63 protein-coding genes and 1 pseudogene (2 of these 64 cut by a window edge) are annotated in these 56,138 nt (G+C 36.8%); 33 read left to right on the top strand and 31 right to left on the bottom strand.

Features of this window, described 5'->3' with window-relative positions:
- From EGI26_RS18800 to EGI26_RS18790, 3 genes are all read left to right on the top strand, one after another.
- A protein-coding gene (locus tag EGI26_RS18800) for a bestrophin family protein (RefSeq protein WP_255080609.1) crosses the window boundary here: on the top strand, window positions 1-752 show its 3' portion. Its footprint begins 256 nt before the window's first position; 752 of the gene's 1,008 nt are visible here — the last part of the coding sequence; the start codon falls outside the window, past its left edge; it ends in the stop codon at window positions 750-752.
- Window positions 753-823: 71 nt separating this feature from the next.
- Window positions 824-2,017: an MFS transporter gene (locus tag EGI26_RS18795; RefSeq protein WP_255080608.1), complete on the top strand. Its 1,194-nt coding sequence runs from the start codon at window positions 824-826 to the stop codon at window positions 2,015-2,017.
- 152 nt (window positions 2,018-2,169) lie between these two features.
- The gene (locus tag EGI26_RS18790) at window positions 2,170-3,138 is read left to right on the top strand and encodes a hypothetical protein (protein ID WP_255080607.1); all 969 of its coding nucleotides are present in this window, start codon (window positions 2,170-2,172) and stop codon (window positions 3,136-3,138) included.
- Between the two features lie 43 nt (window positions 3,139-3,181).
- Here the strand turns inward: EGI26_RS18790 and EGI26_RS18785 are convergent, their stop codons facing one another.
- Entirely contained in the window at window positions 3,182-3,466 is a 285-nt protein-coding gene (locus EGI26_RS18785; protein ID WP_255080629.1) for a putative toxin-antitoxin system toxin component, PIN family, read from the bottom strand.
- Between the two features lie 116 nt (window positions 3,467-3,582).
- The gene (locus EGI26_RS18780) at window positions 3,583-3,813 is read right to left on the bottom strand and encodes a hypothetical protein (RefSeq protein WP_255080606.1); all 231 of its coding nucleotides are present in this window, start codon (window positions 3,811-3,813) and stop codon (window positions 3,583-3,585) included.
- 383 nt (window positions 3,814-4,196) lie between these two features.
- On the opposite strand from EGI26_RS18780, the gene EGI26_RS18775 reads away from it, so the two are divergent.
- On the top strand, window positions 4,197-5,240 hold the full coding sequence (locus EGI26_RS18775; RefSeq protein WP_255080605.1) for a zinc-binding alcohol dehydrogenase family protein: 1,044 nt from the start codon (window positions 4,197-4,199) through the stop codon (window positions 5,238-5,240).
- A gap of 131 nt (window positions 5,241-5,371) precedes the next feature.
- On the opposite strand, the gene EGI26_RS18770 is transcribed toward EGI26_RS18775, so the two are convergent.
- The 8 genes and pseudogenes from EGI26_RS18770 to EGI26_RS18735 all read right to left on the bottom strand — a co-directional run bounded on the left by EGI26_RS18770 (window position 5,372) and on the right by EGI26_RS18735 (window position 11,055).
- A complete protein-coding gene (locus EGI26_RS18770) occupies window positions 5,372-5,689 on the bottom strand; it encodes a cupin domain-containing protein (protein ID WP_255080604.1) in 318 nt (105 codons plus the stop codon).
- 8 nt (window positions 5,690-5,697) lie between these two features.
- A complete protein-coding gene (locus EGI26_RS18765; protein WP_255080603.1) occupies window positions 5,698-6,366 on the bottom strand; it encodes a DUF1080 domain-containing protein in 669 nt (222 codons plus the stop codon).
- 3 nt (window positions 6,367-6,369) lie between these two features.
- Window positions 6,370-7,230, bottom strand: a complete 861-nt coding sequence (locus tag EGI26_RS18760; protein ID WP_255080602.1) for an alpha/beta fold hydrolase — start codon at window positions 7,228-7,230, stop codon at window positions 6,370-6,372.
- A gap of 94 nt (window positions 7,231-7,324) precedes the next feature.
- A complete protein-coding gene (locus tag EGI26_RS18755) occupies window positions 7,325-8,179 on the bottom strand; it encodes a 3-hydroxyacyl-CoA dehydrogenase family protein (protein WP_255080601.1) in 855 nt (284 codons plus the stop codon).
- A gap of 48 nt (window positions 8,180-8,227) precedes the next feature.
- A pseudogene (locus tag EGI26_RS18750) lies at window positions 8,228-8,565 on the bottom strand (four helix bundle protein).
- Between the two features lie 86 nt (window positions 8,566-8,651).
- The gene (locus EGI26_RS18745) at window positions 8,652-9,722 is read right to left on the bottom strand and encodes a bile acid:sodium symporter family protein (RefSeq protein ID WP_255080600.1); all 1,071 of its coding nucleotides are present in this window, start codon (window positions 9,720-9,722) and stop codon (window positions 8,652-8,654) included.
- A gap of 39 nt (window positions 9,723-9,761) precedes the next feature.
- Entirely contained in the window at window positions 9,762-10,526 is a 765-nt protein-coding gene (locus tag EGI26_RS18740) for an IclR family transcriptional regulator (protein WP_255080599.1), read from the bottom strand.
- 112 nt (window positions 10,527-10,638) lie between these two features.
- Window positions 10,639-11,055, bottom strand: a complete 417-nt coding sequence (locus tag EGI26_RS18735) for a VOC family protein (protein WP_255080598.1) — start codon at window positions 11,053-11,055, stop codon at window positions 10,639-10,641.
- Between the two features lie 105 nt (window positions 11,056-11,160).
- Between EGI26_RS18735 and EGI26_RS18730 the strand changes: the two genes are divergently transcribed.
- The 4 genes from EGI26_RS18730 to EGI26_RS18715 all read left to right on the top strand — a co-directional run bounded on the left by EGI26_RS18730 (window position 11,161) and on the right by EGI26_RS18715 (window position 14,793).
- Entirely contained in the window at window positions 11,161-12,003 is an 843-nt protein-coding gene (locus EGI26_RS18730) for a hypothetical protein (protein ID WP_255080597.1), read from the top strand.
- A 162-nt stretch (window positions 12,004-12,165) separates the two neighbouring features.
- Window positions 12,166-13,371 carry a CaiB/BaiF CoA-transferase family protein gene (locus tag EGI26_RS18725; RefSeq protein WP_255080596.1) on the top strand — a complete coding sequence of 402 codons (1,206 nt, stop codon included), beginning with the start codon at window positions 12,166-12,168 and terminating at the stop codon, window positions 13,369-13,371.
- Complete coding sequence (locus EGI26_RS18720) at window positions 13,358-14,152, top strand: SDR family NAD(P)-dependent oxidoreductase (RefSeq protein WP_255080595.1); 795 nt, start codon at window positions 13,358-13,360, stop codon at window positions 14,150-14,152. The genes EGI26_RS18725 and EGI26_RS18720 overlap by 14 nt, the downstream gene beginning before the upstream one ends.
- Before the next feature lie 65 nt (window positions 14,153-14,217).
- Window positions 14,218-14,793 (top strand): nuclear transport factor 2 family protein, encoded by a 576-nt coding sequence (locus EGI26_RS18715; RefSeq protein ID WP_255080594.1) that lies wholly within the window; start codon window positions 14,218-14,220, stop codon window positions 14,791-14,793.
- A 42-nt stretch (window positions 14,794-14,835) separates the two neighbouring features.
- Here EGI26_RS18715 and EGI26_RS18710 read toward each other — a convergent pair whose 3' ends face one another.
- The 5 genes from EGI26_RS18710 to EGI26_RS18690 all read right to left on the bottom strand — a co-directional run bounded on the left by EGI26_RS18710 (window position 14,836) and on the right by EGI26_RS18690 (window position 17,641).
- Window positions 14,836-15,579: a DUF1080 domain-containing protein gene (locus EGI26_RS18710; RefSeq protein WP_255080593.1), complete on the bottom strand. Its 744-nt coding sequence runs from the start codon at window positions 15,577-15,579 to the stop codon at window positions 14,836-14,838.
- Between the two features lie 80 nt (window positions 15,580-15,659).
- A complete protein-coding gene (locus tag EGI26_RS18705; protein WP_255080592.1) occupies window positions 15,660-16,184 on the bottom strand; it encodes a DinB family protein in 525 nt (174 codons plus the stop codon).
- 100 nt (window positions 16,185-16,284) lie between these two features.
- On the bottom strand, window positions 16,285-16,830 hold the full coding sequence (locus EGI26_RS18700) for a hypothetical protein (RefSeq protein WP_255080591.1): 546 nt from the start codon (window positions 16,828-16,830) through the stop codon (window positions 16,285-16,287).
- Window positions 16,827-17,030, bottom strand: coding sequence for a hypothetical protein (locus EGI26_RS18695; RefSeq protein WP_255080590.1), 204 nt, complete (start codon window positions 17,028-17,030; stop codon window positions 16,827-16,829). Before EGI26_RS18695 ends, EGI26_RS18700 begins: the two co-directional genes overlap by 4 nt.
- Before the next feature lie 38 nt (window positions 17,031-17,068).
- The gene (locus EGI26_RS18690; protein ID WP_255080589.1) at window positions 17,069-17,641 is read right to left on the bottom strand and encodes a Crp/Fnr family transcriptional regulator; all 573 of its coding nucleotides are present in this window, start codon (window positions 17,639-17,641) and stop codon (window positions 17,069-17,071) included.
- A 366-nt stretch (window positions 17,642-18,007) separates the two neighbouring features.
- On the opposite strand from EGI26_RS18690, the gene EGI26_RS18685 reads away from it, so the two are divergent.
- Window positions 18,008-18,949, top strand: a complete 942-nt coding sequence (locus tag EGI26_RS18685; RefSeq protein ID WP_255080588.1) for a hypothetical protein — start codon at window positions 18,008-18,010, stop codon at window positions 18,947-18,949.
- A 106-nt stretch (window positions 18,950-19,055) separates the two neighbouring features.
- Window positions 19,056-19,583: a GNAT family N-acetyltransferase gene (locus tag EGI26_RS18680; RefSeq protein ID WP_255080587.1), complete on the top strand. Its 528-nt coding sequence runs from the start codon at window positions 19,056-19,058 to the stop codon at window positions 19,581-19,583.
- A 20-nt stretch (window positions 19,584-19,603) separates the two neighbouring features.
- Here the strand turns inward: EGI26_RS18680 and EGI26_RS21280 are convergent, their stop codons facing one another.
- From EGI26_RS21280 to EGI26_RS18655, 5 genes are all read right to left on the bottom strand, one after another.
- Window positions 19,604-20,302: a LytTR family DNA-binding domain-containing protein gene (locus tag EGI26_RS21280; RefSeq protein WP_255080586.1), complete on the bottom strand. Its 699-nt coding sequence runs from the start codon at window positions 20,300-20,302 to the stop codon at window positions 19,604-19,606.
- Complete coding sequence (locus tag EGI26_RS18670) at window positions 20,299-21,342, bottom strand: sensor histidine kinase (protein ID WP_255080585.1); 1,044 nt, start codon at window positions 21,340-21,342, stop codon at window positions 20,299-20,301. Before EGI26_RS18670 ends, EGI26_RS21280 begins: the two co-directional genes overlap by 4 nt.
- Before the next feature lie 9 nt (window positions 21,343-21,351).
- Window positions 21,352-21,864: a hypothetical protein gene (locus tag EGI26_RS18665; RefSeq protein ID WP_255080584.1), complete on the bottom strand. Its 513-nt coding sequence runs from the start codon at window positions 21,862-21,864 to the stop codon at window positions 21,352-21,354.
- 21 nt (window positions 21,865-21,885) lie between these two features.
- Window positions 21,886-22,539, bottom strand: coding sequence for a hypothetical protein (locus EGI26_RS18660; protein WP_255080583.1), 654 nt, complete (start codon window positions 22,537-22,539; stop codon window positions 21,886-21,888).
- Between the two features lie 190 nt (window positions 22,540-22,729).
- Window positions 22,730-23,446 (bottom strand): NrtR DNA-binding winged helix domain-containing protein, encoded by a 717-nt coding sequence (locus EGI26_RS18655; RefSeq protein ID WP_255080582.1) that lies wholly within the window; start codon window positions 23,444-23,446, stop codon window positions 22,730-22,732.
- Between the two features lie 179 nt (window positions 23,447-23,625).
- Between EGI26_RS18655 and EGI26_RS18650 the strand changes: the two genes are divergently transcribed.
- From EGI26_RS18650 to EGI26_RS18640, 3 genes are all read left to right on the top strand, one after another.
- A complete protein-coding gene (locus tag EGI26_RS18650) occupies window positions 23,626-24,930 on the top strand; it encodes a hypothetical protein (protein WP_255080581.1) in 1,305 nt (434 codons plus the stop codon).
- A 35-nt stretch (window positions 24,931-24,965) separates the two neighbouring features.
- The gene (locus tag EGI26_RS18645) at window positions 24,966-26,369 is read left to right on the top strand and encodes a Gfo/Idh/MocA family protein (RefSeq protein ID WP_255080580.1); all 1,404 of its coding nucleotides are present in this window, start codon (window positions 24,966-24,968) and stop codon (window positions 26,367-26,369) included.
- A gap of 289 nt (window positions 26,370-26,658) precedes the next feature.
- Window positions 26,659-27,795, top strand: coding sequence for a cytochrome-c peroxidase (locus EGI26_RS18640; RefSeq protein ID WP_255080579.1), 1,137 nt, complete (start codon window positions 26,659-26,661; stop codon window positions 27,793-27,795).
- A gap of 11 nt (window positions 27,796-27,806) precedes the next feature.
- Here the strand turns inward: EGI26_RS18640 and EGI26_RS18635 are convergent, their stop codons facing one another.
- Window positions 27,807-28,694 carry an AraC family transcriptional regulator gene (locus tag EGI26_RS18635; protein ID WP_255080578.1) on the bottom strand — a complete coding sequence of 296 codons (888 nt, stop codon included), beginning with the start codon at window positions 28,692-28,694 and terminating at the stop codon, window positions 27,807-27,809.
- Window positions 28,695-28,840: 146 nt separating this feature from the next.
- Between EGI26_RS18635 and EGI26_RS18630 the strand changes: the two genes are divergently transcribed.
- From EGI26_RS18630 to EGI26_RS18595, 8 genes are all read left to right on the top strand, one after another.
- Window positions 28,841-29,602, top strand: a complete 762-nt coding sequence (locus tag EGI26_RS18630) for a hypothetical protein (protein WP_255080577.1) — start codon at window positions 28,841-28,843, stop codon at window positions 29,600-29,602.
- Window positions 29,603-30,094: a cyclophilin-like fold protein gene (locus tag EGI26_RS18625; RefSeq protein ID WP_255080576.1), complete on the top strand. Its 492-nt coding sequence runs from the start codon at window positions 29,603-29,605 to the stop codon at window positions 30,092-30,094.
- A 262-nt stretch (window positions 30,095-30,356) separates the two neighbouring features.
- Window positions 30,357-30,917 carry an RNA polymerase sigma factor gene (locus EGI26_RS18620; RefSeq protein WP_255080575.1) on the top strand — a complete coding sequence of 187 codons (561 nt, stop codon included), beginning with the start codon at window positions 30,357-30,359 and terminating at the stop codon, window positions 30,915-30,917.
- A gap of 91 nt (window positions 30,918-31,008) precedes the next feature.
- Window positions 31,009-32,064, top strand: a complete 1,056-nt coding sequence (locus tag EGI26_RS18615) for a FecR family protein (protein WP_255080574.1) — start codon at window positions 31,009-31,011, stop codon at window positions 32,062-32,064.
- A 206-nt stretch (window positions 32,065-32,270) separates the two neighbouring features.
- Window positions 32,271-35,450, top strand: a complete 3,180-nt coding sequence (locus EGI26_RS18610) for a TonB-dependent receptor domain-containing protein (RefSeq protein ID WP_255080573.1) — start codon at window positions 32,271-32,273, stop codon at window positions 35,448-35,450.
- Window positions 35,451-35,538: 88 nt separating this feature from the next.
- Entirely contained in the window at window positions 35,539-36,453 is a 915-nt protein-coding gene (locus EGI26_RS18605) for an alpha/beta hydrolase (protein WP_255080572.1), read from the top strand.
- Window positions 36,454-36,683: 230 nt separating this feature from the next.
- Window positions 36,684-39,077 (top strand): alpha-L-rhamnosidase C-terminal domain-containing protein, encoded by a 2,394-nt coding sequence (locus EGI26_RS18600; RefSeq protein ID WP_255080571.1) that lies wholly within the window; start codon window positions 36,684-36,686, stop codon window positions 39,075-39,077.
- Between the two features lie 89 nt (window positions 39,078-39,166).
- On the top strand, window positions 39,167-40,798 hold the full coding sequence (locus EGI26_RS18595; RefSeq protein ID WP_255080570.1) for a carboxylesterase/lipase family protein: 1,632 nt from the start codon (window positions 39,167-39,169) through the stop codon (window positions 40,796-40,798).
- Between the two features lie 108 nt (window positions 40,799-40,906).
- On the opposite strand, the gene EGI26_RS18590 is transcribed toward EGI26_RS18595, so the two are convergent.
- Together EGI26_RS18590 and EGI26_RS18585 are read right to left on the bottom strand one after the other, a co-directional pair.
- Complete coding sequence (locus EGI26_RS18590) at window positions 40,907-41,320, bottom strand: Dabb family protein (RefSeq protein WP_255080569.1); 414 nt, start codon at window positions 41,318-41,320, stop codon at window positions 40,907-40,909.
- Between the two features lie 32 nt (window positions 41,321-41,352).
- Window positions 41,353-42,222 carry a DUF1080 domain-containing protein gene (locus EGI26_RS18585; protein ID WP_255080568.1) on the bottom strand — a complete coding sequence of 290 codons (870 nt, stop codon included), beginning with the start codon at window positions 42,220-42,222 and terminating at the stop codon, window positions 41,353-41,355.
- 116 nt (window positions 42,223-42,338) lie between these two features.
- On the opposite strand from EGI26_RS18585, the gene EGI26_RS18580 reads away from it, so the two are divergent.
- Complete coding sequence (locus EGI26_RS18580) at window positions 42,339-43,175, top strand: AraC family transcriptional regulator (protein WP_255080567.1); 837 nt, start codon at window positions 42,339-42,341, stop codon at window positions 43,173-43,175.
- 5 nt (window positions 43,176-43,180) lie between these two features.
- On the opposite strand, the gene EGI26_RS18575 is transcribed toward EGI26_RS18580, so the two are convergent.
- Window positions 43,181-43,267: an AraC family transcriptional regulator gene (locus tag EGI26_RS18575; protein WP_255080628.1), complete on the bottom strand. Its 87-nt coding sequence runs from the start codon at window positions 43,265-43,267 to the stop codon at window positions 43,181-43,183.
- Here EGI26_RS18575 and EGI26_RS18570 point away from each other — a divergent pair.
- Complete coding sequence (locus tag EGI26_RS18570) at window positions 43,247-43,483, top strand: hypothetical protein (RefSeq protein ID WP_255080566.1); 237 nt, start codon at window positions 43,247-43,249, stop codon at window positions 43,481-43,483. The genes EGI26_RS18575 and EGI26_RS18570 overlap by 21 nt on opposite strands.
- Before the next feature lie 44 nt (window positions 43,484-43,527).
- Here EGI26_RS18570 and EGI26_RS18565 read toward each other — a convergent pair whose 3' ends face one another.
- From EGI26_RS18565 to EGI26_RS18555, 3 genes are read right to left on the bottom strand one after another with little or no spacing between them, the layout of a single operon-like run.
- On the bottom strand, window positions 43,528-44,610 hold the full coding sequence (locus EGI26_RS18565; RefSeq protein ID WP_255080565.1) for an alkene reductase: 1,083 nt from the start codon (window positions 44,608-44,610) through the stop codon (window positions 43,528-43,530).
- A 20-nt stretch (window positions 44,611-44,630) separates the two neighbouring features.
- On the bottom strand, window positions 44,631-45,341 hold the full coding sequence (locus EGI26_RS18560; protein ID WP_255080564.1) for a hypothetical protein: 711 nt from the start codon (window positions 45,339-45,341) through the stop codon (window positions 44,631-44,633).
- Window positions 45,331-45,696, bottom strand: a complete 366-nt coding sequence (locus EGI26_RS18555) for a DoxX family protein (protein ID WP_255080563.1) — start codon at window positions 45,694-45,696, stop codon at window positions 45,331-45,333. The genes EGI26_RS18560 and EGI26_RS18555 overlap by 11 nt, the downstream gene beginning before the upstream one ends.
- A gap of 95 nt (window positions 45,697-45,791) precedes the next feature.
- Here EGI26_RS18555 and EGI26_RS18550 point away from each other — a divergent pair, with 95 nt between their 5' ends.
- The gene (locus EGI26_RS18550; RefSeq protein WP_255080562.1) at window positions 45,792-46,127 is read left to right on the top strand and encodes a helix-turn-helix domain-containing protein; all 336 of its coding nucleotides are present in this window, start codon (window positions 45,792-45,794) and stop codon (window positions 46,125-46,127) included.
- 5 nt (window positions 46,128-46,132) lie between these two features.
- Here EGI26_RS18550 and EGI26_RS18545 read toward each other — a convergent pair whose 3' ends face one another.
- Window positions 46,133-47,044 (bottom strand): AraC family transcriptional regulator, encoded by a 912-nt coding sequence (locus EGI26_RS18545; RefSeq protein WP_255080561.1) that lies wholly within the window; start codon window positions 47,042-47,044, stop codon window positions 46,133-46,135.
- A 171-nt stretch (window positions 47,045-47,215) separates the two neighbouring features.
- On the opposite strand from EGI26_RS18545, the gene EGI26_RS18540 reads away from it, so the two are divergent.
- The 5 genes from EGI26_RS18540 to EGI26_RS18520 all read left to right on the top strand — a co-directional run bounded on the left by EGI26_RS18540 (window position 47,216) and on the right by EGI26_RS18520 (window position 51,589).
- Window positions 47,216-48,856: a carboxylesterase/lipase family protein gene (locus EGI26_RS18540; RefSeq protein ID WP_255080560.1), complete on the top strand. Its 1,641-nt coding sequence runs from the start codon at window positions 47,216-47,218 to the stop codon at window positions 48,854-48,856.
- Between the two features lie 125 nt (window positions 48,857-48,981).
- A complete protein-coding gene (locus EGI26_RS18535; protein WP_255080559.1) occupies window positions 48,982-49,827 on the top strand; it encodes an aldo/keto reductase in 846 nt (281 codons plus the stop codon).
- A 24-nt stretch (window positions 49,828-49,851) separates the two neighbouring features.
- A complete protein-coding gene (locus EGI26_RS18530; protein ID WP_255080558.1) occupies window positions 49,852-50,289 on the top strand; it encodes a nuclear transport factor 2 family protein in 438 nt (145 codons plus the stop codon).
- 17 nt (window positions 50,290-50,306) lie between these two features.
- Window positions 50,307-50,918, top strand: coding sequence for a flavodoxin (locus EGI26_RS18525; protein ID WP_255080557.1), 612 nt, complete (start codon window positions 50,307-50,309; stop codon window positions 50,916-50,918).
- A gap of 221 nt (window positions 50,919-51,139) precedes the next feature.
- Window positions 51,140-51,589 carry a nuclear transport factor 2 family protein gene (locus tag EGI26_RS18520; RefSeq protein WP_255080556.1) on the top strand — a complete coding sequence of 150 codons (450 nt, stop codon included), beginning with the start codon at window positions 51,140-51,142 and terminating at the stop codon, window positions 51,587-51,589.
- Between the two features lies 1 nt (window position 51,590).
- Here the strand turns inward: EGI26_RS18520 and EGI26_RS18515 are convergent, their stop codons facing one another.
- Window positions 51,591-51,866, bottom strand: a complete 276-nt coding sequence (locus EGI26_RS18515) for a type II toxin-antitoxin system mRNA interferase toxin, RelE/StbE family (RefSeq protein WP_255080555.1) — start codon at window positions 51,864-51,866, stop codon at window positions 51,591-51,593.
- Complete coding sequence (locus tag EGI26_RS18510; RefSeq protein WP_255080554.1) at window positions 51,859-52,107, bottom strand: hypothetical protein; 249 nt, start codon at window positions 52,105-52,107, stop codon at window positions 51,859-51,861. The genes EGI26_RS18515 and EGI26_RS18510 overlap by 8 nt, the downstream gene beginning before the upstream one ends.
- 97 nt (window positions 52,108-52,204) lie before the next feature.
- On the opposite strand from EGI26_RS18510, the gene EGI26_RS21275 reads away from it, so the two are divergent.
- The 3 genes from EGI26_RS21275 to EGI26_RS21265 are packed head-to-tail and all read left to right on the top strand — an operon-like array spanning window position 52,205 to window position 52,646.
- On the top strand, window positions 52,205-52,330 hold the full coding sequence (locus tag EGI26_RS21275) for a hypothetical protein (protein WP_310587974.1): 126 nt from the start codon (window positions 52,205-52,207) through the stop codon (window positions 52,328-52,330).
- Between the two features lie 4 nt (window positions 52,331-52,334).
- Complete coding sequence (locus EGI26_RS21270; RefSeq protein WP_310587973.1) at window positions 52,335-52,496, top strand: hypothetical protein; 162 nt, start codon at window positions 52,335-52,337, stop codon at window positions 52,494-52,496.
- A 12-nt stretch (window positions 52,497-52,508) separates the two neighbouring features.
- On the top strand, window positions 52,509-52,646 hold the full coding sequence (locus EGI26_RS21265; RefSeq protein ID WP_310587972.1) for a hypothetical protein: 138 nt from the start codon (window positions 52,509-52,511) through the stop codon (window positions 52,644-52,646).
- A gap of 148 nt (window positions 52,647-52,794) precedes the next feature.
- Here EGI26_RS21265 and EGI26_RS18500 read toward each other — a convergent pair whose 3' ends face one another.
- Window positions 52,795-54,744, bottom strand: a complete 1,950-nt coding sequence (locus tag EGI26_RS18500; RefSeq protein WP_255080553.1) for a PQQ-dependent sugar dehydrogenase — start codon at window positions 54,742-54,744, stop codon at window positions 52,795-52,797.
- Window positions 54,745-55,315: 571 nt separating this feature from the next.
- Here EGI26_RS18500 and EGI26_RS18495 point away from each other — a divergent pair.
- A protein-coding gene (locus tag EGI26_RS18495; RefSeq protein ID WP_255080552.1) for a sensor histidine kinase crosses the window boundary here: on the top strand, window positions 55,316-56,138 show its 5' portion. It continues 212 nt past the right edge of the window; only the first 823 of its 1,035 coding nucleotides appear in the window; it begins with the start codon at window positions 55,316-55,318; its stop codon lies off the right edge, out of view.

Here is a 56,138-nt window from a genome sequence, read left to right as displayed (position 1 = left end):
GTTTTGGCTATACGCTGAGAGATGCACTGGGCGGCAAAGAGTCTGACTTGGTCAAAACCATATTTAATAGGCATTTTGCTTGGCTTACGGCCCTTCGGTTTCAGCTCAGAGAGCCTCGAAGCTGGGAAAATATGAAAAGAGTAACGAATGTGGAGTTTCAGAACAATAACTATCAGGTGCCAGAATGGCAAAGCCATGTAGAGGAGGAGTTGAAAAACTACCTAAGCACTGAAGAACTAAAATATATTTTGTTGAAAAAAAATAGAGCTACACAACTAACGGCTTTGCAGTCAGAAACACTGGCAAAGCTTAAAAAAGAAGGTACCATAAATGATTACGAATGGACACAACTGCAAAACTGTCTAGCCAAATTTACGGACAATCAAGGCCGAGCGGAAAGAATCAAGAACTTTCCTTATCCGAGAAATTTTGCCTCGGTGGCTACTTATCTGATGTTTGTGTTTGTAGTTTTGTTGCCGTTTGGTTTGCTCAAAGAATTTGACAAAATAGGAGAGGGTACAGTATTGGAAAACTTCACGATATGGTTTAATATACCTGTTTGCGGCATAGTGGCTTGGGTGTTTTATGTTTTGGAGGAAATAGGCGAGAGTGCCGTCAATCCATTTGAAGGCAGTGCCAACGATGTGCCCATTACGCAGATAAGTCGGACGATAGAAATAGACATGAGAGATATGCTAGATGAGGATAATTTACCGGGAGCTATAGTTGCTCAGAATAATTTAGTATTGTGAAATGAAATATAAGTGGCAAATCTGAATACTCGCTTTGCCCAATTATAAACTGAAAGAACCACGAAAAATAAATGAATATAAAGATGAAGTCGGGGGAGTTTATTACCCTATCCGCATGCACCATGATGTTGACGGCCTTGGGTATAGATATTATGCTGCCCGCATTTGCAAGTTTAAGGCAACACTTCGGTTTTAAGCCTGAATCCACAGCCACAGCCCAAGTTATAGTCTTCTTTTTTATGGGTCAAATAGCCCAACTATTTTTTGGAATATTGTCGGATCGGTTTGGCCGCTTGGCCATCTATCGTATAGGTTTTCCGCTTTATATAGTTGGTGGGTTAGTGGCTGCTTTTGCACCGACTTTTGAAATTATGCTTGCAGCACGTTTTTTTGCTGGAGTAGGAGCCTCTGCCGTATTTATGACTACCATTGCAGGGGTAAGAGACCGCTTTGTAGGCGACCAGATGGCCCGCACGATGTCGCTCATTTTTACGATTTTCTTGTTTACGCCAGTCATAGCACCTTTCTTAGGTTTGGCCATACTTTCGGTTTCGTCTTGGCAAATGGTATTTCTTACGCCAGTAATCTTCGGCTTAGCCATATTTATTTGGTCGTTTAGAATGGAAGAGACCCATCCTGTAGAAAAACGAACGGCTCTTAATTGGTCTAGCGTAGCCTTTTCTTTAAAATCGGTTTTAAGCAACCGCCCATTTCTGAGATATACCACCATTACGACTTTATTATTTTCAGCATTGAGTACTTGGGTGGCTACATCGGAGCATATAGTAGGGGGGATCTACGGCAAACCTGAACTCTTTGCTTGGGTTTTTGCGGGCATAGGACTCTTGATGTCGCTGTGTACATTTTTCAATTCCTACTTCACTACTAGAATAGGAGCGAGGAGAAGTATAAAATGGCTGTTGGTGGCCTATGCCACCGTGGCCAGCGTTTTGTTTATTATCACAATTGTCTTTGGGGAGCCACCACATCTTTTGGTGTTTTTTGTGGGCATTGCTCTCCTGATGGCCATCAATATCGCCATAGAGCCCAACAGCAGTGCATTGGCTCTGGAACCGATGGGTGACATAGCTGGAGTTGCTTCTTCGGTTTATGGTACATTTTTCTTTTTCATTGGTTCTACATTGGGATCTGTGGTTAGTTTCTTTATGACCGATAGTGTTTTTCCATTGATTTTGAGTTTTTTTGTTATCGGCATCATCAATTTGGTTTTGATTTTTGGAGGAAATAAAGGGAAAAGTAGTTAAATGCTAGAGCTTATCCCTGTTGGTCTGTATTATTAATTAATAGCAAAATGCCAAAGATACTGAGAGGGGCGAAGTTGGGTTTTAATTCTAAAAACCAAAAGGTAGTTCGATAATGATTATTTATTATTGTATAATCAAAAAACTAAATAACAATGTTTAAAAGTGTTCTGGTGTTGTTATTAAGCATTGCATTTGGTTCTTGTGGACAAATCAAAAGCTTTTCAGTAAAGACCGAGTCTGTAAATCCTAGATTGATTTATTTCTCTAAAAACAACGGTTTAGATTGGGAAAATGCAAGTGCAGGCTTACCCGATAGTGTAAGTATTGGGCTAGGTGGCATTGCAGTTTCGGAGAGTTTGCTAGGAATAGCGACTAAGGAATATGGCGTTTATGTATTTGATGAAAAAATAAATGAATGGTACAAACTACCAGCCAGCCACCAGATGATTAAAGACAATGTAGGTGCTTTGTTTTTTTATAAAAACGGTATTTTTGTCGGAACCCAATTCGGCGGCGTATATTATTCTGATGACATGGGCAAAACTTGGGATTTGAAAAACTTGGGAATAACCGATAATACCATCAGACGGTTTGAGGAAATAAACGAAGTGCTTTATGTGACAACCAACGATGGATTGTATAGCTATGATAATACCCAGCAAAAGTGGGATTTGGTCTATGGGAAGGTTGGTTTACAGGTAAATGGGGTGACGGAGTATAAGGGAGATTTATACTTGGCAACCAACCAAGGAGTATATAAATCTGATAAAAACACCAAGGAATGGTCTTTGATTTTGCCCAAGCATTCTGTTCATAATATTGCTTCTGACGAGACCACCCTTTATGCCATGACTTACAATGCCTTGTTGATTTCGTCATTGGATGGCATAACTTGGCAAAGCTGCCAAGCGGGACTCCCTCATAATTTATACACTTTTAATGTTGTAAGAAAAGATGATAAATTGTTTGCAGGTCAATGGGATGGCGTCTATACAAAAGTTAATTCCAGGGATTCTTGGAGTTCCTCTAGCAAAGGTTTACCCGTCAAGTTTGCTGCTACCAATTTGAAAATGTTTAAGGATATGGTGGTGGTTTCTACTGCGAAAAGCGACCGAAAATAAACCGCTCTTGCAAATTCTTCTAGTTGAAGTTTTCATTATTAATTTAAACCAATAAATCTTTGAATTCTTGTAGGCTTAAAGTCTGAACTTTGGGGAAAGGAATATTTCTTAAAACTTTGAAATGCTTATCATTCGTAATAATATAGTCGGCATTTGAAGCCACTGCGGCATCCACAAATTTGTTATCGTCTTTATCTTCTTCGATTAATTGCCATTTATAGAAGGCTTCTACTTGTTCGGTTTGGTGAAGATTCAGTAACTCGTCTAAAACAATTTCAGCAAAATAAGTGGAATAAAACCACGCCAATTTCTCTTCATATTCCTTGATGATTTAGTTTGATAAAATCAAAGTTAATTCACTTGTTCGTAACATTTCATACAGCCATCTTTCTGAAGAGCGTTTAGGTACAATGGCCAATAAAATATTGGTATCTATCAAAACTCTCATTTGTAAGGAGTGTGTAAATGAGAGCTTAAAAGATCTTCAATGGTTTGCTGGTTCATGTTCTTTTCTTCCCAGATTTTATCAGACTCTTCATCTACTTTTTTAGCGTAGTAGTCAGACAATAAAACCTTTATTTCAGTCAAATCTTGGTCGCTCATAGGACGAGAAAACATTTTGAGCAAGTGCATTTGAACCGCATTGAGTTTGGTTGAAGGTTGTAATGATGCCATTTCTGTTTTTTTTATATACAAATTTACACTTTTTTCAATTCCTCGAAACAATTTTCTTCTCTTCTAAGATTTGTAACTACGATACATCAACAATCGACCTTCGCAACTTTGAAAGGAAGTTCGCTTATCCATTTCTCTTTTACTGGACGCTAAAAATCTGTTTATAGTATTATTGATATGAAAACCGAATTACTTGTCTATTAAGTCTTAGTACTTAGCACTGCTAAATAGAAAGAAATAATTTAGTGGTGAATCTATGGAAAAAGCCGCTTTTAAAACAAATTACCTTTAGAAAATTCCACTTTAAATATCTCTCTGCTGTTTTATTTCGTCCTTTAACATTAGCTTTGTTTTTGAAAGGAAAAAGAAATCGATTTATAAATATGAAAACCCTCAGATTAGAAGAACCGCAAGTTTTTAAGTTTCAGCAACAAGACCAGCCAACAAGTTTAGAGCCTCATGAGGCTTTGATAAAAATAAAGAACATAGGCATTTGTGGTACAGATTACCATGCTTTTAGAGGGAAACAGCCTTTTTTTAGTTATCCACGTGTGCTTGGGCATGAGTTGGGTGCGGAGGTTGTAGCTGTGGGACAAGAAAATGACCGAATAAAAGTGGGAGATAAAGTTACTGTGGAACCATACATGAACTGCGGAAATTGCCAATCTTGCAAAAATGGCAAAGGCAATTGCTGTGAGAATCTACAGGTTTTGGGTGTACATACCGATGGCGGCATGTGCGAGTATTTAAAGGTGCCTTATCAGAAATTACATGCTTCTAAAAGTTTGAGTTTTGAACAATTGGCTGTAGTGGAGCCATTGAGTATTGGGGCCCATGCTGTTCAGCGTGCTGGAGTAAGTTCCGAAGATATTGTACTAGTTATTGGTGCTGGCCCTATCGGTTTGTCAGTTATTCAGTTTGCTAAACTTACTGGAGCTACGGTGGCAGTCTTGGACATCAATGCCGAGCGATTGGAATTTGCCAAAGTGCAATTAAAAGCCGATATCCTTCTCGACGGTTCACAAGGTTTCTCGGTAGAAAGCCTGCGGAAACAATTAGAAAGGTCTCCCACCGGGGAATTTAGGGGGCTTCTTCCTACCGTTGTTTTCGACGCAACAGGAAGTCCAAACTCCATGAAAAATGCATTTAACTTTGTTGCATTTGGAGGAAAGCTGGTATTTGTAGGCTTGTTTATTGGAGATGTTATTTTTGACGATCCGCTTTTTCATCGTAGAGAAATTACGCTTTTTGCGTCTAGAAATAGCTTGCCACAAGATTTTACCAACATCATTGAACTGATGGAAAACGGAAAGATAGATATCAAGCCCTGGATAAGCCATAGGGCTGACTTTGAGGACTTACCAGTGGTATTCAATCACTGGCTCGACCCTGAAAGCAAAGTAATCAAAGCCATGGTTTCGGTATGAAGGATATAAAGTTTGATGGGTGGTGATGGGCTAGTCCATTGGAAAAGGTTCTCAAATTTTTTTCATCTTTATTGTTTAGTACTCTTTAAAGTATTCAACTGGGGGCAACAAGACTTCAATACTTTTTAAGACTAAATTTTATAGTCTTCTCTTACAGGACTGAAAATATCAAAAATCTTACAATCGGTTAAGGCCCGTCCACCATGAATTACATTTGGAGGTATGACTGCTAATTCTCCAATTTTGCAAATTTTTGTTTCCTCCCCAATAGTCAATTCAAACTTACCTTCTAAAACCTGGGTAATTTGTTCATGAAAATGGCTATGCATGGGCAAAACTGCTCCTTCTTTAATTTCCCAAAAGCCAAGAGTCGTGTGTTCGGTATGCACAAATTGAGCATCAAAGCCTCTTATTACTTCTTTTTTTGGTATATCTGCTATTTTTATCATTTATCAATCTATTTTCTAATAATCTTCAAATCCTTAAAATAACCCTCAGTCCAATTGCCTACCCAAAGTCCAATACTTCCTGAACTATTTCCACCCAGTTTTAAATCATTCACAATCAAAGAAGGTTGTTTAGCATTGTTTACAAAGAGCTTGGCTTTTTGTCCTTCTACTTCTATTCTCATGGTTATCCATTCATTTAGCCCCATATCAGCATAAGATTCGTATTTTTCGGGGTCAGTTTTGCGTAATTTATCAAAACGGAAATCGGGGAATGCAAAATATTGAATACTGTGGTTTCTACGAATTTGGTCGTCGGTGCGGCCATTGGTGGGGCGAATATAAATACTTTCAAATTTTTCGTTTTTCTCCCCAATTCTGAAAGCAAGCCCAATAAAACCACGTGCAAATGCAGGAGCATTCTTCATTAATCGACTCAAAACTTTGACTTCAATTGTGCCATTTTTAAAGTCAAAATCTTTTATCTTCACAATAGTTGCTTCGTCAGTTCCTTTGATTGCCGTATCGGCTTCTACTTTTACAACCTCTTCCCCTTCCATTTTTACGAAAGACAAATACACTTGATTGGTTTCAAGATTCTCTTTACTCATTTTTATATTTTGAGCAAAAAGACTTGCTGATAAACAGATACTTACGGATAAAAGAATAAGATTTCTCATAGATTAATTTTTAAGAAAAGGAGCAATACTGGCCCAGGTTGCTTCAAAATTATCATTATGACAGCCATGTCCTGTATTTGGAATGATACAAATTTGATGATTGGGAATAAATCTGGCTGCACTTACTACTCTTTCAACAGGGTTACCACCATCTTTATCACCGGCCATTACCAGCACTGGACATTTGATGGTACTCAACAATTCTTTGCTAATTGAGAGCGTATTGTAATAGGCACATAACTCTGAAAACATTTCGCTCAGTCTGGCGGGTTCTGGCATTAATTTTTGTTGTTGTTCTATAAATGCTTTATCCATTTTTAAAGCCATTTCCGCAGTAAAATTAAACTCACGGTTACCAGGGGTCAATTCTCCGGCACCAATAACTACCATTTTATTTACTCGCTCCGGGAACAATTTGGCAAAATGGTAAGCAGCATATCCACCATCACTGAATCCAATGATCGTTACTTTTTCTTTGGTTATAGCATCAATAACCGCCAAAGCATCGCTGGCACGTTGATCCAAGGTCATTGATTCAGTTCCTAACTCAGACTTTCCGTGCCCACGAGTTGAAATGGCAATTACTTGAAAATTGGTTTTCAATTTGTCTATAAAATCGGCGAACTCAACAGTTGAACCAAACAAGCCTCCATGTAAAAGCACCACGGGTTGGCCTTTTCCATAAACCTCGTAATAGATTTTGGCATCTTTTGTTTGTGCATATTTCCCGACTTTAGGATTGTTGCCATAAGGTATTTTATTGACCACAGTGGGTGGTTGAAATGCTCTGATTAAAGGTTTTTGTGCCTGAATAGTTAACATAAAAAGCACAAAAACGGATGTAATTAATATTCTTGATATCATAATATTCTGTTTTTAAAGGTGTTTATTGTTTAATGCTTGTTTTTAAAATTCATAACTCATCATTCATAACTCATAATTCATAACTCATCTCTCATCACTCATTAAAGTATTCATAAAATCCCTTTCCAACTTTCTTTCCAAACTCACCTTTCTCAAATTTTTCTACAATAGTCGGTGAAGGCAAATCAGTTAGGTCGGCAGTTTCTTTGTATTTTTCAGTACCTACATGATAGGCTAAGTCTATTCCTGTAAGGTCTAACAATTCAAACGGCCCCATTGGATAGCCCAGCCCATTTTTGGCGGCAGTATCAATATCTTCAAAAGAAGCCACGCCCATATCGAGTAAATTGAGGGCTTCTTTTCTAGTAGCTTGCAAAAGGCGATTCACTAAAAAACCGTAGATTTCTTTGTGTAATAAAACTGGTGTTTTGCTCATTTTTTTTGCAACTGCCATCACCGCCTCTACAGTTTCGTCTGATACGTGCGGGCCTTTTACAACCTCCACACATTTCATTACCAAGGCAGGGTTGAAAAAGTGCATATTGCAAACTTTATCTGGTCTGTTAGTGGCATCGGCAATTTTGGAACTTACGATGTAAGAACTATTGGTCGTCAAAATAGTATGAGCTAGACAAATTTTATCTAAATCGGCAAAAAGTTTGCGTTTTATGTCAAGTTTCTCAATAATTGCCTCAATTACAAGGTCGGCATCTTTTGCCGCTTCTTCTAAATCAGAAACAAAAGCAAGATTTGTACGAGCTTGATTAGCAGCCTTTTCGCTTAATTTCCCTTTAATTACCCTTTCTTTTAAATAATTATTAGCAAAAGCAATGGCTTTATTCAGAATGTCAGGATTGGTATCCATACAACTTACTTGAAAGCCAGATAGAGCGGCACAAATCGCAATTTGATGCCCCATGTTACCTGCTCCGATGACGGCTATTTTCATGTTATTTAAATATGAAATATGAAATATGAATTATGAAATAGAAAACAATCATTTTGCCCTTTTTTGCTTCATGGTTAGTATTATACTTTTTATTATTTTAAGCAATTCTATTGCATTTTCATGAAGAGATTTAAACTCACTTTCATTTAAATAATTTGTTTCTAAAAGTAGTTCTAGCCAATATAAAGATTCATCGCATCTTTTTGGGCAATAGCCATCTTGTGTATAAAATCAGCTTCTGATTCTCCATTATGTGCTTCACGAACATTTGCTCCTACTGAAGTTCCACTTCTCAAAAGTTGTTTTGAAATTACATATTCTTTCTTTTTCTCTGACAGATACTTATATAAATTGATAATTCTGATAGCAAAATCAAACGATTTCATTTTAACTATACTTTTATTCTCCTTCATATTATCTAATTCAAAATTTATATTATCTAATCTCATAATTAATATCTCATATTTCATAATTATTCCTTCTCCCTCCACCAATTAGATAACATCGACCCGGAAATAGTCATCCAAGGCACTGCAATGACGGATGCCAAACCAACGGTTGCTATTTTACCCATTTGTAAGGCAATTCCAGAAGCAAGTCCGCCATTTTGCATACCTACTTCCAACGAAATTGTACGGCAAGAAGCTTCATCCAAACCCATAAATCTTCCGCTCCAATAGCCTAATAAATAGCCAATTGTATGGTGAATGATTCCCGATAAAAATAGCAATGGACCGATTTGTAATAAAGAATCTCTACCCGATGAAACAATAACAATCATCATCATCAGGACACCCAACATTGAAATTTTTGGTAATAAGTTTTGTAACCATTTTACCCCTTTTCTAAGGAATTTATTGACAATTAAACCCAATATTATAGGTAAAATGATGATTTCGGCTACATGAAGCATCATTGCCTGCAAATCAATTGCCACGTATTGACCAGCCAATAATTTCATCAATAATGGAGTCATAAACGGTGCTACAAGCGTAGAAATCGCAGCAATTGTAACCGACAAAGGCATATTTGCTTTGGCGATAAATGCTAAAACATTTGAAGTTACTCCGCTTGGTACAGAACCCATCAATATTACACCAGCAGCTATTTCGGGCGGAAATCCGAAGGTTTTTGCCAAAGTAACGCCCACCAAGGGCATTATTGTAAAGTGACTTACCAAACCAATCAACACAGCCTTTGGGGTTTTAATAACTCCTTCAAAATCTTTCAGGCTCATCTCAGTACCCATCGTAAACATGATTATCTGAATCAATGGAACGATAAAGCCAGTAAATTTAAAATCACCTATTTTTTGAAAATATTGAGGATAAAAGAGACCAACTGAAACCGCTGCCAATACCCAAATAGTAAATGACATTTGATTAAGGATTGGAACACTTTTCCCTCCAATTGCCAAACATACAAGAGAGCCGAGAACAAAAGGCCCCATTGCCAATAAACCACCACCAAAAATCAACATTCCTATTGCTAAAAGCCCTAAAATAGCAGAACTTACAAGTAATAATTTGTATAAATTGTTCATAGTAGGTACAATGTTGATTTTTAAATAGGGTATTTTTATTTAAACTTTTGCAATTTTACTACTCAGATTTGAAACACTTTCTCTTAACACTTCTTCAACTTGTTGTTCTGTAAATTGATTTGTTCCATCAATTCGAGCTAACATTGGAACTGTTATGGCAGCTACGGCATTTCCATTCATGTCCAGAATGGGAAACGAAATGGCGTGAAGCCCAGCAAATTGTTTACTTTTGATTGAAGCAAAACCTTTTTCAACAACTTCTTTTAAGCTATTACGGAAAGCCACAATTTCAGCTTCTGATTTATTTGGAAGGCTCTCTTTGATTCTAATTTCTTTAATAATTGAATCTTGAAAAGCCAATAAAACCAAACCAGATGCCGAAGGAGCAACTTCAATTTCAGAACCCACTCTTGTCATAAATCCAAGACCATTGGGTGGCTGAATGGACGCAATTACTGTTAGCGAACCATTGTTATAAACCCTCAAATCGCAAGGAAAAGAAATTTGTCTTGATAAGCCTTCCATAATAGGTAAAGCCTCCGTCAATAAGCGATAGGTAGGCGGGTGAAAATGCGATAATTGAAATAACTTTGAGGTAATTGTATAGGTATTGCCAACATTAGCCACATAATTACGCTCCACCAAGCAATTAAGCATTCTATAAATTTCACCTAATTTCCTGTCCAATTGAGCAGCTATTTCTTGCTGGGTCAAACCATTCTCTGACCTACTAAGTAATTCTAAAATATCAAGTCCCTTTTCGAGGGCAGGTGCTGAATACGCAATTTCTTCCTTATCTTTCATATTTACAATAAATGAAAAAGCAATAAAGTGAATCTTTAAAGCTAATTTGTTTGAACTTATTTATTTGTTAAACAAAAATACTCATCATTCATAACTCATCGTTCATCGCTTCTTACATTCCTATCTGGTGCACCTCAATAATATTTCCGTCTGGATCATGAAAAAATATCTGATACCAACCTTTCAGAGCCCATTTACCATAGTCTGCGTAAGGAATATCTAAAGTATCTAATTTCTTTTTAAAACCTTCAATGTCATCCGTTCTAAAACAGTAATGTCCTCTTTGCATGGGATTAATTGGCATGTTTTGGCGAAATCCCGTATTGTGGTCTTTAATGGCAATATGAAATTCAACTTCTCCGTCTGTTAAGAATTCGACTTGTCCTTCGTAGCGATTTACAGTATCTGTACTTGTAAATCCATGTTCCTCATCTTGGATTTGTTTCAAGTCAAATACTGTTTTATAAAAATTTGATAATCTTGGCACATCCTCTGTGCAAAAATTGGTATGATGGTATTTAAGTTTCATATATTGAAATAGTAAAAATGATATTGCAAATATGAAAGTATATTTTCATATATAAAAATATAATTATACTTTTGTTAGAAATTATATCAGTAATCACATTCATATATGCCTGAATACGAAATAGAAACACCCATAAAATCAAACGAAATATGCAGTCTGACCATGGCACGTCGTGTGGCTGCTATGTTGGATTTAGATACTCAAACATTTTCAGAAGGTGATATTCTTCCGAAAGGGTGGCACTTTTTTATGTTGGGTGGACAGACTCGAAAATCTGAATTACGAGCGGACGGATTTCCCGGTTTGGGTGTGTCAATTCCTGACCTTGGCTTACCAAGACTACTTTTGGGCGGCAGAACGGTTGCATATAACGGTGATATTCTGATTGGTTCAGTTGTAGAAAAAAACAGTTTTATAAAAGAGATTAGAGAAAAAACTACCGCAAATGGGCGAATGGCGATCGTTACAATTCAACACGAGTTACGACCCCTTTCAGAAGAAAAGCCAGCTATTGTGGAAACACAAACGTATATTTTGAAGCCAATTACGAATGAGGAATTAGGAATTGGGAGTTTTACTCCACCTGAGCCAAGTATTCCTATCTTGTCATTCCTAATTCCTAATTATTCAATTATTCCTGACGAAACACTCTTATTCCAATATTCTGCTTTGGGATTTAATTCTCATAAAATTCATTTAGATAGAAATTACGCTCAGAATATTGAAGGATTGCCCGATTTGGTTGTAAATGGCGGTTTAGCAACTTTATTAATGACGGAATTTGTTCGAAATGAATTGAAATTGAACTTATCTGAAATTAAAGTAAAACATCTGGTTCCATTGTATAGCAATCGACCTTTAACAATCAGTTTTGAAGAAAGAGAGTTGAAAGTTTTTGATAATAAAAATGAATTAGCAGTAGTAATGGAATTAGGACTGAATAATTAGGAATTAGGAATCAAAAAGAATTATTGCAGTCATTAGTTTCCTGAAATTGACTATTTCCCTAATGAAAATTTCTAGGTAATATGACTCATAATCGAACTTCCCTAATTCTAAGATTACTAATTATTCATTCCTAATTCCTAATTAAATAATTCCTAATTGAATATGTTTGAGCCTTTAAAAAATATAAAAATACTCGACCTCACCTCCGTTGTGGTCGGCCCAGTGGCCACATGGCGATTGGGACAATACGGTGCTGATATTATTAAAGTTGAAAATCCTGCGGGCGATTTGATGCGTGGTTTGGGTGGAATGTCTCCAACGGGGCAACATTCGGGAGCGTATTTGCATCTCAATCGAGGCAAAAAGAACATTTGTCTCGACCTTAAAAAAGAAGGCGGAAAAGAAATTATTCAAAAATTAATAGCTTGGGCCGATGTGATTGTTGCCAATATGCGACCCGATGCTTTGGAGCGTTTGGGCTTAGATTCAGTGACCATAAGAACTAAATATCCCGAAAAAATATATTGCCTCATAACTGGCTATGGCACAGATGGCCCCTATTCGGGACTACCCACTTACGATAGCGTTTTGCAAGGTGCTTCGGGTATGGCTGGGCTTGCCTTGGCTCGTGATGGGAAACCTTCTTATGTGCCAATGTTGATATGCGATCACGTGGTTGGCGAAATCACGGCAGGGGCAGTTATGGCAGCTTTGATGCAAAAACAAAATACGGGAATCGGTGCCAGTTTGGAGATTCCGATGTTTGAAACCATGGCATCTTTTGTATTGCAAGAACATTTGGCACAACAAAGTTTTGAGCCTTCCGTTGGTCCAGCGGGTGACCTTCGCCTGCTTAGTCCTCATAATCAGCCTGTTAAAGCAAAGGATGGTTTTATTTCATTTACAATCAATACCGACACACAAGTAAAAGCTTTTTTGAAAGTAACAAATAGGGAAGAACTAATTGAAGATGAGCGATTTATGACAGTCGCAAGCAGGGCAAAATACGTATCGGAATGGTTTGAGATTCGTGGAGCAGCTTTGGAAAACAAAACTACTGATGAATGGCTCAAGGTTTTTAGAGAAGTTGATTTACCAGCTATGCCTTGCCATACCCTCGAAACATTGACAAATGACCTGCATTTGAAAGCCGTCGAACTGATTAATTTTGAAAATCACCCCACAGAAGGAAAAACGGCAGTGATTCGCTCAACTATTCAAGTTGATGGGCAATATCCTTCTGCACGTTTTGCCTCAGTTCCGAATGGTTGGGATACCGAGGAGATTCTGAAAGATTTAGGATTCAATAAAAATGAAATAGAAACATTTACGACCGAAAAAGCTGCCAAAATTTATGAAAAACAATAAATATCCACATCTTCAACTCGAAAACAAAGTTTGTGTCATAACAGGTGCGGCATCAATCAGAAGTATCGGATATGGAACAGCAGAACTTTTTGCTGCACATGGGGCGAAATTAATTATTTTGGATTTGGCAATGAACGAGCAGATTGCCAATGATTTAATTAATCAAATTGAAACACAAATCGGCAAAAAAACAGAAATTGTTTGTCTTCAATGTGATGTAAGAAGTACAGATTCTTGCGATGATGCTATTCAAAAAGTTATTTCACATTTCGGCACGATTGATTGCTTGGTAAACTGTGCAGGCATTGTAAAATCAGAAGGAATGCTATCTATTTCTGAGGCAGATTATGATTTAATAATGGATGTAAACCTAAAAGGCACTTTCAATATTTGTAAATCTGTGCTGAAAGTGTTTGTAGAAAAACAAGCAGGAGTTATTGTCAATTTGGCTTCTTTGGCAGGTCAACGTGGTGGCGGATTGGTGGGAGGCTCACATTATGCAGCCTCAAAAGGTGGCGTAATAAGTTTAACAAAATCTATTGCCCGAGAATTTGCACCGATGAATATCCGAGCCAATGTTATTTGCCCAGCCATGATAGAAACACCCATGCTGGACGGACTTTCTGCCGAACAATTGGATAACGTAATTGCGGGAATACCCCTTAAACGTGTCGGTAAAACCTCCGAATTGGCAGGTGCTTGCCTGTTTTTAGCATCTGATTTGTCTGGTTTTGTAACGGGTGCTACGATTGATGTAAATGGGGGCATACATATTCACTAATTGAATGATGAAATATGAATTATGAGCGATGAGTTATGTTTTATAAATTTGATAAATACCTTAGGATGAAATTTAAATTTGTATTTACAATTTTTATTATCATCGGATTGATGGCTTGTTCTCGAAATAATTTTCAACAAAAACTATTAATAGACCGTATCAAAGCCGCAGAAGACCGTCTCGAAATTTTAAATCTTTTGGCAGGGTCTGCTTTTAGTTCTGATGTTGCATCGGAAGCGTATTGGAAAAAAATGTTTACCGAAGACGCCACTTTTGACCGAGGAACAAAACAAGATAAAGGGCGTGAACAAATCTTGAAAATTATAAATGCTCCAGAGCAAAAAGAAGCCATTAAAGCAGGAATGACACATTTAGCAATGCTTCCTCATATCAAACTCACTGGTGATAGTGCTGTTGCCACGGGCTACCTACTGATTGTAATGCCTGATTCGGCTGCTTCTCATGTAAAACTTGCTGGTAAGGGCGTTTCGCCAGGCTTTTCAATTTATCAGGTTACAATTAACAAATATACACTTGTGCGAACTATTGAAGGCTGGAAAGTTACAGAACGTGTAGTAAGGCCGATTTCAGCGAATGATTCTCGTGAAATAATTGGAAAGGCTATTAATGAAAATGAGTAGCTAAATCAGAATTTAGCTACTCATTTTGTCGAACAAAACCTTTCAAATATCACCTACTTTTCCTCCTTCTTTCTTAACTTTTAAAGCACGTTTCGTTACTTTCAAATCTTTAAAATAACCTGTTGTAGCAATATCTACATACAAGCCAATGTAGCCTTTCTTGTTTTTACCCAACATTTTATTGACGATAAATGAAGAATATTTCAAATCGTTGATGAACATTTCTGCTGTTTCTCCATTTATTTCTAAACGCATCGTAATCCACTCATTCAGCATCACGGGAGCGGAACCTTCGTATGACCCTGCAGGGAATTTGTCTCTCAAAGTTTGAAATTTGTAATCAGGATAGGCAAAATATTGTACAGCATGGTTTCTTGCCATTTGGTTATTGATTCTTCCTACTTTTGGGCGTAAATAAATTGATTCCCAAGCTGAATCATCTGCTGCAATTCTATAATACAAACCTATAAAACCAGCCGCTGGAGCATATGGCGATGGATTTTGGATTTGACTATACATTTTTATTTCGATAGTTCCGTTTTCAAAATCATCTATTCCCAAAAGCCGAGCATAGTGGCGATCATCAACGGTGGTTTCCAAGTTTTTTTCATCAAATGGTAGGGCTTTTAAATCACGCTCAATTTTCAAGACTTTTTTACCTTGAAACTCAATTATAGAGCCCGTAACATTATGCAATTCAAAGGTTTGTTTACCGAACTTTAGATTTTGTCCGAAACTTTCAATACTAAGAAAGCTTAAGAATGCTATTGAAATGTATTTTTTCATTTTTAAAATTATAAAAGCCACGAATCCATAATTAGATATATTATCCATTCCTGAATTCGTGGCTGTATTGACTAAATCTATTAAAACAATTTTTCCTGAGGGGGTGTTGCACCAGCCAAACGTATATAAACCGTTGTTTGACCACGGTGATGGGTTTGGTGTTCGAATGCTTTGGCTATCGCCGTTCCCTTGGTCATTTCGAATCTGCCAAAGAGTTTAACATTCTCGGCCAATTGAGTCTGGTTCAAAGTTTTGATGCTGTTGATGGCAAAATCGTAGCCCGCCAGAACTAATTTGGTAACATTTTCTTTCGAAACATCCGTGCTTTTTTCAGATTCGCCTTGTCCAATTGGACTTGCAATGCCTGTCGCTGCTGAGATAAACCCATAATTAGCATCTGTAAAATGCAACATTTGCTGAGCAAACGAACGCATTTCCGGCGTAGGTTTCAGAGTATATTTGTCGGCCGGCATGGCGTCTAAATATTCTTTGGTGTAGGCTTTGGCTCTTTCCCATTCTTTGATTGTTTCGTCAATTGAACTTTGAGCATTTGTTGCAGTTGTTGCTCCTACCAGCATTAATAGGGCTACTAAAATCTTTTTCATGTTTTGCAAAATTAAATGTTAAAATAATGATGCAAAATTAGGTCTAGTGTTTTGGTTCTACCCTTAAACTAGGTTAAGAAATGTAAGTTTGAGAAAGATGTTAAGAAATTAACTTTGCCAAATCTTCCTCTTTTAAGTAATTTGGGATTTTATTTGGGCTAACTTCCTCAATTTCAGTATTCGAAATATTAACAAATCGGAAAGTGGTGAAAATTGTTAAATTGGCTTTCAGAAGCGGAATAGTTTCCTTAAACATTTCAGATACAATCTCAGGTTTAACTAAGTGTCCACCATTTTTAAACCTTGTTTCAGCCCTAATTAAACAAAATTCAATATTTTCGGTATAAAACAAGATTAAATGAACTTTATTTTGTGGATTAAATTTAGCAATCGATTTTAAGTATTCGTAGTGGGAAGGAAATCCTAGATTTAGTTCAAGTGCAAAATCATGGTTGGAAAATAAAAAATCTTTAATCTGCTGGTTGCTTTTTAAAGTAGCTAGGTTTTGATAATCGCCAAAACCTTCTTTCTTGTAATGATTTGCAGCCAAATCCTGATCGATAATTGGGACGTTTTCGGGTATAAATCGGTACCCACTAGTGCTTTTGCCAATGCCTGGAGGGCCAGCAATAATATAAATGTTCATTTTATTTTCTCCACTGAACCGTCAAACTTTTCTGCGACAAGAAATCCCTCAGAATTATAATAAACAAGCGGCTGTTTTATAGAAAATAAGAATTCTCTCGCTTCTTTTTCACCTTGCTTTTGCCAATTTAATAATTCTTCCTTAGACATTTCAATGGGTCGTTTCAACATGGTTCCTTTACGGAATTTCACCTCTTTCATATTACATTTTATTGCTTTACAAATCTAAATAAAAATCATTACCCTTTCAATCTTTTCCGTATTTTACTCAAAAACTCTGGTGTAATACCCAGATAGGAAGCTATTTGTGTATTAGGAAGCCTATTGCTAAGTTGTGGATATTGTTCTAAAAAACTAAGGTAACGTTGCTCAGCAGTGGAACTGAAGTTTTGTAAAACACGGTTTTGAATCTCTACAAAGTTATTTTCTGAGATAACTTTAAACATTCTATTTACTTTATGAACCTCAATAAAAAGTTCATATAAGTTGGGTTGGTTTATTTGGTAAATTTCAGAATCTTCAATGGCTTCAATGTATAACTTACTTGCAATTTGTGTATAAAAACTACCAATGTCAGCAATCCAATCACCCTCAGCTGCAAACTGAATATTGTGACTAAAACCTTTGTCATCAATGCCATACATCTTAAAGCATCCCTTTTTTACAAAAGTATAATGCCTACAAACACTTCCTTCTTTCAAAAGAAAGCCTTTTCGTTTTATTGTGGAAAGTATGATTTTGCTTTCAATCAATTCCGATTCCTCTTCGGAAAGTGGCAATATTTCCTCAAATTCCTTAAAAAGTGATTGCATTGGCTAATTTTGAAACGATTTATTGTTTGAAAATCGAAATTACATATAATTTACAGAAATATTTTGGATACAAACGTCCAATTAAAGAAGGATTTGATTTTACTAAAAAACTATAACAACAGAGTTGAAATAAAGAGATGGAATATGTTTCAACTAAATCTTACTAATATAAAAATGATAAATCTGAATTTCTTTGAATAGAGATTTGGTTGAATATTCGGTACGACTTTTGTAAGGGATTAATGAAATATTTTTAAAAAAATATGAAAATTTTTTAAGAGTATAGAAAGAAACAACTGAACAAATTCTTTAACGTTCATTTATTCTTAAATCCAATACATTCTAATCTAAATCTAAAATATATTCATGAGAATATTATTAATTTTCACAATTTTATTCATTTCAAAATTGGTAGCTGCACAGGAGGTGATTTATTTGGAACAGTACTTTAGATATTCACTTAACCAAGACAGTCTCAAATCTAAAGTTGTATTTGTTCCGGAGCGAAGAAAATTTATGGAAAATTATAATACAGATCCATCCTATGCATGGGATTGGAAAAAAAATGCGATTAATGCTGCTCGTAACGCTGGTGGTAATGTATTAAAGGTAGTATACGATAACAGGAGTGGTGTTCACCCCAGAATAAAAGATATAGACAAAATAAGAGAATTGAAAATGTCCGGATATTTAGCAGAAATTTATCATTTAAATGATTTGGACTTTCAAATGTTAAAAGATTCAATTCCTAAATTTCGTCTAAGAGTCGATGAAGTAAAGAAAAACTATGATGTTTTCAGCGGTAAGACACTAGATGAATTTCTAGAGAGTCAACTTTACAAAAAAGAAAAAAAAGTACAAAATAAAGAAGATTCGAAATTATTGCCTTTAAAAGGTCAAAAACCGAACAGATTCTATGCTGGATTTAATGCCGGACTTGATTATTTCTTAGAGGGTTCGGTAGGATTACAAACGGAGTTAAATTTCTTGAAAAAAAATGATTTTGACATTGGTGTTGGCAACAAGGTTAACGGTATGGTTGGATTTGTATTAATTTTTCAGAACTACACATATTTTTATGCTAAAATGCGTATCGGAAATGTGTATTTTCAACCTGGATTTGGCAAAGAATCCTTAACTGGTTATTACAAATCTTTTGGTGCTTGGAAAGGTAATAATAGAATTGATTTAGACTTTAGCTGGAAAAATAAAAAACAACCCAATGTTGGACTCATTATTCCAATTAGGCTAAATAGCGAACTGAATGACTTTCCAATTATGGGATTATACGGTAGGTCAACTTTTTGACGATTATCAACTAAGAAGACAACTGGAAATTGCTTAATTTACAGAAATATTTTGGATTCAAAGGTCCAATTAAAGAGTGATTTGATTTTACTAAAAAAGCTTTTACATGACAAGCATTGAAATAAAAAAGGTACAAACTGCAGATTTAAAGCAATTACAAGAGATTGGAAGACAAACTTTTTCTGAAACTTTTTCAGCTGGAAATACCGAAGAAAACATGCAAAACTATCTGGAAGAGGGCTTTTCTGAAGAGAAACTGTCGAAAGAATTGAATGACCCAAACGCGGAGTTTTATTTTGCAACTCAAAAAAATGTAGTTATCGGGTATTTAAAATTGAACTTTGGAGCCTCGCAAACTGAGTTGAAAGATGAAAGTGCCTTAGAGATCGAACGGATTTATGTTTTGAAAGATTTTCATGGCAAAAGTGTGGGACAAGTGCTTTATAATCAGGCAATAGATATCGCTAAACAGAAAAAAGCCAACTATGTTTGGTTGGGCGTTTGGGAAGAAAACCCTAGAGCAATCAGTTTTTATAAGAAAAATGGTTTTGTGGAATTTGACAAACACATATTCAAACTTGGTGACGATGAACAAACTGATATTATGATGAAATTGATGCTCGATGAGAAGTAAATATGACAAAGACTAAACAATCAAAACGCCGTTTCTAAATTTTTTCGATAAGTTTCGCCAATGGAAAACTCCATTTCGCCCAAAAAAACGCTGTTTTTGCGAATGGCCGTAATTTGAGATGTTGAAACCATTAAGGATTTATGAATCCTGATAAACTGATCTTGAGGCAGTTCTGATTCCAAATTTTTAAAGGTAGTACGTACTACCAATGGTTTGGAGGTGCTTTTTAAATGAAATTTCACGTAATCGCCCAACCCCTCCAACCAAAGTATGTCTGCAAACACTACCTTAATCTGGCTGTAATCTGCATTTACAAAAAAGTGGAGGGCTTTGTTTTCAAGAGATTGAGTGCTTTTTGCAGTTTTTAAGTCATACAATTCTTTGGCTCTCGTACATGCTTTGATGAATCTCTCCAAAGCAACAGGTTTTACGAGATAATCTACCACCGCAAGGTCGTGGCCATCCAATGCATACTGTTTGTAGGCAGTCACCAAAATAACCATGGGAGGATTTTCCAAGCTTTTAATAAGCTGTAATCCGCTGAGGCCAGGCATTTGAATATCTACAAATATCAAATCTATTTTTTCTGTCGAAATCACTTTTAAGGCCTCAAAAGCATCGCCGCAAGTGGCTTTTAAGTTAAGAAACGGCACCTTGCTGATGTTGCTTTCGAGCAAGCTCAGTGCAAGAGGTTCGTCGTCAATGGCTATGCAATTCACTGGTTATTAAGGTTTAGGTTAAGATTTACAGTGTACCATTCATCCATTGGTTCAATCTCCAAAGTGTGTTTTTTGGGATAAAGCAGCTCCAATCTTCGTTTGACATTCGCGAGGCCAATTCCCGAGGTTTTGTCTTTCTGTTGATCTTCTTTGCTGTATTTATTCTTAATTCCAACTACTAAGATTTCATTCTCAAGCTTGACCATAATATCAATGGCAGGACTTTCGACCATTCCGTAGCCATGCTTAAAGGCGTTTTCTACAAATGGTATCAAAAGCATGGGTTCGATATGTAAATGGCTATTTTCTATATCAAAAGAGGTAGTGATTTTTATTTTACTTCCAAAACGCTGGCTTTGGAGTTCGATATAACTCTTCAGATATTCCATTTCGCTCTGAATCGTCACTTTTTCTTCGTCTGTTTCATAAAGCATATATTGCAGCAACGATGAAAGTTTTACAACAGTATCCTCCAGGGCATCGTGCTTGAGCCTCACCATAGCCACAATATTATTCAGCACATTAAACAAGAAATGCGGGCTTATTTGTGAGCGTAGAAATGACAGTTCGGTTTTTAAATTCTCTTTTTGTTTTTCGTCTGTTTTGGCTTTGTCCCAAACCATTTTGAATACGATACTTACCAGTGAAGTGAAAATAAAGAGGCTGATGTTGTGATAAGCCGAGTTGATAAAACGGAACGGATGCAGGATGTTTAGCAGCTCAAAAAGAACAAAATCGAGCATAAGCAACAGACCAAAAACCATAGCTTGGCAAGCTAAGAAGACAAGGTACTTCTTTTTGTACAGAAACTTTGGGACGAGTAATTGCGTGTTTAAATAAAAAAAGCCGATTATGAAGAGCTTACTGATAATGTTTAGAACAAAAAACTCGTCGGGATTTAGGTGTTTCTTTTCTGACTGGGAATAGTCAGAAATAGAAAAAATTAGTGGTAATAGAAAAAATACCGCCCACAAGAAAATATGAGTGAGCGGTACTTTGTATTGGCTAAGCCAAGTTTTGTTATTTTTTGCGTAATCCATTTCTGAAAATTATACAAAAAGCATAATTAAGGTCAGAATGATGCCCGCTACGGTAAAATAAAGTCCTTTTTTGAAGATTTTTGTTCCTGGTAAAAACATCCAGAATGATGATATTACAAAAAAGAACAAAGACAAACCAAAAAACAAATTCAAATAAAATAGGGGGTCGTTTGTGGTAGCTTTGTGCAAATGTTCCATTTTGCCAAGAATAAACGGCAGTTCTTTTTTTTCTGCTTTCAGCTCACCGGTTTGAGCATTATACTGGCCGCCTTTAAAGAAAATAATTCCGTTTTCTTCTTTTTCAACATTCACCTTCATTTTCAGAATCGGGCTGAGTTGGTCACCTTTTAAGTTGGGTTCAACAGTTTTTTCAATTTTTACTGTGTTTTTCAGAAAATCGGTATTTCTGAACACCATAATGATACCGCTGATTGAATACACTGCCATTATTCCGGCCAAGAAAAAGCCTAAATAGCGATGATAAGTCCGCATGGTTTGATTGAGTTGGTTTGGTTTTGCCATTTTTTAAAAATAGATTAATTGTTAAATAAATTTATACTGAAAAAATACTCCGAAATTTGACTTTGATATTTTTGTTGGTCCGTAAAAGTCTTTGTTAAAGCCTAGTCCTGTTGAGAACCCTTTTTTGGAAATACCCAACCTGAGCACAGCCGAACTTCTTTCATGTTTGTTTTCCTCAAAACTCTTGACATATAAACCCTGAAATCTCGCATAAGGGCTTAGTTTGGTTGTTTTGGGAGCAAACTCTACTTGTGCAAAATTAGCAAAGGAAGATTCTTTTGTAAGGTTTATGGTCGGATTTATTACAAGAGTAAAATTTTTATTGACGAAAACATACTCTAAACCAGCAATCGGTGCAAAACCTTTGGCAGAACTAAAAGTGGCTCCTGACGTAACTTTTAGCCCTTTATAAACATCATAATTGAGCTGAATATTAGAGAAAAGTTCGTTATTGGTCTTGTCCATATTTTTGTAGTCGCCCGCTAAAGTTGTCAATGAGAAAATCCCAAATTTGCTTTTTGCAAAATTCTTAATGATAATCGTTTGCCCTTGAATACGCTTATGACCAAACAAGAACTCAATAGGAGTGGGTTTTACTGGTGTTGTTGGTGTGTTTACTTTTTCCTGAGCAGTCACATAAAAGGTTACAAATAATAACAGCAGGAGAGGCCTCATTTTCTTGATTTTAATTTTATAAAGGCAAAGTTACGATTCCGAATTGTCAGGTGTCCAAAAATGAGATGAACACCAAAAGAATTGCGATGAAAATTAAAGAATTAAGGAAATTATACTTGTTCGATTCCATTTAATAATGTCATCGTCATTTTGCTTTTTGAAATTCAGAATAGGCAGAATTTAATTCGCATTAAAACCTTATGAACCGATATAAATAAGGAGCTTTATTTCTAGCACCAGTAAATTTTTTTTCAAGGCGTTCTAGCACATTCAAATCCAATATTTTTTTTGGAAAGTTATTGGTTGCAAAGGGCTTATCATACACGGCTTCGTACAATTCTTGAACCTCTTTCATGGTAAATGTTTCCGGCAGAAGGTTGAAACCAATCAGCTTTTGGTCTAGGTCTTGGCGAAGTGCTTCATGAGCATAAGTAAGAATTTCGTTATGGTCGTGCATCATTTCAGGAATTTCTTTGATGCTTCGCCATTCCAAAAGTGCATCATATTCACCTATTTGTGGATTTACTTTGCTTATTTCAACCAATGCGTAGAAACCAATACAAACAAAGCGGTCAGTTATCCATTCGGCATCTTTTTCATTATATTTTTCAGTGAAATGTGGCAATAATAATTCTCGAAATTTACTTTTGATGATTCGGTTTTCGTGCCCGAATACTCTAAACTGCTCCAAGTAAATATTTTCGAGACCTGTTCTTTCCTTTAAAATTCGACTGGCAGCATTTTCAATACTTTCAGTTTTTAGAATGTATCCACCTGGTAAATTCCAAAAATCAATATTGATTTTATTCTGTGCTATCAAAACTTTCAATTCTTTGTTTTCATAGCCAAAAATCACACAGTCGATAGACAGGTTTGAAATATATTTTTCAGTTTCTAGTTTTTTCATTCCCTATTTTTAAATGAATCTTTAATGATTCGCCCGCAAATTTAAGCATAACATTTTAGAGAAAAAATTAAAGAATTTTTTATTATCTAGAAAAAAGAAAATTTATTATCTAAAAAATAGATAATAAAAGTATTTTATTATATTTGCCAAATCTTTTTAACCTTAAAACATAATTAATTATGCAAAAAATCCTGTTATTATTCTTGTTTTCAATGACTTTTGTGCAGACAAAAGCACAGTCCAAGCCAGACTCTATTGCTATAATTCAGCTATTAGAAAAAGAAGGCCTCAGCTGGCGTAAAGGCGATGTAAAGGCTTTTACCGAATGTTGGGCCGCGAGACCCAATGGTAGAATTTTCAATTCATCTGCTGATGGTGGGAGTAGAGCTATTCCTGCTTCATTTATGCAAAATCCCCCTGCCAATATTATGGGTGGCGGCGGTTTTTCGATTCACTCAAATCATGACATGAGTATTGGCGGCAATACCGCTTGGGTAGCTCACGATGAGGTTTCGATAAACAAAGAAGGCAAAGAAACGCTTTCTCGGGAGATTCAGTTATTAGAAAAAATAGCTGGCCAATGGAAATTGGTGGGGCGTTCAGCACAATTTTATAATCCTGAAAAACCCAAAACCGATACCACGAGCTATATTCAAACGGTAGATATTATTACAGGTAGAATTGAGACAGTATTGGCTATTAATAAACACTATGAAGCACCCAACTGGCATCCAGATAACTACTTGATTTTGAATCACAAAGGTCGCTTATATACGTTAGATTTGGCCACTAAAAAACTAACCGAATTGAATACCGGCAAAGCCATATTTAATAACAACGACCACGGTATTTCGCCAGATAAAAAATGGCTGGCCATGAGCAATGTAGACAATACTGACCCCTCTTCAAAACGCTATAAATCAGCCATATATGTAATGCCTATTGGTGGCGGCGAACCTCGCAGAGTAACCTCAGAAGTGATGTCGTTTTGGCATGGATGGAGTGCCGATGGCAAAACATTGGCTTACTGTGGAGAGCGAAATGGCAATTACGATATTTACACCATTGGGGTAGAAGGTGGAGCTGAAAAAAGGTTGACCACAACCGAAGGCCTCGACGATGGACCAGATTATTCTCCTGATGGAAAGCATATTTATTTTAATTCCTACCGCACTGGACACATGCAAATTTGGAGAATGAATGCCGACGGTACCAAGCCTGAGCAACTCACTTTTGACGAAAACTCCAATTGGTTTGCACATCCTTCGCCCGATGGTAAATGGATTGCTTATATAGCCTATATGTCTGATGAAAAGCAAGCTCATTTGTTTGGCAAACAAGTGAAACTGAGACTTATGAACCTACAAACAAAGGAAATTAAAGATATTACACCGGTGTTTTACGGTGGTCAAGGCACCATAAATGTGCCGTCTTGGAGTGCTGATAGCAAGAAATTGGCCTTTGTGAGCTATTCAGTGAAATAATCAATTAATTCTAAAAATTTTAATTAAAAAATATAATGGAAAATAGTAATTCTAATTCTCGAAGGAAATTTTTGCAAAAAATAGGGGCAACAAGTCTAATTGCCGCCACCACGCCTTTGGTGTCACTTGCACACCAAGCCAAGGCCGAAGAACGTATTTTGCAATACGACAGAAAAATAACGGCGAACGACAAAGTACGAATTGGTATAATTGGATACGGCGTACAAGGTCATTTTGATTTGGCTACCGCACTAAAAGTGCCAGGTGTAGAGTTAGCTGGCATTTGTGATTTATATACTGGTCGCTTAGAAAACGCCAAAGAACTACATGGAAAAGACCTTTTTACAACTACCAATTACAAAGAGATTCTTAACAAAAAAGACATTGATGCGGTGTTTATATGCACACATGATGTTTGGCACGCACGTATTGCGATGGACGCCCTAGCTGCAGGAAAGCATGTGTATTGTGAAAAACCTATGGTTTACAAAATTGCCGAAGGTCAACCTGTAATGGCGGCGGCAAAAAAATCGGGCAAAGTATTTCAAGTGGGTAGCCAAAGAGTGAGTAGTATTGGGTATGCCAAAGCGAAAGAATTATTGGCTGCGGGTGAAATTGGCAAGCTGAACATGGTGAATGCCGTTTATGACCGTCAGTCGTCTATTGGTGCGTGGGAATACACCATTCCGAAAGATGCCGATGCTACCACTACAAATTGGGACAAATTCATAGAAGTTACAAACAAAATGAACTTTGATGCAAAGAAATTCTTTTGGTGGCGAGCTTTTAAAGAGGTAGGCACTGGTGTGGCTGGCGACTTGTTTATTCACCTTTTAAGCGGCTCACATTTTATGACCAATTCAAAAGGCCCTGAAAGTATTTTCAGTACGGGCCAGTTTAGCTATTGGAAAGACGGCCGAAACCTGCCCGATGTAATGTCTGGCGTATTGCAATATCCTGATTCTAAAGAACATGCGGCTTTTCTAATGACGCTACAGGTGAATTTTATAAGCGGAACTGGCGGACAGGAAATTATCCAATTGGTTGGCTCTGAAGGTGTTATTCAGGTAAAAGGCAATAATATTACCCTAAAACATAGCCTTATGCCTGAGGCACCAGGTTTTGGAGGATACGATTCGCATTTTACATTTTCTAAAAGTATGCAAGCCGAAATGCAAAAAGAATATGATGCCAAATGGACAGCCGAGCAAAGAAAAAGACCAACCAAGGCCGACATAAATTTTAATGCCCCTGCTGGCTATGACGACCATTTAGACCACATTACCAATTTCTTTGACGCTGTTCGAACAGGAAAACAAGTAACCGAAGATGCCGAATTTGGGTTTAGAGCTGCCGCTCCTGCGTTAGCATGTAATGAGAGTTATCTACAGAAAAAAATCATAAAGTGGGATCCTGTAAATTTGAGATTGAAGCCCTAAGAATTTCTTTCTTTCTTTAAAACAAGGCATTTCGTATAGATTTGCCTTGTTTTTGTTTTGTATCGCCTTCTTACTGAATTTAGTGTAATCTTCCAATAAACTTCGGCTTAGTACATGGGCTTTTTTAAATTTATATTTTCCGACTTTTGCATTAACGGTACAGACATAAGATAATTTTCTGTTACAAAATGAAATGCAAGTACTTTCACTTCGTTTGAAATTCAATTTTTACTTTGATTGTATTATATTTGAAAATAATAAATGAATCGCGATTTGCTTTTTTCTAAAAATGAGAAATTTATTCTTTATTTTTTCCTTTTTATGTTTTTCCATATCTGTGTTTTTTTCGTGTAAAGAAAAAGAAATTCTTGCGAACCCAGATGTCGTCATTAAACCCGATACCTCGCAAAATACAGTCATAAATATTCAGTATTTGGGTAGGTTATTGTTTTATGACCCCATTTTGTCAGGTGATAAAACAGTAGCTTGTGCTACCTGTCATCATCCCGATTTTGGTTATACTGACGGCCTAGATTTGTCAATTGGCGTAAACGGCAAAGGCCTTGGGCCGAAGAGGCAATTTGTATCTACCGCATTCTCATTTACAAAAAGAAAATGTATGACAGTAATTAATTCGGCATTTATAGGTGCAGATATCAACGGAAAATTTGATTCAACAAATGCTCCAATGTTTTGGGATTCAAGGGTTAAAAGCCTCGAAACACAAGCTTTATTGCCAATCAAATCGGATGTCGAAATGCGGGGAAATGCATATTCGGAAGCGGTAGCCATTGATAGTGTGATAAATAGGCTTAAAAACATACCAGAATATAATACGTTATTTACTACGGTTTTTGGAGGGCAAGAACCTGTTTCTGCTAATAATTTAGGCAAAGCAATTGCGGCTTTTGAGCGTTCTCTTACAGCTATGAATTCTCAATATGATAGGTTTCAAAAGGGAGATTTTGATGCTATGACCGACTTGGAGATTAGAGGTATGAATGCTTTTCGCTCAGATGGATGCGACAAATGTCATAGCGGTAATATGTTCTCAGATTATAAACTGCATACAATTTCGGTGCCTGACAATCCCAAATCAAAAACTTCCGACGCAGGGGAGAATGGGAAATATGCGTTTAGGACTCCAAGTTTGAGAAATATCAAAAATACTGGCCCATATATGCACAGTGGTGTATTTAAGACATTAGAAGAGGTAGTCGATTTTTATAGACTGATTGCGGATGAAAAATCTCAAAATCCAAATGTCCCAGCCTCAGAGTTAGATTTTTTTATAAACAGCATGGGCCCTCCTGGTCAAAAAGAAGCTATTGTTGCATTTATTAAAACTTTGAACGATTCAAATTTTGATAGGTCAATTCCCAAAAGTGTTCCAAGTAAATTGAGTGTTGGCGGGAATATTCAATAGTACGGTTTCTATCAATTCAAACCTCTAAATTCATTTGGGCTTACCCCAACTTTTTGCTTAAAAAGTCTTGTGAAATGTTGCGGATACTTGAAGCCCAGTTCATAAGCAATTTCGCTGATGGACTTGGTGCTGTCTGAAACTTTATCTTTGGCGATGTCTAAGATTTTCAAATGGATAAGTTCTAGGGGTGTTTTTCCTGTTTCTTTTTTTAGTAAATCTCCCAAATAGTTGGGCGAAAGATGTAGTTCCTCTGCAAAATAAGTTACTGTTGGCAAACCGACATTTTGGAGTTTATCACTTAGGATATAATCCGTCAGCAGGTTTTTAAATTTCTCAATGACCTGGTGATTAGCCATTTCTCTGGTGATAAACTGCCTGTCATAAAAACGGGAACAATATTTCAGAAGTAATTCAATGTTGGCTACCAAGATTTTTTTACTGTGCTTGTCGATGTTTTGCTTTATTTCCGTTTCGATATTACCAAAACAAATATCTATCAGGGTTCTTTCTTTTTCTGATACATGCAAAGCTTCGGAAGAATCGTAGCTAAAAAACGAGTATTCGTGAATATGTTTGGCCAGCGAAGTGCCTTTTATGAGGTCTGGATGAAAAACCAAAGCCAGTCCATAAGGTTGATGCCATTCGCCATCCGGCTCCGAAGCTCCCACTTGTCCAGGTCCAAAAAATACAATAGAACCTTCGTCATAATCATAATGTTTCAGACCATACCTCAAATCTCCGCATTTGCTGTCTTTGATAATAATTGCATAAAAATCCATACGGAATTTGCCTCGCTTTAGAGGATTACCTTTGCTCAGATCCAACAAACTAACGAGTGGATGCAAAGTAGGATGATTGAATGTTTCGTTATAGGTTTTTATGCTATCGTAAATGACCATATTTTCTGAATTTTAGGTAAATCTAAAAGAATGGAATAATATATCCGACCATAAAAGTGAAATTGGTAAGTCAAACCGTAAAATGTATAAGAGAATAGTATTAAAACCTAGATAATTTTGTAAATCAAAATTATTCATATCTGAAAATGAGGTTATTAGTACTGTTTTCTTTAATATTTTCTTGCCAAAATTTAAGCTTTGCTCAGTCTATGGACAGCACGCAAACTCCAATGGTTTTTTCTGGGAATGTTGGATTTACCAACAATGGTTTTTCGATAATTCCATCGTTCTCATTGAATCATCCTGCCTTTGTGGCCAATTTATCCTTTAGAAAAAAGAAATTGAGTTTTGAGCCTGATTTACGCTTGGTGCCTAATGCTGAAAAGGGCGGCCTGATTTGGTGGCTTAGGTATCGATTGGTAGATAACAAAAAGTTTGGTTTGCGAATTGGTGCTCACCCTGCATTTACACTCATTCGCCGATCAGATATAGAAGATGGAAAAATCAAGGAAATTACCGAAATGCTTCGTTTTTTGGCTTTTGAGGCGGTGCCGAGTTATCAATTCACCAAAAAAATTGGTGTAAGTGCCATGTATTTACAAGGAAACGGACTTCAAAAGCATGGTCCTCAACTGACCCAAGTGCTGTTTTTGAACACAAACATTACTCATATTTGTTTAGGTAAAAATCTGTATGCCAATCTTTTTCCTTCAGTCTATTTTTTATACACGGATGGTTACAGAGGTGATTATTTAACAGTTACTGGAGCCTTTTTTCATAAAAAACTACCTTTTAGTTTACAATCAACCATTAACCAAACCTTTAAATCGAATATTCCTGGCAATAAGGATTTTATGTGGAATGTTACGCTAAATTATAATTTTAAGAAAATTTACAAGAAAAATTAAATGAACCTAGGTTTGATGAAACTAACGATATCCATTTTGTTTTTACTTCAATTATTACTTGTTGTGAATGTATCCTACAAGTCTGAAAATAAACTTGCAACAGAGAATATGACTGAAAATACAAACCCAATAACGGGAAATAAATTGAAAATTATTGTAAGGGAAAAGACTTTCACAGCCACCATTTTGGATAACACAACAGCCAAAGCTTTTTTAACACTTTTGCCTTTGAAGCTTAATATGGAAGAGTTAAACAACAACGAAAAGTATGCCCAATTGCCCAAAAGTGTGCCGACCAATGCCTCTGAGCCTGCAAGTGTCCAATCGGGTGATTTAATGATGTATGGTTCAAGTACCTTGGTATTGTTTTATAAAAGTTTTTCTACTTCATACAGCTATTCTAAAATCGGAAAAATTGATGATGTAACTGGACTTGTGTCTGCCTTGGGTAGAGATAATGTAAAAGTCAGTTTAGAATTAGAAAAACATTAATTCGACAACCGAAAAAAATGAACCCTGATTAGAAAATTGAAATTATTGTAGTGAACTTAGATTCAATTAATAAATAAATTGAGATCAAAATTGACTTTAGAATTTCTTGAATAGCTATCAATTACTTGTGATGTTTAAATGTATTTATTGAATATTCAAAAAAGTTTAAATACCGATAGATGTATTCAGCCATGAAAGTACATGAAGGTTAATCGGTGAAATTTGTATTATTTTGTCCTAAAATAATATTTATTTAATTTAATTGACTCTGCAACCATCAAATGATCTTCTACAATGGGAGGCTTTTAAGAAAGGCGATGTAGATGCTTATGCCCTAATTTATAGCGAAAATGTAAGTGCCATGTACCGTTTTGGAATGAGTCTGGCATCTCTTTCGGAGTATTTTGTTTTTGATTGTATTCACGATGTATTTACAGAAATTTGGGCAAAAAGAACTACTATTTCTACCCCAGTCAATGTAAAATCTTATTTGTTCCGAGCCTTGAAAAATAGGATGCAAAATCAGATTTTAAGACGAGAAAGTAAATTTACACACTTAAATGATGATAACTTTGACGAGCTCTGGGATGAGGCAGTTACTCAGGAACTCGACATGGACCAATTTGATTCCATATCAAAAGAGGAACTTATACATAGATTAATCAACCAACTTCCTCCTCGCCAGCAAGAAGCTCTGAGGCTTAGGTTTATAGAAAATTTAGAGTTTTCAGAAGTAGCCAATGTGATGAGCATTAATAGGCAATCAGCCCAAAATCTTGTCCTGAGAGCCGTTGAAAAACTTCGCAAGACTTTATTTTTGTAGAATCTATAAATATTTTTATATTTTTTTTGATTTTAGTGAGTATATCTGCTGTTCGGCTGTGTCTTTACATAAAAAAGCAAGCTAAGCCATTATGCAAGACTACACCATGTTTACTGTTTCTGACTTTTTGATGGATGATAAGTTCGTTGGGCAACATTTAAAACCAACACATGAATCAGAAGTTTTTTGGAAAGAATCAAATTTGGACTTACTAAATAAAGATTATCTAAAAGCTGTTGAAATATTGAACACACTGGTTTTGGGTATGAAAAACTACGAGACCCAGAATTTATCCGAGGAGGCCAAAACCTTTATATTTCAAAAGATTAGTGAAACTAACAAACCGAAGTTTGATGTTTTTGTAAGCCCAAACCTAAAAATTTGGCTAGGTGCTGCTGCCGTAATTCTCATGAGTGTAGCTATTTATTTGGCTCAAAGAAAATCTATATATCAAACTAACCTTACACATATCACCGACCAAATAATTGAAACAAAAAATACCTTAAATATTGACATGCTTATTCATTTGCCCGACGGTTCTGCAGTGAAGCTGGCTCCGAAAAGCAAATTGTCATATCCTGCTAATTTTGATAGTAATAAAAGAGTAGTGATTTTATCGGGCAAGGCTACATTTGATGTAGCTAAAGACGCTTCTCGACAGTTTTTGGTTTTTGCTAATGAAGTAACAACCAAAGTATTAGGTACAAGATTCGTAGTGAATGCTTACGAAAACAGTGAGCAAGTAGAAGTTACTGTCGAAGAAGGGAAAGTGAGCGTTTATAAGAATAAAATAAATGCCAAAAATGAACTTACTGGGGTTATTTTGCTACCTAATCAACAAGCGATTTTTGATAGACAATCAGACAAATACAATAAGAATATCATAAAGTTGCCGTCAATAATAGACAACAAAAAACTTACAAAATTTGTGTTTGATGAAGATTCTTTTGTCGAGGTTCTTCAGATGATAGAAGAAGCCTACGGAATTGAGATTGAGTTTGATGAAGTTCTATTGAAAAATTGCCAGGTAACTGGTTCGTTTGAAAACGAAAGCTTGTTTCAAAAACTTGACATTTTAACCAAAACCATAGGAGGGTCTTATGAAATTGTAGAAGGCAAAATAATAATAAACGCTAGAGGATGCTAATGACCAACCTATAATAACCCTAAACAGTATAAACCTGCCTATGATGTAAAAAAAGAAATTAAAAAAGCCAAAAGTTGGTCAGAACCTTTGGCTTTGAAACACTAAACTGCTTGAAAGTAGTTGGTGCCGTTGTGTCCGAAATCCTTAAAAAATCAAACAAAACATTCAAAAGTATGAAAAAAAATTATCAATTAATCTTGCGATGCATGAAAATATCGTTAGTACAGTTTATTATGGCAATCGGCCTTGCAAGCATAAGTTTTGCTAACAATGCCGATGCACAGGAAGTATTTAATAGGAAAATAAGTATAAAAGTCACGGATGAAAAACTCAAAACGCTTTTAAATCAATTTGAGAAAATTGGCAATGTAAAGTTTTTCTATAGTCCACAAGTTATTAATTCTCGTCAAAAAGTAAGTTTCGATTCTAATAATCAATCCATTGGTGAATCTTTAGAAAGGCTTTTGACACCCTTGAATATTGATTTTCAATTAAATGGGAATCAAATCATCTTGAAGCAAAAAGAAATTGATTTAAAAACAATTCAATCAAAAAAAGTAGACAGCCAAACGCTAAATGCCTCTACAGTAATTTTAAAAACAATAACAGGTGCAGTTACCAACGAAAAAAAAGAGGCTTTACCTGGTGTAAGTGTTTTGTTGAAAGGCACCACCCGAGGTACTGTTACAGACCTAAATGGTAGGTTTAGCATGGATGTGCCAAATGAAGCCGATGTATTGGTGTTTTCATTTGTAGGCTACACCACCAAGTCTATTATTGTGGGAAACGAAACCATACTTAACATAACTTTATTAGAAGATGCCGCTTACTTAGATGAAGTAGTTGTAACAGGTGTGTTTGATAAACGCACTCGTATGGAATCTTCTGTAGCAATATCTACTTTGAACGCCAAACAAATAGAAAGGATTGCCGTAGGGAGTGCAGCAGATTTGCTGAAAAACATTCCTGGAGTTTTTGTAAATTCTTCTTTGGGTGAAATCCGTAATACGGTTTATTCTCGTGGGGTTTCGGTGGGGTCGAATGATGGTGCTTCGGGCTATTATTATGTATCAATGCAAGAAGATGGTTTGCCAGTTACGAATGCCACTTATGGCAATTATGGCCCCGATTATTTTTTGCGTCCTGATGCCACTTTGGGTAAATTGGAAGCAGTAAGAGGCGGAACTGCCTCGATTTTAGGCAATAATGCTCCGGGAGGGATTTTTAATTACGTATCAAAAACAGGCGGACAAACTTTTGCTGCCGAAGTTCGAGCAAAAGTAGGTTTGGAAGGAAATGGTAAAAATCCATTTTACAGAACCGATGTAAATTTTGGTGGGCCACTAAGCAAAGATAAAACCATCACTTATAATATTGGAGGTTTTTATCGTCAATCAGATGGGGCAAGATACCCAGGCTACCCAATGAATAATGGTGGACAAGTCAAGGCTAATGTTGCCAAAATATACAAAAGTGGTAGTGTTAAATTATTTCTTAAAACACTAAATGATAAAAATGCATGGTTCGAGTTTTTGCCTACCATTGGTTTTACAGATCCGAAATTGCCGGCTGGGGTTGAGCAAACCCATTCTGTGTTGATACCCGCTGTAGAAGCTGATTTTACAATCAACGACTCTGGTGTTAAAAAACACTATGATTCTCGCGACAAAATACATTCGGTTGATAATTCTATTGGTTTGAATTGGGAACAAACTATTGGGCAAGGGTTGACCATTGACAACAAAGCTAAGTACTCAAGTAAACACGCCACATGGAACACCACGGCTGTAGCCTATCCTTTTGCCACAGACGGTTTAGTTTTTTATGCGATTCCCGGTTTATTAGGGAAATTTGGAACTTACACATTTAAAGATTTATCTACTGGTACTCAGATTGGTTCCATAACACAGGCTCCAAATATTGTCAATGGAAACTTTGCAGGGTTTAATTTTATAGACAATGGCAGCAATTTCCCAGGAGCAAGTATTCAGAAAAACTCATTGTATTTCAATCCATTGTTTTATATGGAAAACGACATGAAAGAGTTTATTGACCAATTTACGATTTCAAAGAAACTTGACAACATGAGTTTTACGGCAGGTTTGTTTTATGCCAATTCTAATTTAGATCGCATCACTACACAAGGTGGCCCAGGGGAAGCTTACACACAAATGACAGCTCCATACCCCACGCTTGCTTCTATTTCTCTCGCTGGTTTTGATGGTAAAACTGTCCAAGTTACAAATCCTGACGGCGTAGTTGGTGGTTCCGGAAGAAGTGGTGCTTTTACACTACAAGAGGCCATGCAAAACCAAACGGCTCTGTTCTTTGGTCATAACTGGGCCATTAATCCAAAACTGAATTTTGATTGGGGAGTACGTTATGAGAATGTGGTATATAGAGGTTCAAACCAAATAGGCACTAACGTTGGCTCTGCTAATGGTGTAGATGGAAATCCTTTGACACACTATGACAATTCAGCTGGAAAAATCACTGCTACTTACAAATACAATAATCAGAAAGTGAGTACATTCTCGTTTTCAGGTGGTTTGAACTATAAATATTCTGACAACCAGGCCGTATATGCAAGATTCTCGCAAGGTAGCAAAGCTCCAGATTTGGATATGTTTTTAAATATTAACACAGCCTTCGGTGAAGCGAATTTGAACCCTATTGCTCAAAAAATACAGCAAGTTGAAGTAGGTTACAAATTAAAGTCAGGTAGCACTAATTTATTTGTTACACCATTTTTTAGTATTTTGAGCAATGTTCCGCAGCAAAGTGTTGGTCAGGAAACCTCTGATTTGAGTTCTATCTATGCTTTACCTGTTTTATACAATAAAATTACGACCATGGGTGTTGAACTTGAGGCAAATCATAATTTCACTGAAGAATTTAGTTTGCGTGCAGTAGCAACCTTTCAGCAATCTACTGCTACCAAATTTCAAACATGGATTACTGGAGCTAATGGTAGAGCCGACGATGTAATTCAAGATTTCTCAGGAAACGAAACAGATAACAATGCTAGAACAATCCTTAGATTATCGCCAAGCTATAACAAAGGCAAGTTTTATTCTTCCTTAGATTTCTCCTATATGGGTAAGCGTGCTGCCAATGTTCCCAATGCATTTTCATTGCCCGCATTTAACCAAAGCAACTTGAATCTGGGATATAATATTAACACAAAATTGCAATTGCAAGCCAATATCAATAACCTGTTTAATCAAGATGGAATTATGGGTTGGTCAGCACCTGGTGGCTTTCCGGCGGCCTTAGATCGTCAAGGTTTTACAAAAGCAAGGCTTGAGGCAAATCCGAATGCAGTGTATTCTACATTAAGTTTACCACCAAGAGCCTATTTCTTGACCGTGAGTTTTAAGTTTTAAAAAGAACATATAGAGATATAAATAAACGAGAAGGTGAAATCAACACTTTCTCGTTTAAAACAAAAAAACAACCTTAATTTATTCAAAAATGGAAAGACAAGCTTTACTTTTTTTATTACTTTTTGCTTCTTCGATTCTATTGGCTCAACCGCCATCTCCAAGCGTCATTCAAGGCAGAATGCCAGAAGGAACTATCATCCATGGCAATATTCCCTACAACAATGATACACTAAAAAAGCATTTATTAGATATTTATTTACCAGCTAATACAAATGAAAAGATTCCGTCTGGCGGCGTTCCACTGGTTGTTTTTATTCACGGAGGTGGCTGGATTGGCAATGATAAATATGCTGACATGGGTTATATGACCGAAACCATCAATGCCATGCTCAACAGCGGCATTGCTGTCGCATCTATCGATTACCGATTTGCCCAAAATGCAGTTTTTCCAGGCATTTTGCAAGACTGCAACAAAGCGGCATCATTTCTCTACGATAATGCCCATAAATACAATATCGAGAAGAACCGTTTCGCACTCATGGGGTTTTCGGCAGGTGGTCATTTGGCTTCGTTGATGGGTACTTCGCAAAACAATAAAGTCGATAATTTATACTTACCGAACTCTTATAGGCCATTCAAATACAAAGCAGTGGTAGATTTTTACGGCCCCACGGATTTGACGCTGTTTGCAGGAAGTGAAGACCCAAAATCTCCCGAGAGTATTCTGATAGGTGGAACTCCAGTAGATCGCCCAGATTTGGCAAAAGCCGCCAGTCCAATTACTTATATTGATAAAAACGACCCGCCTTTTTTAATTTTTCATGGAGAAAAGGATAATTTGGTTTCAAATAGACATTCTAAGCTATTGAGCTCATGGTTAAATCATTATGGAGTAAAAAACGAGCTGACTATAGTGAATGATGCCCCGCATTTTGGTAAAATGTATGATGTGGAAGAAATCAGAACAAAAGTGATGGCTTTTTTGAAGGCTGAGCTTAAATAGACAGAATCCTAAAGCATTGTAATCAATTTATCTCGGTTTGTTAATGCTATTCTTTTTTAAAAATAATATTTGGTAAGGCCAGAGATTTTACTGCATAGCGAAGTCAATGGTCTTTAAACCAGTAGAGTAAAGTATAGTTAATGAAATAAAATTGCATTATTTTGATTAAAAGTATAGGAAAATCTCTATCGAGATGTCAAAAATATCAATTCAACCTTAAATAGAATTTTATGAGAACAAAGTTTACAATTGCAGTATCCATTTTGGTGTTATTTTCTTTTCTTGTAAAAGCCCAATTTGGTCCTCCGACAGGAGAACCGGACGTTATTAACAAACGCTGGCATGCCCAATGGATATCAGTCCCGAATGCCTCTCCTGACGGCTATGGAGTATATTTGTTCCGCAAAAGTTTTGATTTACCCACAAAGCCCACAAACTACATAATTCATGTTTCTGGAGATAATCGTTATAAACTTTATGTGAATGAAAAACTCGTTTCGATGGGTCCTGCTCGCGGAGATATTGCCCACTGGAACTACGAAACGGTTGACATAGCATCGTATTTAATAGCTGGAAAAAACATAGTGGCTGCTCAAGTATGGAACGAAGGAGAATTTAAACCCGAGGCTCAGATTACTTTTAAAACAGGTTTTGTTCTCCAAGGTAACACCTCGGCTCAAAAGGATATTAATACCAACAATACCTGGTTATGCGAAAAGGACAACAGTTTTGCCCCATTGGTTTTCAGAACCAGAGGATATTATGTGGCAGGGGCTGGCGAAATAAGGAACATGGGTTTGAGTCCAAAAAACTGGCAATCAGCAGACTTTGACGATAAAAATTGGCAAAAAGCCAGACCAGCGGGCGGTGCAGTTCCCAAAAATGTACTCGGAGCTTTTGGCACGATGAGTGGCTGGATGTTGGTACCATCTATAATTCCACAAATGGAACTTAAAGACGAACGATTGATGAAAGTAGTTAGTGTTGAAGGCATTTCGAGTATATCTAATGATTTTCCTGCAAAAAAAACGGACTTAGTAATACCGGCAAATGCTAAAGTGAACATTATTTTAGACCAAAGTTATCTAACCAATGCTTATCCAAACATAGCGTTTAGTAGTGGTAAATCAGCAAATATTAGTTTAAGATATGCTGAAGCACTTTTTGCAAAAGCTGGAGGAAAAGGCAATAGAAACGAAACCGCAGAGAAAACCTTTATAGGTCGAGCCGATAGTTTGATTTCTGATGGGAGTCAAAATCAGAAATTCACAAGCCTCACTTACCGCACTTATCGTTATTTGCAGTTGACAATTTCTACTCAAAACGAACCCCTAACAATAAATGACATTTATGGCACTTTTACGGGTTATCCGTTCCAAATGAACGCTCAGCTCAATACAGGAAGGCAAGAAATGGACAAAATGTTGGAGATAGGATGGAGAACCGCTCGACTCTGTGCTTATGAAACCTATATGGATTGTCCATATTACGAGCAGCTGCAATACATCGGCGATGGTCGAATCCAAGCCTTAGTTTCGCTTTATAACAGTGGTGACGACCGTTTGGTTAAAAATGCCATCAACCTCATGGACTTTTCTCGAACTCCAGAGGGAGTAACTTTCAGCCGTCACCCTTCTTACACGCCCCAGTATATTCCAACGTTCTCGCTTTGGTATATAGGCATGTTACAAGATTATGCCCGATATGGTGCTGATACTGAGTTTGTAAAGAGTAAAATTGGCGGTACACGTCAGATTCTGGATTATTTTAAAAGTTACCAGCAAGCCGATGGTCGCCTTAAAAATACACCTCAGTGGATGTTTACAGACTGGGTTGACAATCAAAAAGAGTGGAGAGCAGGAGCCGGCCCAATGAGTGCCAACGGAACCTCCGCAGTGCTTGATTTTCAATTACTTTGGGCGTATCAAGTGGCGGCAGATTTGGAAACAAAACTGGGAAACCATGCCTTTGCCAATCAATATCTACAAGCTGCCGAGGTATTGAAAAAGACCATTCGAGCAAAATATTGGGATACCACCAAGAAATTATTTGCCGATAGAGAGGAAAAAGATGAATTTTCGCAACATACCAATTCATTGGCCATTCTGACGGGAATTGTGACAAATGTGGAGGCTGACGAAATTTCTAATCAACTAATAACCAATAATAAGCTCGCTCCTGCCTCTATTTATTTCAAATATTATTTGCATCAAGCACTAATAAAAGCTGGAAAAGGCAATGATTATTTGAAATGGCTCGACAAATGGCGAGAAAACATTCAACAAGGCCTTACAACTTGGGCTGAAACCTCAGATGTCGACAAAACCCGCTCAGATTGCCACGCATGGGGTTCGAGTCCAAATATTGAGTTTTATCGTACCATTTTGGGTATTGATAGCGATGGTTTGGCTTTTTCAAAAGTGAAAATTGAGCCACATTTAGGTCAAATGACAGATATAAGTGGAACTATGCCACACCCAAAAGGAAGTATTTCGGCGAGCTATAAACTCGAAAATGGGAAATGGAAGATTCAAGTCGAATTGCCAAAAAGCATCACGGGAAATTTAGTTTGGAAAGGCAAAAAGATTGCTTTGAAAGAAGGAATAAATCAATTTAACATCTAAATTTAATGATGAGTTATGAATGATAAATGATAAATCATTCAATTTCAAAATTCATAACTCATCGTTCATAACTCATCATTATTTTACCTATGAAAAGAAGAGAATTTTTAAATAAAACTGCCCTGTCGGTAGCCGGATTATCGGTTGCAAATTATGCTTTCTCAAACTCACAGTTTGAAGAATTTGTTACTTCTGATACAAATTTTGGCAAAATAAAAGGATATAGAGATAATGGCGTAAATATCTTCAAAGGCATTCCTTATGCGGGCAAAACATCAGGCGAAAGAAGATTCCGTCGGCCTGCTCCGCTTGAAGCATGGGTAGAAGTAAAAGAGACACTGACTTTGGGAGCTCCGGCTATCCAGAATCCTCGAAGAAACGAGCCCGAACCATCCGAAGACTGTCTGTTTTTGAATGTGTGGACTCCAGCCAACGACAGTAAAAAACGCCCGGTGATGTTTTACAGCCACGGTGGTGGTTTTGTGATTGGCTCAGGTGGGTCTGCCAGCCAAGATGGTGCAAATCTCGCTCGTCATTTTGATGTCGTTGTGGTAGAAACCAACCATCGCTTAGGTTTACTGGGCTTTTTGTATTTAGACGAATTGGGCGGAGCCGACTACGAAGGTTCGGGCAACAACGGTATGTTGGACATCGTGGAGGGGCTAAAATGGGTGAATAAAAACATTGCGAACTTTGGTGGCGACCCAAATAATGTAATGATTTGGGGAGAGTCAGGTGGTGGAGCAAAAACGTCTTGTTTGTATGCAATGCCTTCGGCAACACCTTATTTTAACAAAGCATCCATTGAAAGCGGGCCAGGAGTACGAATGACACCTAAAGAAGTGGCAGCTGAAACAACTTTGATGCTTTTGAAAGAGCTAAATATCGAACCAAAAGATTGGAGAAAGATTTTGGATGTACCAACGAGCAAATTGTTAGAAATGCAAGGAAAACTTCCCTTTGTGCCGCCGTTTGTTGAGAAAAACAAAAATCAAGGTTTTATGAGGAGAAATTACGGTGGTTTTGGGCCAGTAGTGGATGGAAAGGCTTTGCCATATCATCCTTTCGACCCAACAGCACCAGAGATTTCTAAAAACAAACCGCTTTTGGTTGGCTGGAATGAAGATGAATGGGCTTTTTTTGCTTGGGAAAGAAAAGAAACTGAATTTGCCAAGTATGATTTCGAAAGCTTGCACAAAAGATTTGAGTCTACTTACGGTGAAAACACAAAAAAAATAATTGATACCTATCGTAAAGCTCGACCAAATGCTTCTCCAGCAGATATTTACATAGCTATTTCGTCAATCAATATGATGGGCCTAGGCTCTATTGACATTGCAGAGAAAAAAACAAAACAATCAGGAGCTCCCGTTTATCTGTACAATTTTGGGTACAAATCTGAAGTTAAAATTCCAGGTACTGATTTTGAAATGGGAACGCCGCATGCTATGGATATTAGTTTTAAATTCTTTAATGAATCAGCTGATAAACCAAGTTTTTTTGGCGGTAACAAACCTGAAAGAGTAACTGCATCACATAATTTTGCAGAATTGTGGACCAATTTTGCCAAAACAGGCAAGCCATTTGCAAAAGATGCTCCCGAATGGAAAGCCTATAATCTTAAAGACAGGCCAACGATGAGAATTGATACTAAATTAGATGTAATTAATGACAGATTTAAGGATGAATTGAATGTTTGGAGAGAAGTGGGGAGGTTGTGATGGTTAGATTCAAACATTAAAATTTGTAAAAGCACACAGTTTATCGCGTGCTTTTACAAACAAAATCGGATTCTCGATATTGAAAATATATTTCTTGAAAGTCAAGAATCAACCTTTTCTCTTGGCTCCAACTGAATCATAGACAATGACTTTTTCCCAAAGATATGAGTAATCTGCTATGAATTTTAGATGAACTGGGTGTTTTTGGTAAATTTCCTCATCTTCGATATTGTTAAAAAACAAAAGCCACGAAACCGCATAACCACGCTCTATTACGCTTCTATTTGTACTTGCAGGTGTACCGATATGTGCCATTTTGATTTCTGAAACTTTCGATAAAATATCCAGACCTTCTATCAGTTTTTCTCTGTCTGCTTCAGAAGCTGGGTTTTTCAACCAAAAATAAACATGATGAACGAAAAAGTCTTTTTTGGGAGGTTTTTCTGAAACTACCATATTGGTAAATGCCAGTGGTGCAAGTGCATTTGTTTTTAGAAATTTTCTTCTTGTTGTATTTTCCATTTGTTTGTTTTTATAGTTTTAATAATATTTTTTTAAAATAATTTCTCATAAGCTTTGGGCATGGCTGTGATAGGTTTTATATAAATATTGCGATAAAAAACCTCTGCTGCTTCACTTTGAAGTTGAATTTTGCCACTCGTTAGTGGTATTTCTTTTCCATCAGGCAACGTAAAGCGTGAGTTTTTAAGTATCATCACTACATGGCCGTTTACGATATGTAGGCTTTTACCTTCGAAACAGATAAGTTCCAGATTTGCCCATTCGTTGGCAGGGCTTTCAAAATTTCCCGAACGCATGCAGTAATAATCGCCACCTCCTTTGAATGTGCGATAAGGTTGTTTTTCATCAGCCACTCTATTCATAACACCTTCAGCAGGAAACGAACGAATATCAATGGCAGAGTTGGCCTGACACCAGAAATCGCCCATGTGGCCTTCCATTATTTGAAATTCCTGCGAAAGCATCCATGATCGCCAATATTCTGCTCCAGCCTCGCCAACAGAATGGTAAAGAATGCCGGAATCTTTCAATTTGTTTTTTCTTGGTTCATACTTTTGAGTTCCCCATTTTACTTGGAGTTTTAAGTGGTAATTTTCATAAGACTTTTTAGTAAATAAACAGCCATAAATCTCTCCACTAACATGTAAAACTGGACTTTTAGAATCATTTATAACAGAAAAAACCCTTGTGGAATCTTTGTTGTAACCTATTGGTTGTATATCTTTTCCTAAATTGTCTTTTGGTATTTTTCCATTATAATTGTCTTTGTGTCTATAGCTTAAATAATTCTCCCATTTACTCAAGTCTTTGTCCAAAAGAATCTCCCAATCGTCATCCCTTTGCATTGAAATGAAAGAAAATGTACACGTAACTATGAGTAAAGAAAAAAGTAATCTTTTCATAATAATCAGCATTTAGAAGGAATAATTTCTTGTTGCTGCAAAATTATAAAACATGTTTTTCTTGTTAGTTGTAAAAATCCATCATAATTTGGTCATAATCGATTGCCAATCATTTTATGAAAAGATACTTACTACATTCTCCGTTTAATATTTACCATTTTGAGGCCACTGCCTGGACGCATGCGGTACACAATCACACGTATTTTGAAATCATTTTTGTGTTGCAGGGAAATGGCAGGCACAATATTAATGGCAACACGTTTGAATATTCGCATGGAGATGTCTTTCTGCTTGGGCCAGAGGATTATCATAGTTTTGAAATAAATGCACCCACGGAGTTTTGTTTTATTCGTTTCAATGATTCCATTCTCAAGGAGCAAATGGCCGACAAAAACAATCTTTGGCAACAAGTATTGAATGCTGTATTGTTTACTTCTTCGCAAAGTAGGGGAGCTGTGGTGAGTGATAGGCAAGATAAGGTGCAGTTATTCAGCTTGTTATCTATTTTAGAAGTGGAGTATGAAAACAAAGAATCAAAATATTTCGATATCATCCGTACGGCCATTATGCAGAGTATGATGACCATTTTGGCTCGAAATCTTTCCGTTCAATCGGCTCAAAGTGTTGTTTTGAAAGATTCTGTAGAGGCAATTTTGGTCTATGTCAAGCAACATATTTACGAGCCTTCGAAGCTTAGCATCGAGCATTTAGCAGATGTTTTCAACTATTCACCCGACTACGTGAGTATTTTTTTTAAAAGACACACTGGGGAGTCGCTCAAGCAATACATCACCAAATATAAAATGAAACTCATTGAGATTCGGCTTTTGTATAGTCAAATGACTGTGGGAGAAATTGCTGACGAGTTTGGATTTATAGATGAAAGCCATTTTTGCAAACAGTTTAAGAAGTTTACAGGACGTACACCGACTGCCTTTAGAAAGCTAAGTTAATAATGCTAATTCAACCCCCGATACGCATTCGGACTCACCCCCGTTTTTTGCTTAAAAAGCCTTGTGAAATTTTGAGGGTATTTAAAGCCCAGCTCAAAGGCGATTTGGCTGATGGACTGGGTAGTCTCAAAAACTTTTCCATCTGTAAGGTGAATGACTTTGGCAATACCGCTATTTTAGTTGGAAAGGTCGTATTTGATATCGAAATGAATGGAAAATATATGTCGTATCAAATGGCATTTATGGAAGAATATTTGAAAAGAAATAATAGTCAGAAATTAATTTCAAGGCAATTAAAGACATGCTGATAAAAACATGCCACGAATGATTTGTGCATTCGTGGCATAAAAACCTAATTCAATAAAAATGGATAATCAATATATCCTTTTTCGTCACCACCAAACATCGTCATCCTGTCGGGTTGATTTAGTGGAGCATCCAGCTCAAATCTTTTAGGTAAGTCTGGATTGGCTAAAAATGAGCTTCCAAAGGCTATGGCTTTTGCTATTCCTTTCTTTAATTCTTCTTCGGCACTTTCTTTATTGTAGGCCGTTCCAGCTATTAATGGTTGCTTTATTAGTGAGCCAAACAACTCGATTTCATCCTCAGTAGGATAAGTCGGAATGGCCGGAAACATCGGACTTTTTTTCATTAATTCCACAAAAGCAAATTCCATTTTATTAAGTTCTTGAATCAAATATTTAAATGTAACCGTTGGGTCATTTAATACAATGTCCGCATAAGGTTGCAAGGGTGATATTTTTATGCCTACTTTATGCCCACCTACGGCAGAAATAAGTTCTTGCATAATTTCCAGAATAAAACGGCTATTATTTTCAATGCTTCCACCATATTCATCTGTGCGTTGATTAGCACTTTCTGCTAAAAACTGATTTGGTAAATAACCGTTGGCTGCGTGTAATTCGACGCCATCAAAACCTGCTTCTATTGCATTTTTTGCAGCTTGTCCATAATCTTTAATGATTTGTTTGACTTCAGCGTTTGTTAATGCTCTTGGTGTTTCGTAGTCCTTTGGACCTTGGGAGGTAAAATGCTGCATTCCACTAATAGCGATTGCCGAAGGTGCTACAGGTAAATCTCCATTTCTATCAACAGAATGCCCCACACGGCCTGTGTGCCATAATTGAGCAAAAATTATTCCACCAGCCTTGTGCACCGCTGTTGTGACTTTTTTCCAAGCCTCTATTTGTGCATTTGTATAAAGCCCAGGAGTAAAGGGACTTCCTATTGCTTGCTCTGAGATATTTATGGCCTCAGACAATATCAATCCTGCACTTGCTCTTTGGGTGTAATAGGTTACTGTCGCATTGCCCACTATTCCAGATATATCAGCACGGCTTCTGGTCATAGCTGCCATTACCATGCTGTTTTTTAATTCAAAACTGCCTATTTTTGTTTTGTCTAAAAGTTTCATTTTCAGTTAATTATAATACGTTAAAATAATAGTTCCACAAACCCCTTTGCAAAACTTTGCCAAATTATGGTTTTCTGTATGGCAAAACATACGATTTGACAAGCAAGCAACAGCGTTATTGTTCTAAATGGCTTTATGTTTCGTTTATTTTTATAGTCGCTATACCAAAATATAGCCGCAACAATTGTCGGCGTCAGAAGCATTGAGGCAAGCCCCAAAAGTGGGTGTAAGCCAGACATAAAAATAATCGCTCTACCCAAACCTGGTCCAATAAATGTCAAAGCCGTAGCAATAATATACCTTGTATGGGCATAAGGATTCTTTCTATTGACCATTGCCAAAACAAAAAAAGTAGTAAAGAATATCATCAAGGGAATTTCAATAGTGAAATGCCCCAAAATACCAGCCTCACCTTGTATAGGTAACTCACGGTAATATTGCATTCGGGTAACCAAAAGTGTAGAATATACAACCAACGGAGCCAATATAAAACCAAAAAGTCCAAGTGTTTTATGCCAAGAGTTTTTATTGAATTTTATCAATAATACCTGAGCAAACAATAGCACATACCAAAGCATCATTACCGTGCCATGAAAGTGTATGAGCGGCGTAACACCTTCAAAATCAGGAAATTTTGATGAATATTTGGTATGAAAACCAATAACGGACGTTAGCCAAATACCTATAAAAAGATACAGGATTGTATTTATGGAAATTTGTTTATTTTTCATTGCTAAATAGTCGCTGTGTCAATTCAGGGAAGCGAAAGGCACTTATCAACCATATAACTATCTGAATTACTACAAGAAATATAATAGACTGACCCGTAGTCAAATGCACTGCCATTGCACCACCGATATAAGCAATCATCAACAAAGCACCAACAACGCCCGTTTTTGGAATCAGAAATAGAATCACCATTACCAATTCTAAAATTCCGAGTGCCAACATATTTGTTTCTCCACCTAAGCCTTTTGCCATTTCGGCATTACCACCCATGATTTTCATGATACCGCTTCCTACAAATACAAAAGATAGTAAACCTGCTAATACCCAACCAATGATGTTTTTTGTTTTATTGTTCATAAGAATATTTTAAAATTTTATGCAAAAATATAATTCATGTGATATACTTTTGTTATCTGTTACACAAAGGATACCGATTACAAAAAGAATACTATATGCAAAACAATCATAATTCCTGTGAAAAAGCCCAATTGGCTATTCAAGACACCTTAGATGTGGTTGGGGGTAAATGGAAACTCGTTTTGATTTCGGTCTTGCGAAATGGCAAGCGAAGATTTCGGGAGCTTTCCAGAGAGGTAGGTATTTCGCCCCGTATTTTATCAAAAGAATTGCAGGAATTAGAAATGCACGGTTTGGTTAGCCGAACGGTTTGTGACACCAAGCCCATTACGGTTGAATATGCCCTTACAGATTATAGCAAAACCCTGAGCGAAGTGATAGTAGCGATGCACAAATGGGGCGTGGAGCATCGGAAAAAGCAGATAGTATAATTTTCTCAATTCACCCCCCTAAACTCCATCGGACTCATTCCTACTTTTTGCTTGAAAAGCCTTGTGAAATGCTGTGGATATTTGAAGCCAAGCTCGTAGGCGATTTCATTAACCGTCTTATCATTTTCAAATACCTTTTCTTTGGCTATGCTGATCGTTTTGAAAAGAATATAGTCTTTGGCCGATTGCCCGGTTTCTTTTTTGACCAAATCTCCAAAATAGTTGGACGAAAGATTAAGCTCATCAGCAAAATAAGCTACAGAAGGCAACCCAATGGTTTGGGGTTTATCTGAATGAAAATAAGCATTGAGGTTTTCTTCAAATCGCTCCAAAATACCACTGTGGGCTACATCCCGGGTAATAAACTGACGATCATAAAAACGCTGACAGTAATCCAAAAACAACTCAATATTGCTAGCAATGAGCTTTTTGCTATGTTTATCTACAGGTTGTTTTAACTCAAATTCAATTTTAGTCAAAATGTCTAAAATCAAATCTCTTTCATCTTCTGAAAGGTGCAGGGCTTCATTGGTTTGGTAGCTAAAAAACTTGTATTGATGTATGGATTTGGCCAGATGAGTGCCAATCAAAAAGTCGGGATGAAAAATCATTCCATGACCCTTCGGTTGATAAACCACTTTGGGATTGTCGAGACTCACAAACTGCCCCGGTGCATAAAATATCAAAGTACCAGCCTGATAATCATAATGATGCCGACCGTAGCGTATATCTCCACAAACCACATCTTTCAGTATCACAGAGTATAATCCGTAATTAAACCTAATGGTGTCCACCTCGCCCCAATCTCTCGGTTCGGCCCGTGAATAATCAATAACAGACACCAAGGGATGCAGGGTTTTGTGGTTGTTGGCTGCGTTAAAATCGTTTACGCTATCTATGTTTATTACTTTTTCCATGATTCTTCAGTTTGAAATCCATTCAAAATTAAGATATTAAAAATACTAATTTACATTTCTAAAACTCCATCAGTAAAAATGGTAGAAAAAGCAGGAATTTATATACCATTTGACTTACAAAAAGCCATGACCTTTGTATCGTAAAATTCTTTACAAAAAACTTATTCAATCATGAAAAAAATAGTCGTACTGTTAGCGTTTCTTTCCATTGGGTCACTTAATGCACAGCAATCAAGCACAGGGTCTACTGTAAAAACAGCCAGCGGCCTAGTACAAGGTGTAGTAGAGGGTCCATCTGAGGTATTTAAAGGGATACCATTTGCCGCACCTCCGGTGGGTGAGTTTCGTTGGAAAGCACCACAGCCAGTGAAAAAATGGAGTGGTGTTCGTGATGCTGGCAAATATGCAGCCAATCCAGCCCAAGCTGGCTGGGGAGCAAAACCAGGCACAATAGCAGAAGGCTCATCTGAAGACTGCCTTTACCTAAACGTTTGGAAACCTGCCAATGCCGCTGCCAAAGCCAAGCTACCCGTGATGGTTTGGATTTATGGTGGGGGTTTTACGGGTGGTAGTGCCTCAAGTCCTCAAAACTACGGTATCGAAATGAATAAAAATGGTGTAATTTTGGTCAATATTAATTATCGAGTAGGTCGCTTAGGGTATTTTGCCCATCCAGCTTTGAGCAGTGAGCTGCCCAATGAATATAAAGGCAATTATGGCTTTATGGACCAAATAGCTGCTTTGAAATGGGTACAAAAAAACATTGCTGCCTTTGGTGGCGACCCAAAAAATGTAACCATTTTTGGCTTCTCGGCTGGAGGTGTCTCGGTACATTCTCTTATCACTATTCCTTCAGCAAAAGGGCTTTTTCATAAAGCCATAGGTCATTCAAGTGGTGGTCGTGATGGCGTACTTACAGGTAGACCCATCAACAAAGAAAACGCAGATGTTTTATATGCTGTTTCGGCCGAAACAATCGGTATGAATTTTGCCAAAAAACAGGGAATCACCGGAACAGATGCCGCAACATTGGCCGCATTACGTGTTTTGCCTGTTGAAAAAATAGTAGATGGTGGTCAAGAAACCGATGGTCCCAATGGCCCACGTACGCACTCAGGGCCAATTTTTGACGGTAAATTGGTGGTAGAAACAGCAGAAACTGCCTATATGTCTGCTCGTCAGCCCAAAATCCCCTTGATGATAGGCAATTGTAGTGCTGAAATCGGCGGAGCATTTGTAAGCAATGCCAAAACCAAGGAGGAACTGTTTGCCAGTTTTGGAACATTAGAAGCTGAAGCCAAAGCGGCTTTTGATCCCGAAGGTACCAAGAAATTCGAAGAGGTTATTGCCAAGTTTAATACGGATTGGGTTTGGGGTGAGCCTGCACGTATGACAGCCCGAACATTCCTTGCCAAAGGTGCTCCTGCATATGTGTTTCAGTTTGGTTATGTGCCTACATCAAGTCAGCAGAGGTCACCTTACGGGGCAGGTCATGGTTCTGATATTTCTTTTGTATTCAATACTTTAGGTGCTCATTGGGGTGGGCCAGGCGGTGCTGCACCTACCATTACACCTACGGAAAGCGAGCTGGCACGCATCATGTGCGGCTATTGGACCAACTTTGCCAAAACAGGTAATCCTAACGGAGCCAACCTGCCCAACTGGCCAATGTACAACAATCAAAATCAAGACATTTTGGATGTAGAATTGGACGGCAAAGTAGTAGCAAAGCCCGACCAACGTAAAGCCCGTTTTGATGTAATAGAGAAAGCGATGAAAAACCGAGATAAAATTCAGTCAAGAGGAATATAAGAGAATTAGGAATTAGGAATTAAGAATTTGGAAAGTTTTTTTTGTAAAAAATTAAAATCCGTGTAAATCCGTGTTTTCGCAGAAATCTGTGTCATCCGTGTTCCATTTCATATCGAATTAAAAATATGCAAAAAATAAAATTAAACAACGGTGTAGAAATGCCCATCCTGGGTTTTGGAGTTTTCCAGGTACCTGATTTGGCAGAGTGTGAAAGAAGCGTGATAGATGCAATTGGTGTTGGCTATAGATTGATTGATACGGCGGCAAGCTATTTCAATGAAGAAGCGGTGGGAAAAGCCATAAAAAACTCTGGGGTTGATAGGGAAGATTTATTCATTACCACCAAAGTATGGATACAAAGCAATGGCTATGAAGGTACAAAAAAAGCTTTCGAAGATTCTATAAAAAAACTTCAGTTAGATTATCTTGACTTGTACCTCATGCACCAACCCTTCGGTGATGTGTATGGCACGTGGCGGGCTATGGAAGATCTTTACAAAGAAGGAAAAATCAGGGCAATTGGCGTAAGTAATTTTCACCCGGACAGACTCATTGATTTAATAGTTCACAATGAAATAGTTCCGGCAATAAATCAAATCGAAACGCACCCATTCCATCAACAAATGGAAGCTCAGGTATTTTTGGAACAAAACCATGTGCAGATTGAGTCATGGGGGCCTTTTGCAGAAGGTAAAAATGATTTATTCTCAAATGAATTGCTAGGCAATATTGGCAAAAAACACAATAAAAGTATTGCTCAGGTGGTATTACGTTGGCTCACACAAAGAGGCGTGGTGGCCATTCCGAAGTCAGTCAGAAAAGAACGCATGGAGGAAAACTTCAACATTTTCGATTTTGAACTGAGTAATGAAGAAATGGAAACCATCAAAACTTTAGATACCAAAACAAGTGCTTTCTTCGATCATCGAGATCCTAACATGGTGAAATGGTTGGGGGAGAGAAAATTATAAAATATCTTTTAAAATAAAAAAAACATGAAAAAATCAATTTTAGGAATCATTACAATTATTCTATTTTCTATGAACACATTTGCCCAGAATACAGCAGAAGAAATCAAAACACTTTCGAAAAACAAATGGCAATGGATGGCTGATAAAGACGTCGATAAATTGGCCAAACTATTCGATAATCAGTCAATGTTTGTACACATGGGCGGTTCTTGGGGTAAAGAACGTGAGCTAGAAATCATAAAATCAGGCTTTATACATTACAAAAAAGCTGATGTTCATGAAGTTTTCACACCCATAATTATCGAAAATACAGTCATTTTACTCAACAGAATTACACTAACAGCAGTAGTTGGTACCAATGAAGTGGTAAATCCTTTCATGGTTACTGAAGTTTATGTAAAGGTAGGTAATGAATGGAAAATGGGCTCTCTCTCATTTTCAAAGCTTATGGGACCCAACTGAATATTTTAAAAGCAACCATGAAACTGAATCGGAGTATCGCTGTATTGTTCTTATTTCTACAAACTTGCTGCTCTCAAGCTCAGCCACAAACAGCTGGAGAAAATGGCAAAGGAAAAAATATACTCATCGTATATTTATCCCGAACCAATTGCACAAAAGTGGTGGCCGAAATGATTCATCAAAAAGTAGGAGGTAAAATCGTTGCTTTAGAGTTAGAGAAAGCGTATCCGGAAAACTACAGAGCTACTGTGGAGCAAGTAAGTAATGAACTCAGAACTGGTTTTCTTCCTCCTTTAAAAACCAGAATCGAAAACTGGAGTCAATATGATTTCATTTTCATTGGTTTTCCGACTTGGGCAATGAGCCTGCCGCCTCCGATGCAATCATTTTTGCACCAATACAATTTTGAAGGTAAAACCTTGGTGCCTTTCAATACCAATGGAGGTTATGGCTTGGGTAGTACCATTGAAAAAATCAAAGAAATATGCCCCAAGGCAACAGTAAAAGAAGCCTTTACTGTTTTTGGTGGAAAAGAACCCGAGGGGACTCATTTGACACTCGAATCGGAAAGAGGAAAAGAAGTGAAACAGATGATTTACGATTGGCTCGAAAAAATAAAATTAGATTAAAAACCAATGCTAAAATTCAAGAGCAATGTTGTTTGTGGTTAACAAAAGCCGTTGGTCTAAAAAGATAATATTCTTATGGATTCCAATTTGAGACTATTTAAATTTACAAAACAAAAACCAATAATTGCACTCAGAAACTATTCTTGAAATGAGCATTTTTACTTAGTTTTCAAATAGGGGCAAGAGGATTAAATATTTTTTTAACAAAAACAGAATAAAAAATGAAATCAGTATTTTTAACTTTTGCTATCGCATTAGCAGCTTTTCAATTTTCATTTTCTCAGTCAAAAACAGAGCAAGAAGTCCTTCAACTTTCCAAAGACAAATGGCAATGGATGGCTGATAAAGAAATTGAGAAATTGGACAAACTCTTTGACGACAAATCTAAGTTTCTTCACATGAGCGGTACTTGGAAAAAAGCTGAGGAATTAGAAATTATAAAAACAGGCAGCATTTGGTACAAAAAAGCTACCATTCACGATTCGGCGGTTGAAGTTTCGGGCAATACAGTTATTGTTTGGAATCGTATCACCTTAGAATCGGTAGTAAGAGGTAACGACGCCAAAGTAGAATTTACGGTTACGGAAGTTTATCAAAAGCAGAAGAAAGATTGGAAAATGCTCGCATTATCTTTTAGTAGCGTGAGAGATACACATCAGATTAAGAAGTAATTTACCTGTATAAATTATCGTAGCTACCGATATTAAGTAATATTATTTGGTCGTCTTGAATGATAAAATCCAGCAGTATTCGATATTTCATGTTGAGTCTTACCGAATAATATTCTTGTAAATTTCCCTGTAATTTATGAAGACGAAGTGACGGATGATATGGGTTTTGTTCAAGTAATTCTATCGTTTTTGCATATTGATTTTTTAAATCGGGATGCTGTTTTTTAAATTTCTGAAGTTGCTTTTCGTAGGTTTTTGTGGTAAGAATTTTAATCATTCCAAAGTCTATTTATATGTTGTTCGGCAGTTTCAATTACATATCGCCCGTCTTTTATGTCTTTTTTTGCTTGTTCCAAGGCGTTATTGAGTTCATATTCACGCCATTCGTCAAATTTTTCAACTTTTACTACAACATATTTTAACTTACCACGAACAGTAATGCCCACTTCGTCAAATTCTTTCATTTGCTCATCTATGGCTTTCAAACCTCTAACTTTCAATTCATTTGCAGCTATCATAATAACAATAGTATTTTAAATTGTACGATTAAAAGTACTATTTAACAAATAGAGTTAACTATTTTTCAAAATCTTATATCGATTTAAACAGTAAACATTGAGAACAAAACAATTAATTATCACATTCTTTCTTTTAGGTACTACTATTTCATTTGCTCAATCAAAAGACGAAACAACCGTTCTTCAACTTTCTAAAGACAAATGGCAATGGATGGCTCATTGAGAAATTGGACAAACGCTTTGACGACAAATCTAAGTTTCTTCACATGAGCGGCACCTGGAAAAAAGCTGAGGAATTAGAAATTATAAAAACAGGCAGTATTTGGTACAAAAAAGCTACCATTCATGACACAGCCATAGAAATGCACGGCAAAACCGCCATCGTTTGAAATCGAATCACAATGGAATCGGTAGTGAGAGGTAACGATGCCAAAGTGGAATTTACGGTTATTGAGGTTTATCAAAAACAAAAGAAAGACTGGAAAATGCTCGCACTTTCATTTAGCAGCGTAAGAGATACACATCAGATTAAGAAATAGTTAAACTTTTTGCTTTTACTTAAATATCAGAATTCCAGGTTTTTATAAATTAAATTACATAAAAAACCGCAGCGAAATTAACATCCTATTGGATTAATTCGCTGCGGATTGTTAGGAAGTATTAAATGCTTTTCCGTAAAAACTGTAACTACTTAACACTTATGAATTTACGTATCATGCCATCTCCTTTTGTGATTGCATACAATTCACCATCTTTGTCTTCAGCCAAGCGTAAGTCGATACGACCGGCACCAGCAACAGCTCCTCTTCCCGGTAAGCCTTCGGCTCTTCCGCCTCGCTTTTTATAGGTTTCTTCAACCATTGGACGAAGATTTGTGTTTAATTCATGAATAGGTGCCATGGTGAGTGGGTTGCCATCATCAGCTGCCAAAATGTCTTTTAAGTAAGAATACCAGATTCGGCCTGTGGTTACATCGGCAAATACAAATGTTCCTTTTAATGATGGAATATTTTTTCCTTGATATACGAAACCGTTTGCAATGGCATCGCCACCTCCTGCTGCATGAGGATATGCTATAACTGCATAATCAGGTTTCATTTTGCCTTTGGTGATCGAATCTGTAACCATCACGGGAATAAGGTCATCTGCTGGTAGCGAACCCATAATATTGCTCTCCGACATACTCTGAGCACCCTCACGAAGCGGATATCCGTAATTGGCTCCTTTTTTAATAATCATTACAGTTTCCCAACTTACAAGACCTATATTGAAAGCGAGCAATACACTTTCTTTTGGTTTTAAGGGGTTTTTATACCACGTTAAACGATGAGGGTTACGAAGACCGTATGCCCAGATTTCCTTTTTTGCTCCCTCAACAGATAAAAACGGATTGTCGTTGGGAATCCTATATTGACCAGTTTCACTAATAGTACTTCTTCCTACTTGCTCACTCAACATAGGTATAATGCGGAGAATCTTACCTTGGTAGGTGTCTAACCTTTGAGCATATAACCGCCTTGGTCCAGGTCGTTCACCCGTACCTGCATCGCCAACACCAAGGTACATTACTCGCCAATCAGGGTCGCCCGGTTTTGCGTTTGGATTGAACGTCATTTCGTTAAGTGGGTGAAATAGACCCGGAACTTGAAGTCGGAATACCTCACGTGCTGTACCCTCAAATGTTGTGTTATTAATCTGGGTATCTTTCCATTCTATGATAATAAATTCACGAGCAAACCGAGTATCGCCAGCTACAGTTGGTTTTCCTATTGCCGGAGTAGTGGTGTAGCCTGTTAAATTTAGTCCAGCTACCACACCTGTTTTTGGGCTTATGATTTCATCAGCAGTGGCAATATTTTCCATGTGCAATGTATAGAAAACGCCATTTTTTGAATATTCAGGGTCAAATACGAAGTTGACAAAACCCGCAGCATAGCCCATTGCCGCCGTGAACTTAGGGAACAATCCCGTTTTGGTCCCTGACCCATCAAAATTTAGATAAGGGGTGAGTTGTTTAGTTTGCTTATTTAAAATATAAAGTGCACCTGTTAGGTCATTAAGAAAAAAGCGATTACCTGCTGGCACTTCAAGCATAATACTCCCACGTGCCAAAACCCCAGAAACTCTATCGCCCGACATATCACCAGTTATAGGTAATTCGAGATAATCTACCAATTCAAGCTTGCGTTGATTATTTGCAGGAACTTCCGAGTTTACTTTATCAGGGGTATTATTGCTTGGAGGTGTCGAAGATGCGAGAGAACGGACATAAGAAATCACATTTCTGATTTCGTTATCTTTGAGAATTCCCTTGTATGAAGGCATCATATTCGCTGTAATCCCTTCTTTGATTGTGGTAAAAATTTCTGAGTCTTTAGATCCATGATCCCAAGTTGAATCAGTAAGATTAGGCGGTTGTTTTCCGCCACGTTCGGTAATTATCGAAATATCAAAACCTGCTTTTACAGCTCCCTGAGCTGCATTTCCATGGCAATTTGCACAATTTGTATTATACAATCGTCGTCCGCTTGCTATTGATTGCGATGAGGTTTGGGATTGTGCTGATAAACTAAAAAGTGTGATAATAAACAAAGCCAACACAAGCAAATGGCTGATTTTCATTACAATTGGTTTCATAAGATTGATTTTTTTGAATTTTTTAAAGTCACTATTTTTTTAATGTTTGTAAATATATTCTTGGGATTCTACAAATATGGTTCAGTGTTAGGTATTTTAGACCAAATGCAGAATTTCCCCACCAACGACTACTCCGATTGCTCTTTTCTGTCAGCAGTGAATTATTTCCTTTGGTATTGTAGATTATTTAATAGTCGTTTTTTGAAGATTCTGTAATTCCTAGGTTCAAGAATTAAATAATAGAGTACTGCAATTCATTTCAGTCCAATAATTTGGAAGATTAAGTAAATTTTTAAGGAAATTAAAGTCGGTTAAATTATTTTGTTATTCAGTAAAAATGGTAGGATAAGCAGTAATTTTTATACCAAAATGCTAACTAAAATCAATGACCTTTGTAGTTAAGCAAACCAGGTTTTATGAATGCTTCAAATAGTTTGATTTTGAAGAAAATATGCAGTTCGTGGGGAAATGAATACAGTTCGTCTAATAAAAGTTTTCTGAAGTATTTTCGAGAAATGGATTGGATACCTTTGTATGGTACGGCTGAATATTAATATTAAGAAATACAATTTTGAAAGAAAGATTAAATACACTCGGTTTCAGTATCATTTTTTGGACACTCTATTTCCTTTACGAATGGCTGGGAAGAGGAGCTCTAATAGACCAATATTTATTTTATTTCGTGCGGTCCTGCCTCATAGTGCCGGTTTATATAGTAGTTTCTTTATTAAGTGTCCATTTTATAGTTGGTAAATTCAATTTCAAAACCCAAAAAACAGCTTTTTGGGTAAGTCAAATTCTGGTAGCCATCGTATTCGTAATGCTTATTCGTACTGTGAGCTACTTTTATTTATATCCCAACTATTATCCCCGAGTAATAAAGGACCCATATATTTTTCTACCCAAATTACTTATTGAATTTGTGAATCTATACTTGATGGTTTCGCTATATGGTTTATTTGTTTTCATGAAAAGTTGGTATCGGCAGCAGCAATTATTGCAAGAATTGAGTAAAGAAAAAATCGCTGCCGAACTGGAATTACTCAAGTCGCAAGTTCAGCCTCATTTTATATTCAATATGCTAAACAATATCTATTCGGGAGCATTTAAAACAAGCCCTGAAACTGCCCAACAGATAATGAAACTGTCAAATTTTATAGAGTACAGCCTATATGATTCGAAAAGAGATTTGGTACCATTGCAACAAGAATTGGATTATCTTAAAAACTATGTGGGCTTGCAAAAAATTAGAATTGGAGATAAATTAGATTTTTCCTTGAATGTTTTTGATAGCATAGAACATGTGAATATTCCACCTATGCTATTGCTGCCGCTTGTCGAAAATTGCTTTAAACATGGGGTACAAAATGCCATTCATACGGCTTGGGTACGTA

Origin of the sequence: Lacihabitans sp. CCS-44 (genome assembly GCF_024343735.1) — a bacterium.
In the GTDB taxonomy this organism is placed as follows: Bacteria; Bacteroidota; Bacteroidia; order Cytophagales; family Spirosomataceae; genus Leadbetterella.
Note: the sequence above shows the minus strand (reverse complement) of the source record. Positions and strands in the feature narration are given on the sequence as shown.

Bases quoted from the DNA above. Each gene is read 5' to 3' on its own strand.
- EGI26_RS18605 (WP_255080572.1), top strand. From the start codon at position 35,539: ATGGAAAGACAAGCTTTACTTTTTTTATTACTTTTTGCTTCTTCGATT.
- EGI26_RS18610 (WP_255080573.1), top strand. From the start codon at position 32,271: ATGAAAATATCGTTAGTACAGTTTATTATGGCAATCGGCCTTGCAAGC.
- EGI26_RS18650 (WP_255080581.1), top strand. From the start codon at position 23,626: ATGCAAAAAATCCTGTTATTATTCTTGTTTTCAATGACTTTTGTGCAG.
- EGI26_RS18565 (WP_255080565.1), bottom strand. From the start codon at position 44,610: ATGAAACTTTTAGACAAAACAAAAATAGGCAGTTTTGAATTAAAAAAC.
- EGI26_RS18645 (WP_255080580.1), top strand. From the start codon at position 24,966: ATGGAAAATAGTAATTCTAATTCTCGAAGGAAATTTTTGCAAAAAATA.
- EGI26_RS18625 (WP_255080576.1), top strand. From the start codon at position 29,603: ATGAACCTAGGTTTGATGAAACTAACGATATCCATTTTGTTTTTACTT.
- EGI26_RS18525 (WP_255080557.1), top strand. From the start codon at position 50,307: ATGAAACTGAATCGGAGTATCGCTGTATTGTTCTTATTTCTACAAACT.
- EGI26_RS18740 (WP_255080599.1), bottom strand. From the start codon at position 10,526: ATGAAAGATAAGGAAGAAATTGCGTATTCAGCACCTGCCCTCGAAAAG.
- EGI26_RS18555 (WP_255080563.1), bottom strand. From the start codon at position 45,696: ATGAACAATAAAACAAAAAACATCATTGGTTGGGTATTAGCAGGTTTA.
- EGI26_RS18760 (WP_255080602.1), bottom strand. From the start codon at position 7,230: ATGATATCAAGAATATTAATTACATCCGTTTTTGTGCTTTTTATGTTA.
- EGI26_RS18680 (WP_255080587.1), top strand. From the start codon at position 19,056: ATGACAAGCATTGAAATAAAAAAGGTACAAACTGCAGATTTAAAGCAA.
- EGI26_RS18515 (WP_255080555.1), bottom strand. From the start codon at position 51,866: ATGATTAAAATTCTTACCACAAAAACCTACGAAAAGCAACTTCAGAAA.
- EGI26_RS18795 (WP_255080608.1), top strand. From the start codon at position 824: ATGAATATAAAGATGAAGTCGGGGGAGTTTATTACCCTATCCGCATGC.
- EGI26_RS18745 (WP_255080600.1), bottom strand. From the start codon at position 9,722: ATGAACAATTTATACAAATTATTACTTGTAAGTTCTGCTATTTTAGGG.
- EGI26_RS18780 (WP_255080606.1), bottom strand. From the start codon at position 3,813: ATGGCATCATTACAACCTTCAACCAAACTCAATGCGGTTCAAATGCAC.
- EGI26_RS18560 (WP_255080564.1), bottom strand. From the start codon at position 45,341: ATGAAAAATAAACAAATTTCCATAAATACAATCCTGTATCTTTTTATA.
- EGI26_RS18600 (WP_255080571.1), top strand. From the start codon at position 36,684: ATGAGAACAAAGTTTACAATTGCAGTATCCATTTTGGTGTTATTTTCT.
- EGI26_RS18595 (WP_255080570.1), top strand. From the start codon at position 39,167: ATGAAAAGAAGAGAATTTTTAAATAAAACTGCCCTGTCGGTAGCCGGA.
- EGI26_RS18685 (WP_255080588.1), top strand. From the start codon at position 18,008: ATGAGAATATTATTAATTTTCACAATTTTATTCATTTCAAAATTGGTA.
- EGI26_RS18665 (WP_255080584.1), bottom strand. From the start codon at position 21,864: ATGGCAAAACCAAACCAACTCAATCAAACCATGCGGACTTATCATCGC.
- EGI26_RS18585 (WP_255080568.1), bottom strand. From the start codon at position 42,222: ATGAAAAGATTACTTTTTTCTTTACTCATAGTTACGTGTACATTTTCT.
- EGI26_RS18590 (WP_255080569.1), bottom strand. From the start codon at position 41,320: ATGGAAAATACAACAAGAAGAAAATTTCTAAAAACAAATGCACTTGCA.
- EGI26_RS18695 (WP_255080590.1), bottom strand. From the start codon at position 17,030: ATGAAAGAGGTGAAATTCCGTAAAGGAACCATGTTGAAACGACCCATT.
- EGI26_RS18630 (WP_255080577.1), top strand. From the start codon at position 28,841: ATGAGGTTATTAGTACTGTTTTCTTTAATATTTTCTTGCCAAAATTTA.
- EGI26_RS18655 (WP_255080582.1), bottom strand. From the start codon at position 23,446: ATGAAAAAACTAGAAACTGAAAAATATATTTCAAACCTGTCTATCGAC.
- EGI26_RS18755 (WP_255080601.1), bottom strand. From the start codon at position 8,179: ATGAAAATAGCCGTCATCGGAGCAGGTAACATGGGGCATCAAATTGCG.
- EGI26_RS18770 (WP_255080604.1), bottom strand. From the start codon at position 5,689: ATGATAAAAATAGCAGATATACCAAAAAAAGAAGTAATAAGAGGCTTT.
- EGI26_RS18500 (WP_255080553.1), bottom strand. From the start codon at position 54,744: ATGAAACCAATTGTAATGAAAATCAGCCATTTGCTTGTGTTGGCTTTG.
- EGI26_RS18765 (WP_255080603.1), bottom strand. From the start codon at position 6,366: ATGAGAAATCTTATTCTTTTATCCGTAAGTATCTGTTTATCAGCAAGT.
- EGI26_RS18520 (WP_255080556.1), top strand. From the start codon at position 51,140: ATGAAATCAGTATTTTTAACTTTTGCTATCGCATTAGCAGCTTTTCAA.
- EGI26_RS18700 (WP_255080591.1), bottom strand. From the start codon at position 16,830: ATGAACATTTATATTATTGCTGGCCCTCCAGGCATTGGCAAAAGCACT.
- EGI26_RS18535 (WP_255080559.1), top strand. From the start codon at position 48,982: ATGCAAAAAATAAAATTAAACAACGGTGTAGAAATGCCCATCCTGGGT.
- EGI26_RS18640 (WP_255080579.1), top strand. From the start codon at position 26,659: ATGAGAAATTTATTCTTTATTTTTTCCTTTTTATGTTTTTCCATATCT.
- EGI26_RS18660 (WP_255080583.1), bottom strand. From the start codon at position 22,539: ATGAGGCCTCTCCTGCTGTTATTATTTGTAACCTTTTATGTGACTGCT.
- EGI26_RS18775 (WP_255080605.1), top strand. From the start codon at position 4,197: ATGAAAACCCTCAGATTAGAAGAACCGCAAGTTTTTAAGTTTCAGCAA.
- EGI26_RS18710 (WP_255080593.1), bottom strand. From the start codon at position 15,579: ATGAAAAAATACATTTCAATAGCATTCTTAAGCTTTCTTAGTATTGAA.
- EGI26_RS18615 (WP_255080574.1), top strand. From the start codon at position 31,009: ATGCAAGACTACACCATGTTTACTGTTTCTGACTTTTTGATGGATGAT.
- EGI26_RS18540 (WP_255080560.1), top strand. From the start codon at position 47,216: ATGAAAAAAATAGTCGTACTGTTAGCGTTTCTTTCCATTGGGTCACTT.
- EGI26_RS18690 (WP_255080589.1), bottom strand. From the start codon at position 17,641: ATGCAATCACTTTTTAAGGAATTTGAGGAAATATTGCCACTTTCCGAA.
- EGI26_RS18530 (WP_255080558.1), top strand. From the start codon at position 49,852: ATGAAAAAATCAATTTTAGGAATCATTACAATTATTCTATTTTCTATG.
- EGI26_RS18580 (WP_255080567.1), top strand. From the start codon at position 42,339: ATGAAAAGATACTTACTACATTCTCCGTTTAATATTTACCATTTTGAG.
- EGI26_RS18730 (WP_255080597.1), top strand. From the start codon at position 11,161: ATGCCTGAATACGAAATAGAAACACCCATAAAATCAAACGAAATATGC.
- EGI26_RS18550 (WP_255080562.1), top strand. From the start codon at position 45,792: ATGCAAAACAATCATAATTCCTGTGAAAAAGCCCAATTGGCTATTCAA.
- EGI26_RS18510 (WP_255080554.1), bottom strand. From the start codon at position 52,107: ATGATAGCTGCAAATGAATTGAAAGTTAGAGGTTTGAAAGCCATAGAT.
- EGI26_RS18670 (WP_255080585.1), bottom strand. From the start codon at position 21,342: ATGGATTACGCAAAAAATAACAAAACTTGGCTTAGCCAATACAAAGTA.
- EGI26_RS18715 (WP_255080594.1), top strand. From the start codon at position 14,218: ATGAAATTTAAATTTGTATTTACAATTTTTATTATCATCGGATTGATG.
- EGI26_RS18735 (WP_255080598.1), bottom strand. From the start codon at position 11,055: ATGAAACTTAAATACCATCATACCAATTTTTGCACAGAGGATGTGCCA.
- EGI26_RS18720 (WP_255080595.1), top strand. From the start codon at position 13,358: ATGAAAAACAATAAATATCCACATCTTCAACTCGAAAACAAAGTTTGT.
- EGI26_RS21265 (WP_310587972.1), top strand. From the start codon at position 52,509: ATGGAATCGGTAGTGAGAGGTAACGATGCCAAAGTGGAATTTACGGTT.
- EGI26_RS18790 (WP_255080607.1), top strand. From the start codon at position 2,170: ATGTTTAAAAGTGTTCTGGTGTTGTTATTAAGCATTGCATTTGGTTCT.
- EGI26_RS18705 (WP_255080592.1), bottom strand. From the start codon at position 16,184: ATGAAAAAGATTTTAGTAGCCCTATTAATGCTGGTAGGAGCAACAACT.
- EGI26_RS18725 (WP_255080596.1), top strand. From the start codon at position 12,166: ATGTTTGAGCCTTTAAAAAATATAAAAATACTCGACCTCACCTCCGTT.
- EGI26_RS18635 (WP_255080578.1), bottom strand. From the start codon at position 28,694: ATGGTCATTTACGATAGCATAAAAACCTATAACGAAACATTCAATCAT.
- EGI26_RS18545 (WP_255080561.1), bottom strand. From the start codon at position 47,044: ATGGAAAAAGTAATAAACATAGATAGCGTAAACGATTTTAACGCAGCC.